The organism is Gammaproteobacteria bacterium, assembly GCA_021648145.1.
Taxonomy (GTDB): domain Bacteria; phylum Pseudomonadota; class Gammaproteobacteria; order JAADGQ01; family JAADGQ01; genus S141-38.
Genome location: JAKITI010000001.1, coordinates 1 through 57,671, shown reverse-complemented (window position 1 = coordinate 57,671; position 57,671 = coordinate 1). Strand labels below are relative to the sequence as shown.

57 protein-coding genes, 2 tRNA genes and 1 pseudogene (1 of these 60 running past the window's edge) are annotated in these 57,671 nt (G+C 41.6%); 18 read left to right on the top strand and 42 right to left on the bottom strand.

All coding sequences use genetic code 11. The annotated features are described in order from the left end of the window. The 9 genes in view from L3J70_00300 to L3J70_00260 are tightly spaced (at most 38 nt apart) and all read right to left on the bottom strand, a layout consistent with a single transcriptional unit that may run on beyond the window. A protein-coding gene (locus L3J70_00300; GenBank protein ID MCF6234814.1) for a chemotaxis response regulator protein-glutamate methylesterase crosses the window boundary here: on the bottom strand, positions 1 to 35 show its beginning. 1,039 nt of this gene lie to the left of the window's left edge; only the first 35 of its 1,074 coding nucleotides appear in the window; it begins with the start codon at positions 33 to 35; its stop codon lies off the left edge, out of view. 21 nt (positions 36 to 56) lie between these two features. Beyond that, positions 57 to 686 carry a chemoreceptor glutamine deamidase CheD gene (gene cheD / locus L3J70_00295; GenBank protein MCF6234813.1) on the bottom strand — a complete coding sequence of 210 codons (630 nt, stop codon included), beginning with the start codon at positions 684 to 686 and terminating at the stop codon, positions 57 to 59. Beyond that, the gene (locus L3J70_00290; protein ID MCF6234812.1) at positions 686 to 1,522 is read right to left on the bottom strand and encodes a protein-glutamate O-methyltransferase CheR; all 837 of its coding nucleotides are present in this window, start codon (positions 1,520 to 1,522) and stop codon (positions 686 to 688) included. The genes cheD and L3J70_00290 overlap by 1 nt, the downstream gene beginning before the upstream one ends. 30 nt (positions 1,523 to 1,552) lie before the next feature. After that, positions 1,553 to 3,772: a methyl-accepting chemotaxis protein gene (locus L3J70_00285; protein ID MCF6234811.1), complete on the bottom strand. Its 2,220-nt coding sequence runs from the start codon at positions 3,770 to 3,772 to the stop codon at positions 1,553 to 1,555. A 10-nt stretch (positions 3,773 to 3,782) separates the two neighbouring features. Then, positions 3,783 to 4,538 carry a ParA family protein gene (locus L3J70_00280; protein ID MCF6234810.1) on the bottom strand — a complete coding sequence of 252 codons (756 nt, stop codon included), beginning with the start codon at positions 4,536 to 4,538 and terminating at the stop codon, positions 3,783 to 3,785. Positions 4,539 to 4,541: 3 nt separating this feature from the next. Continuing rightward, entirely contained in the window at positions 4,542 to 5,063 is a 522-nt protein-coding gene (locus L3J70_00275) for a chemotaxis protein CheW (protein ID MCF6234809.1), read from the bottom strand. Between the two features lie 30 nt (positions 5,064 to 5,093). Next, the gene (locus L3J70_00270) at positions 5,094 to 7,133 is read right to left on the bottom strand and encodes a chemotaxis protein CheA (protein ID MCF6234808.1); all 2,040 of its coding nucleotides are present in this window, start codon (positions 7,131 to 7,133) and stop codon (positions 5,094 to 5,096) included. Next, positions 7,133 to 7,495, bottom strand: a complete 363-nt coding sequence (locus L3J70_00265) for a response regulator (protein ID MCF6234807.1) — start codon at positions 7,493 to 7,495, stop codon at positions 7,133 to 7,135. The genes L3J70_00270 and L3J70_00265 overlap by 1 nt, the downstream gene beginning before the upstream one ends. A 38-nt stretch (positions 7,496 to 7,533) precedes the next feature. Further along, positions 7,534 to 7,875: an STAS domain-containing protein gene (locus L3J70_00260; GenBank protein MCF6234806.1), complete on the bottom strand. Its 342-nt coding sequence runs from the start codon at positions 7,873 to 7,875 to the stop codon at positions 7,534 to 7,536. 74 nt (positions 7,876 to 7,949) lie between these two features. On the opposite strand from L3J70_00260, the gene L3J70_00255 reads away from it, so the two are divergent. After that, positions 7,950 to 8,429 (top strand): DUF615 domain-containing protein, encoded by a 480-nt coding sequence (locus L3J70_00255; protein ID MCF6234805.1) that lies wholly within the window; start codon positions 7,950 to 7,952, stop codon positions 8,427 to 8,429. Here the strand turns inward: L3J70_00255 and L3J70_00250 are convergent. Further along, a complete protein-coding gene (locus tag L3J70_00250) occupies positions 8,426 to 8,986 on the bottom strand; it encodes a Smr/MutS family protein (GenBank protein ID MCF6234804.1) in 561 nt (186 codons plus the stop codon). The two genes, L3J70_00255 and L3J70_00250, sit on opposite strands and share 4 nt — an antisense overlap. Before the next feature lie 19 nt (positions 8,987 to 9,005). Then, a tRNA-Asn gene (locus tag L3J70_00245) sits at positions 9,006 to 9,081 on the bottom strand. 148 nt (positions 9,082 to 9,229) lie between these two features. Here L3J70_00245 and L3J70_00240 point away from each other — a divergent pair. The 11 genes from L3J70_00240 (at position 9,230) to argB (ending at position 20,685) form a co-directional block, all read left to right on the top strand. After that, positions 9,230 to 9,694, top strand: a complete 465-nt coding sequence (locus tag L3J70_00240; GenBank protein MCF6234803.1) for an Rsd/AlgQ family anti-sigma factor — start codon at positions 9,230 to 9,232, stop codon at positions 9,692 to 9,694. A gap of 40 nt (positions 9,695 to 9,734) precedes the next feature. After that, complete coding sequence (locus L3J70_00235) at positions 9,735 to 10,637, top strand: pentapeptide repeat-containing protein (GenBank protein ID MCF6234802.1); 903 nt, start codon at positions 9,735 to 9,737, stop codon at positions 10,635 to 10,637. Between the two features lie 84 nt (positions 10,638 to 10,721). Then, positions 10,722 to 11,858 carry a flagellar basal body P-ring protein FlgI gene (locus tag L3J70_00230; protein MCF6234801.1) on the top strand — a complete coding sequence of 379 codons (1,137 nt, stop codon included), beginning with the start codon at positions 10,722 to 10,724 and terminating at the stop codon, positions 11,856 to 11,858. A gap of 43 nt (positions 11,859 to 11,901) precedes the next feature. Next, a complete protein-coding gene (gene map / locus L3J70_00225; protein MCF6234800.1) occupies positions 11,902 to 12,669 on the top strand; it encodes a type I methionyl aminopeptidase in 768 nt (255 codons plus the stop codon). Positions 12,670 to 12,682: 13 nt separating this feature from the next. Continuing rightward, on the top strand, positions 12,683 to 15,316 hold the full coding sequence (gene glnD, locus L3J70_00220) for a [protein-PII] uridylyltransferase (GenBank protein MCF6234799.1): 2,634 nt from the start codon (positions 12,683 to 12,685) through the stop codon (positions 15,314 to 15,316). Beyond that, positions 15,310 to 15,903, top strand: a complete 594-nt coding sequence (rrtA, locus tag L3J70_00215) for a rhombosortase (protein MCF6234798.1) — start codon at positions 15,310 to 15,312, stop codon at positions 15,901 to 15,903. Before glnD ends, rrtA begins: the two co-directional genes overlap by 7 nt. 47 nt (positions 15,904 to 15,950) lie before the next feature. Further along, complete coding sequence (locus L3J70_00210; GenBank protein ID MCF6234797.1) at positions 15,951 to 16,736, top strand: enoyl-ACP reductase; 786 nt, start codon at positions 15,951 to 15,953, stop codon at positions 16,734 to 16,736. After that, entirely contained in the window at positions 16,737 to 17,951 is a 1,215-nt protein-coding gene (gene coaBC / locus L3J70_00205) for a bifunctional phosphopantothenoylcysteine decarboxylase/phosphopantothenate--cysteine ligase CoaBC (GenBank protein MCF6234796.1), read from the top strand. Then, positions 17,923 to 18,378: a dUTP diphosphatase gene (gene dut / locus L3J70_00200; GenBank protein ID MCF6234795.1), complete on the top strand. Its 456-nt coding sequence runs from the start codon at positions 17,923 to 17,925 to the stop codon at positions 18,376 to 18,378. Before coaBC ends, dut begins: the two co-directional genes overlap by 29 nt. A 7-nt stretch (positions 18,379 to 18,385) precedes the next feature. Continuing rightward, positions 18,386 to 19,756 carry a phosphomannomutase/phosphoglucomutase gene (locus tag L3J70_00195; GenBank protein MCF6234794.1) on the top strand — a complete coding sequence of 457 codons (1,371 nt, stop codon included), beginning with the start codon at positions 18,386 to 18,388 and terminating at the stop codon, positions 19,754 to 19,756. Positions 19,757 to 19,779: 23 nt separating this feature from the next. Next, positions 19,780 to 20,685, top strand: a complete 906-nt coding sequence (argB, locus tag L3J70_00190) for an acetylglutamate kinase (GenBank protein MCF6234793.1) — start codon at positions 19,780 to 19,782, stop codon at positions 20,683 to 20,685. A 31-nt stretch (positions 20,686 to 20,716) separates the two neighbouring features. Here the strand turns inward: argB and L3J70_00185 are convergent, their stop codons facing one another. Then, the gene (locus L3J70_00185) at positions 20,717 to 22,852 is read right to left on the bottom strand and encodes an FAD-dependent oxidoreductase (GenBank protein MCF6234792.1); all 2,136 of its coding nucleotides are present in this window, start codon (positions 22,850 to 22,852) and stop codon (positions 20,717 to 20,719) included. 73 nt (positions 22,853 to 22,925) lie between these two features. On the opposite strand from L3J70_00185, the gene thiO reads away from it, so the two are divergent. The 5 genes from thiO (at position 22,926) to L3J70_00160 (ending at position 27,457) form a co-directional block, all read left to right on the top strand. Continuing rightward, complete coding sequence (gene thiO / locus L3J70_00180) at positions 22,926 to 24,023, top strand: glycine oxidase ThiO (GenBank protein ID MCF6234791.1); 1,098 nt, start codon at positions 22,926 to 22,928, stop codon at positions 24,021 to 24,023. A 173-nt stretch (positions 24,024 to 24,196) separates the two neighbouring features. Next, positions 24,197 to 24,859 (top strand): response regulator transcription factor, encoded by a 663-nt coding sequence (locus L3J70_00175; GenBank protein MCF6234790.1) that lies wholly within the window; start codon positions 24,197 to 24,199, stop codon positions 24,857 to 24,859. Further along, positions 24,859 to 26,247: an ATP-binding protein gene (locus tag L3J70_00170; protein ID MCF6234789.1), complete on the top strand. Its 1,389-nt coding sequence runs from the start codon at positions 24,859 to 24,861 to the stop codon at positions 26,245 to 26,247. Before L3J70_00175 ends, L3J70_00170 begins: the two co-directional genes overlap by 1 nt. Positions 26,248 to 26,259: 12 nt before the next feature. Beyond that, on the top strand, positions 26,260 to 26,784 hold the full coding sequence (locus tag L3J70_00165) for a DNA-deoxyinosine glycosylase (GenBank protein ID MCF6234788.1): 525 nt from the start codon (positions 26,260 to 26,262) through the stop codon (positions 26,782 to 26,784). Continuing rightward, positions 26,768 to 27,457 carry an arginine N-succinyltransferase gene (locus L3J70_00160; GenBank protein ID MCF6234787.1) on the top strand — a complete coding sequence of 230 codons (690 nt, stop codon included), beginning with the start codon at positions 26,768 to 26,770 and terminating at the stop codon, positions 27,455 to 27,457. Before L3J70_00165 ends, L3J70_00160 begins: the two co-directional genes overlap by 17 nt. 9 nt (positions 27,458 to 27,466) lie before the next feature. On the opposite strand, the gene L3J70_00155 is transcribed toward L3J70_00160, so the two are convergent. From L3J70_00155 to tpiA, 19 genes are all read right to left on the bottom strand, one after another. Then, complete coding sequence (locus L3J70_00155; GenBank protein ID MCF6234786.1) at positions 27,467 to 27,691, bottom strand: DUF2835 domain-containing protein; 225 nt, start codon at positions 27,689 to 27,691, stop codon at positions 27,467 to 27,469. Between the two features lie 67 nt (positions 27,692 to 27,758). Continuing rightward, positions 27,759 to 28,439 (bottom strand): FKBP-type peptidyl-prolyl cis-trans isomerase, encoded by a 681-nt coding sequence (locus L3J70_00150; GenBank protein ID MCF6234785.1) that lies wholly within the window; start codon positions 28,437 to 28,439, stop codon positions 27,759 to 27,761. 67 nt (positions 28,440 to 28,506) lie between these two features. Next, the gene (nuoN, locus tag L3J70_00145; protein ID MCF6234784.1) at positions 28,507 to 29,946 is read right to left on the bottom strand and encodes an NADH-quinone oxidoreductase subunit NuoN; all 1,440 of its coding nucleotides are present in this window, start codon (positions 29,944 to 29,946) and stop codon (positions 28,507 to 28,509) included. A gap of 43 nt (positions 29,947 to 29,989) precedes the next feature. Next, complete coding sequence (locus L3J70_00140) at positions 29,990 to 31,501, bottom strand: NADH-quinone oxidoreductase subunit M (GenBank protein MCF6234783.1); 1,512 nt, start codon at positions 31,499 to 31,501, stop codon at positions 29,990 to 29,992. Positions 31,502 to 31,528: 27 nt separating this feature from the next. Further along, on the bottom strand, positions 31,529 to 33,481 hold the full coding sequence (gene nuoL / locus L3J70_00135) for an NADH-quinone oxidoreductase subunit L (protein MCF6234782.1): 1,953 nt from the start codon (positions 33,479 to 33,481) through the stop codon (positions 31,529 to 31,531). Between the two features lie 4 nt (positions 33,482 to 33,485). After that, positions 33,486 to 33,791, bottom strand: a complete 306-nt coding sequence (gene nuoK, locus L3J70_00130) for an NADH-quinone oxidoreductase subunit NuoK (GenBank protein ID MCF6234781.1) — start codon at positions 33,789 to 33,791, stop codon at positions 33,486 to 33,488. A gap of 64 nt (positions 33,792 to 33,855) precedes the next feature. Beyond that, positions 33,856 to 34,464: an NADH-quinone oxidoreductase subunit J gene (locus L3J70_00125; protein MCF6234780.1), complete on the bottom strand. Its 609-nt coding sequence runs from the start codon at positions 34,462 to 34,464 to the stop codon at positions 33,856 to 33,858. A gap of 17 nt (positions 34,465 to 34,481) precedes the next feature. Continuing rightward, entirely contained in the window at positions 34,482 to 34,967 is a 486-nt protein-coding gene (gene nuoI / locus L3J70_00120) for an NADH-quinone oxidoreductase subunit NuoI (GenBank protein ID MCF6234779.1), read from the bottom strand. Between the two features lie 21 nt (positions 34,968 to 34,988). After that, a complete protein-coding gene (gene nuoH, locus L3J70_00115) occupies positions 34,989 to 36,035 on the bottom strand; it encodes an NADH-quinone oxidoreductase subunit NuoH (GenBank protein MCF6234778.1) in 1,047 nt (348 codons plus the stop codon). A 99-nt stretch (positions 36,036 to 36,134) separates the two neighbouring features. Beyond that, positions 36,135 to 38,510 (bottom strand): NADH-quinone oxidoreductase subunit NuoG, encoded by a 2,376-nt coding sequence (gene nuoG / locus L3J70_00110; GenBank protein MCF6234777.1) that lies wholly within the window; start codon positions 38,508 to 38,510, stop codon positions 36,135 to 36,137. A 42-nt stretch (positions 38,511 to 38,552) separates the two neighbouring features. Next, the gene (gene nuoF, locus L3J70_00105) at positions 38,553 to 39,827 is read right to left on the bottom strand and encodes an NADH-quinone oxidoreductase subunit NuoF (protein ID MCF6234776.1); all 1,275 of its coding nucleotides are present in this window, start codon (positions 39,825 to 39,827) and stop codon (positions 38,553 to 38,555) included. 2 nt (positions 39,828 to 39,829) lie between these two features. Further along, complete coding sequence (nuoE, locus tag L3J70_00100) at positions 39,830 to 40,309, bottom strand: NADH-quinone oxidoreductase subunit NuoE (GenBank protein MCF6234775.1); 480 nt, start codon at positions 40,307 to 40,309, stop codon at positions 39,830 to 39,832. Beyond that, entirely contained in the window at positions 40,309 to 41,562 is a 1,254-nt protein-coding gene (locus L3J70_00095; GenBank protein MCF6234774.1) for an NADH-quinone oxidoreductase subunit D, read from the bottom strand. Before L3J70_00095 ends, nuoE begins: the two co-directional genes overlap by 1 nt. A 2-nt stretch (positions 41,563 to 41,564) precedes the next feature. After that, on the bottom strand, positions 41,565 to 42,185 hold the full coding sequence (locus L3J70_00090) for an NADH-quinone oxidoreductase subunit C (protein MCF6234773.1): 621 nt from the start codon (positions 42,183 to 42,185) through the stop codon (positions 41,565 to 41,567). Between the two features lie 6 nt (positions 42,186 to 42,191). Continuing rightward, a complete protein-coding gene (locus L3J70_00085) occupies positions 42,192 to 42,668 on the bottom strand; it encodes an NADH-quinone oxidoreductase subunit B (protein ID MCF6234772.1) in 477 nt (158 codons plus the stop codon). Then, the gene (locus L3J70_00080; GenBank protein MCF6234771.1) at positions 42,659 to 43,015 is read right to left on the bottom strand and encodes an NADH-quinone oxidoreductase subunit A; all 357 of its coding nucleotides are present in this window, start codon (positions 43,013 to 43,015) and stop codon (positions 42,659 to 42,661) included. The genes L3J70_00085 and L3J70_00080 overlap by 10 nt, the downstream gene beginning before the upstream one ends. Before the next feature lie 199 nt (positions 43,016 to 43,214). Next, positions 43,215 to 43,299, bottom strand: a tRNA-Leu gene (locus L3J70_00075). A 28-nt stretch (positions 43,300 to 43,327) separates the two neighbouring features. Next, positions 43,328 to 43,696: a preprotein translocase subunit SecG gene (gene secG / locus L3J70_00070; GenBank protein MCF6234770.1), complete on the bottom strand. Its 369-nt coding sequence runs from the start codon at positions 43,694 to 43,696 to the stop codon at positions 43,328 to 43,330. Positions 43,697 to 43,732: 36 nt separating this feature from the next. Further along, complete coding sequence (gene tpiA / locus L3J70_00065) at positions 43,733 to 44,488, bottom strand: triose-phosphate isomerase (protein MCF6234769.1); 756 nt, start codon at positions 44,486 to 44,488, stop codon at positions 43,733 to 43,735. 195 nt (positions 44,489 to 44,683) lie between these two features. Between tpiA and L3J70_00060 the strand changes: the two genes are divergently transcribed. After that, the gene (locus L3J70_00060) at positions 44,684 to 45,799 is read left to right on the top strand and encodes a mechanosensitive ion channel family protein (GenBank protein MCF6234768.1); all 1,116 of its coding nucleotides are present in this window, start codon (positions 44,684 to 44,686) and stop codon (positions 45,797 to 45,799) included. Here L3J70_00060 and mnmC read toward each other — a convergent pair. The 11 genes and pseudogenes from mnmC to L3J70_00005 form a co-directional block, all read right to left on the bottom strand. Continuing rightward, complete coding sequence (mnmC, locus tag L3J70_00055) at positions 45,741 to 47,705, bottom strand: bifunctional tRNA (5-methylaminomethyl-2-thiouridine)(34)-methyltransferase MnmD/FAD-dependent 5-carboxymethylaminomethyl-2-thiouridine(34) oxidoreductase MnmC (protein ID MCF6234767.1); 1,965 nt, start codon at positions 47,703 to 47,705, stop codon at positions 45,741 to 45,743. The two genes, L3J70_00060 and mnmC, sit on opposite strands and share 59 nt — an antisense overlap. Further along, positions 47,692 to 48,570: an LEA type 2 family protein gene (locus L3J70_00050; protein ID MCF6234766.1), complete on the bottom strand. Its 879-nt coding sequence runs from the start codon at positions 48,568 to 48,570 to the stop codon at positions 47,692 to 47,694. The genes mnmC and L3J70_00050 overlap by 14 nt, the downstream gene beginning before the upstream one ends. 120 nt (positions 48,571 to 48,690) lie before the next feature. Beyond that, positions 48,691 to 49,152 (bottom strand): annotated as a pseudogene (locus tag L3J70_00045) (ATP-binding protein). Between the two features lie 575 nt (positions 49,153 to 49,727). Next, entirely contained in the window at positions 49,728 to 50,243 is a 516-nt protein-coding gene (locus L3J70_00040; GenBank protein MCF6234765.1) for a type II toxin-antitoxin system YhaV family toxin, read from the bottom strand. After that, the gene (locus L3J70_00035) at positions 50,240 to 50,569 is read right to left on the bottom strand and encodes a type II toxin-antitoxin system PrlF family antitoxin (GenBank protein MCF6234764.1); all 330 of its coding nucleotides are present in this window, start codon (positions 50,567 to 50,569) and stop codon (positions 50,240 to 50,242) included. Before L3J70_00035 ends, L3J70_00040 begins: the two co-directional genes overlap by 4 nt. A 174-nt stretch (positions 50,570 to 50,743) precedes the next feature. After that, positions 50,744 to 51,007: a Txe/YoeB family addiction module toxin gene (locus L3J70_00030; GenBank protein ID MCF6234763.1), complete on the bottom strand. Its 264-nt coding sequence runs from the start codon at positions 51,005 to 51,007 to the stop codon at positions 50,744 to 50,746. Beyond that, positions 51,004 to 51,246, bottom strand: coding sequence for a type II toxin-antitoxin system Phd/YefM family antitoxin (locus tag L3J70_00025; GenBank protein MCF6234762.1), 243 nt, complete (start codon positions 51,244 to 51,246; stop codon positions 51,004 to 51,006). Before L3J70_00025 ends, L3J70_00030 begins: the two co-directional genes overlap by 4 nt. Before the next feature lie 540 nt (positions 51,247 to 51,786). Continuing rightward, positions 51,787 to 54,972 carry an HsdR family type I site-specific deoxyribonuclease gene (locus L3J70_00020; GenBank protein ID MCF6234761.1) on the bottom strand — a complete coding sequence of 1,062 codons (3,186 nt, stop codon included), beginning with the start codon at positions 54,970 to 54,972 and terminating at the stop codon, positions 51,787 to 51,789. Positions 54,973 to 54,982: 10 nt separating this feature from the next. Continuing rightward, complete coding sequence (locus L3J70_00015; protein MCF6234760.1) at positions 54,983 to 55,600, bottom strand: Fic family protein; 618 nt, start codon at positions 55,598 to 55,600, stop codon at positions 54,983 to 54,985. Positions 55,601 to 55,618: 18 nt separating this feature from the next. Continuing rightward, the gene (locus L3J70_00010) at positions 55,619 to 56,833 is read right to left on the bottom strand and encodes a restriction endonuclease subunit S (GenBank protein MCF6234759.1); all 1,215 of its coding nucleotides are present in this window, start codon (positions 56,831 to 56,833) and stop codon (positions 55,619 to 55,621) included. Between the two features lie 2 nt (positions 56,834 to 56,835). Further along, positions 56,836 to 57,671 (bottom strand): type I restriction-modification system subunit M (locus tag L3J70_00005; protein MCF6234758.1); only part of this gene is annotated, 836 nt, incomplete at its 5' end.

Here is a 57,671-nt window from a genome sequence, read left to right as displayed (position 1 = left end):
GAATCATCAACAATTAACACTTTAATTTTTTTCATCAAGCACTCCTTACTATTCCATTAAAATAACTCGACCTCACCCGCGACAGGCTGACAAGTAATATTCTTCTGATAACTCACTTCTCGCTCAATCACAGTATTATTATGTATTGAACGCAATTTTTTCATGCGTACTTTTCCGCTTAAAGGAAAATAGTAGACCTTTCTTGGGTAGATATTACCAACATCAGAAGCGACTAATTTAAGTCCTTCAGTTGCAATGTACTCTGTTATAAATCGAATATTTTTATCACCCACATCCGTCATCTGAGCCAGTACTTTACCTCCTCCAAAAATTTTGACTTCCAGGTTTTTTCGACTGCCACCGTGTTTTAAAATATCATTAATTAATTGCTCCATCGCGTGATTGCCATAACGTGTCGCCGCAGTCGCCCCTTGAGCAATCATCTCCTGATCACCTTCAGGCAACATAAAATGATTCATACCTCCCACACCAAATACAGGGTCACGAATACATGCTGAAATACAAGAGCCAAGCACAGTGACAATTACTTCATTTTCAACCGTCACATAATATTCACCTGGCAGTATTTTTGCTGCGAATGTACTGTGGCCTTTATCCCAATATTGATTAATATGCTCAAATTCTGGTAACGGCTCAGGGGGAAGCTTGCCATCAGGATGTCGCATTAACGAACCTTCCGATAAATTGTACTTCCAATCAGCTCAAAGCGATCTGTAATTTTATAGAGTGTTTCTGAGTGACCGATAAAAAGATGACCACCAGGTGCTAAAATATCTGCATAGCGATCAAAAAGAAGGCGTTGAGTCGGCTTATCGAAATAGATCACCACATTTCTACAAAAAATGATGTCAAATAACCCACGCATAGGCCACTTATTCATCAAGTTCAACTGGCGAAAGGTAATCATATCCTGAAGTTCAGAAGAGACTTTTACTTTATCTACACTGCTCTCCTTGCCTTTCAAAAACCAACGCTTTAAGCGTTCTTTGGAAATACCGTTAACACGGTCTTCGTTATAAATACCTTGGCATGCGGTGTCCAGAACATTAGTATCAAGATCCGTCGCTAATAGTTTTGCATCATATTCGGGGTGTGATACCAGTGCCTCTTTCAACGCCATTGAAATTGAATAAGGCTCTTCACCTGTCGAGCAACCCGATGACCAGATGCGCAACTGCTTTTGCCCTGCCTGATTTGAAAGCAGCTCAGGAAGCAGGGTCGATTTAAGGTATTCAAAGTGGTGATTTTCTCTGAAAAATGAAGTGAGATTGGTCGTTACAGCATTAACAAAGTGAGAAATTTCCTCACTATTTTCAGATTTAATCAGCGCACAATAATCCTTAAAGTCTTTCAATCCCAACTTGCGCAACCGCTTGGCCAGACGGCTATACACCATATCCTGTTTTGCATCCGAAAGTACGATGCCAGTATTGTGACTCACCAGTTCACGGATATCATTAAAGTCCCGTGTGGTAAAGTTAAATTCTCTGTCTTTACTCATTCATCTGATTCCGTAATTTGGTTCTATTTTTTAAAATTCTTCCCATTCGTCATCGTTACTATCAGCGGCAATTGCAACTTTTTTATTGGATGGTACAGCTTTTTGATGCAGGCTCGGTGTAAGAACAGGTGTTTGAGGTTCATGGTTACTTTCTGAGGATAAAGTAAAAAAGTCCATAATTTTAACTAACTCACGTGACTGCTCATCCATTGATTCACTGGCCGCCGCAGCCTCCTCCACAAGTGCTGCATTCTGTTGCGTGACCTCATCCATTTGAGTAATTGCTTTATTGACTTCTTCAATACCTGCAGATTGCTCTTGGCTCGCAGCGGCAATCTCAGCAACAATATCGCTGACCTGTTTTACTGACTTCACAATCTGTGCCAGTGTTTTCCCTGATTCATCAACTAACTGTGTACCACCTTCAACTTTTTCGACACTGTCTTTAATCAGTGATTTTATCTCTTTAGCTGCACCGGCACTGCGCTGCGCCAAGTTACGAACCTCTGTTGCAACAACAGCGAATCCACGACCTTGCTCACCTGCGCGCGCCGCTTCAACTGCGGCATTCAGTGCCAGCAGGTTGGTCTGAAAAGCAATTTCATCAATCACACCAATAATATCAGCAATTTTTTTGCTGCTACTATTAATCTCAAACATCGCTTCTACGGCTTTCGTAACAACACTACCACCTTTTTCTGCTTGATCACGCGCACCACTGGCTAACTGATTCGCCTGACGGGCATTGCTGGCATTTTGTTTAACCGTGCTGGTCAACTCTTCCATGCTTGATGCGGTCTGTTGCAGTGAAGAGGCTTGCTCTTCTGTGCGTTGGCTTAAATCAATATTGCCGTGTGAAATTTCTGAGGCAGCGGTATTAATCGTATCCGCAGCTTCTCGAATTTGCATGACCATGCCTTGCAAGGTTTCAACTGAACCATTAATTGCAACCCCTAATTTATCAAAGTCACCTTCAAAGCTGCCATCCACTGTCTGTGTCAGATCACCCGATGATAAAGCCTGCATCACTCGATTCGCTTCATTGACAGGTGCAACAACCGTATCCATCAATTGATTAATACCACTGCAAAGTTTTTCTATAAACCCATCATAATGGGCTGTATCAATACGATTATTCAAACGTCCAGCAACCGCATCGGCCACCAAATTTTCAATATTACTTAAAGCGTCCATCTGCTTGGTAATATCAGTGGCATACTTAACAACCTTATAAGGCGATCCTTTCTCATCAAGAATTGGGTTATATGTCGCTTGAATCCAGATTTTTTTACCATTGTTCCCTATGCGCTTGTAATCGCCCACATCATACTCACCACGATTCAACTTTTCCCAAAACTGCTTATATTCCTGACTATTCTTCTGGTCCTCATCAACAAACAGACGATGATGCTTGCCTTTAATTTCATCCAGAGTGTAACCAACTGTATTCAAAAAGTTATCATTCGCCGTCAAAATTGTACCGTCCATATTAAACTCAATCACGGCCTGAGACTTACTTATGGCTTCAATTTTACCGGTATAATCCAGAATTGTCTTTTCATGCTGGCGCTTTTCAGTTACATTTTCCCATTGCAACGAGTTGCCTTCAAAATTACCAGAATCATCGTACAAAGCATCCACAGAGAGATGAAATATAATATTGCCGACCTTAATATCTGCCTCATGCGGCATCATTCGAGGGTCCGCTAAAATACGGGCAACACGCTCTGGATCTTTATGAAATCCATCAATGCATGAACCTACAATATAATCTGCTTTAAAGTCAGGGTAATGCTGTTGCAATACATCTTCATATTCACTCAAAATTTTTATTGATGCTTTATTAGCATAGGTAATGACTCGATGACTATCCACCCGCATAAAAGCTGTTTTAGAGTTATTGAGCATCGCCATTAAAATAGTTTGCTCATCACTTTTAATTCTCTTTTCTTGTGTTTTTCCTTCCTTGGATTGACTGACGCTCACCATTTTACGCTTCTCCTTGCCTTGATTGTCCGTTGGGTTTAATGTTTTTTCATTACTCAGCAGTGGATCAACTCCTTGTTGAGACTTCTCTTCTTTAATCTTTTTTACTTTTCCAGGCTGTTTATTTTGGGGTTTTTTATTTTTAGATTTTTTATCGGGTTGTGACTCATTAAGACTCTTTTGGTCATCCGTATGATCTTCAGATTCTTCTTTCATCCATGCCAGTGGATCAAAGCCTAGTTTTGACTGTTTTTTATCGGCCATTTTTTTATACTCAAGCGCTCATTTTTTGATATAACTCATTAGCCACAGCATAATAGTCTTCCGCTCCGTGACTTTTTTTCCTGTACTCAAATATTGTTTTTCCAAAACTAGGGCTTTCTGCAAGTGCAACGGTTTCACGAACTTCCGTTGTTAAAACATGACCAGGAAAATAGGTATACAATTTTTCACGCACCTCTTTTGCCAAGCGTCGCCGTGCATGAAAGCGTGTCACCAAAAGCCAATGATGGAACTTATGTTTTAATGTCTTTTCAATATGTTGAAGAATACTCATAAAGCGCCCTAGAGCGTGCAGACCAAGATAGTCACTCGAAACTGGAATCAACAGAGACTGTGTCGCAAACAATACATTCATTCCCAATAGCCCTGCCGATGGTGGGCAGTCAATCAAGACTATTTCATCATCAAAAAATGAATTTTTTAATGCATCACGAAGTAATCCGCCTCGAGCAGCACCCCCTTCAGTCATCGTCTCTAATTCACCTAAGCGTTTTCCGGCAGGAACTAGGTAGAGATTTTCACGCATTTTAATCTGTACAGCAGAGAGTGACATGCCACCCATCATGAGCTCATCCATTCCACTATATTGACTATAATCCAAACCAAAACTTGCGCTTAAATGAGCCTGGGGATCAAGATCTAAAAGCGTCACTTTATGACCCATTAAACTCAAGGCATGACCCAAATTGAGTGATGTCGTTGTTTTGCCCACGCCCCCTTTTTGATTCATCACAGCAATAAGCTTCATGAATCAATTGACCTCAGTATCAATGGCATTCAATACACCCACATTGAGAAGCTCATCAATATTCAGCAAGATGACCATCTTATCCTCAACCGTCGCCAAGCCACGTAAGAACTCAGTACTGATCGTGCCACCAAAATCAGGTGCAGGTTTCAGGTCACTTCCCCTGATGCTATAGACATCCGAAACCGCATCCACGACAACTCCAACAATACGATCACATCCTTCACTTTCAACTTTAAGTACAATGACAACGGTCGTTGGACCATATTTTTTATTTCCTAATGCAAATTTTTCGCGTAAATCAATGATGGGAACAATGGTTCCACGCAGATTAATCACGCCTTTTATATATTCAGGTGTATTGGGGATGGTTGTTACTAAATCCCAGCCTTTTATCTCCTGAACACGTAGAATATCAATACCGTATTCCTCTCCGCCCAAAATGAATGTCAAATATTGACTGGTATCTTCATTATTAATAATATGATCAACTCCAACTTCCAATGTTTCTGCTGCTGTACTCATTCACCCACTCCTTGTCGCATCTCAAATATTTTATGCAACCGCTTTTGTTTGGCGCTTTCTTGCAAATTCGATCAAGCCGCCTACATCCAATATCAGTGACACAGTACCATCACCAAGAATGGTCGCCCCTGAAACGCCGTCAACACGTCGAAAATTTGTTTCCAGACCCTTAATAACAACTTGCTGTTGCCCTAGAAGGTCATCAATAAACAACCCAACCTTGCAACCATCACTTTCAACAACAGCCAATAAGCCATCAGTCAACTCAGTATGTTCTGGCTGAAGGTTGAAAATATCATGCAAACGAACAATCGGAATGTATTCATCACGCAACCGGTAAAGCTCTGTACCATTCGCAATAGTATTTATGAGTTCATAACTCACTTGGAAAGTCTCTTCAATTGATATCAGAGGAATAATATAGGTTTCATTACCCACACGAATAAGTTGCCCATCCAGTATCGCTAACGTTAATGGCAAACGTATCGTAAAAGTTGATCCTTTTCCTTCTTCAGAATCAACATCAATAGACCCACCTAAACCCTTGATATTTCTCTTTACAACATCCATTCCAACACCTCGACCGGAGACATCACTTAATGTTTCCGCCGTTGAGAATCCTGGATTAAAAATTAGCTCATGTATTTTTTCTTTTGTCAGTACTTCATTTTCATCAATTAACCCTTGGCTCTTCGCTTTGGATGAAATTCGCGCAGCATTTAGCCCTGCGCCATCATCACTAATTTCAATAACGATACTACCACCCTGATGATAGGCATTAAGGTGTAACACTCCAATCTCTGGCTTACCATTTTTCAAGCGAATTTCAGGTATTTCGATACCATGATCAAGCGAGTTACGCACAAGGTGAACTAAAGGGTCACCAATTTTTTCCATCACTGTTTTATCTAGCTCGGTTTGCTCGCCAGACATTTTTAACTCTACTTTTTTACCCAGTTTCTGAGTCAAATCATGAACCATTCGTGGAAAGCGGTTAAAAGCAAAGCTGATGGGAAGCATTCGAATACGCATCACACTCTCTTGAAGCTCACGTGTGTTACGTTCTAATTGCGCCAAACCATCGCGTAATTTATCCTGATTTCCTGAATCATCCTCATTTGTCTGACTAAGCATTGATTGAGTAATGACCAGTTCGCCCACAAGGTTCACCAACTCATCAACCTTATCAATACCCACTCGTATTGAGCTGGCTTCACTTAACGATGATTTTCGGCGCTCTGTTTTACCCTTTTGCTCAACTGGTTTATTTTCTGTCTGAGGTACTTTTTCTGTTTCACCGTTGCCTTTAACTGGCTTTTGGCTGTGCTGCTCTACCTCTGAAACAGGCTCAATACTTAAATCACAATCATCATCAACCCATTCAAATATTTCAGTAATTTGCTCATGCTTAACACTCCCTTTTAGAGTCAGTTCCCAAGAGAGATAACATTCATCAAAAGCGATATCACAAAATGCGGGTAATTTTGAATGGTCAGCCTTGACGATTAAATCACCTAAAAGTGCTAACTCATTAAACATGCGGAGCGGCTCATTACCTGTTCTGAGCATGTGAGGGTGCGGATGAAATTGAATCAGCCACTCAGTCTCTTTTATCTCCTCAACCTCTTTTTTTCTTGTTTCAGAGGCTGCAGCATGAGAACTTTCAGCGGGAGGTGTTGAGCCAACTTTTAGCATGTCATCAAGCTGTTGTTGTAGCGTGATCACATTTTCTTTATCAGGCTCGTTGTGTTCTCGCTGTGCTCCTAACAAATCACGTAAACAATCGACAGAACTCAACAGTAAATTAACCGCCTCCTGAGTCACTTCACGGCGGCCATCACGCATCTCATCAAGCAGTGTTTCCATTCGATGAGTAAATTCTGCGACATCAGTAAAACCAAACGTTGCACTGCCACCTTTTATAGAGTGTGCAGCTCTGAAAATGGTGTTGATGCTTTCAGAGTCAGCACTCCCCATATCAAGATCAAGCAGCTCTTTTTCCATCTCATCCAACCCTTCAAAGCTCTCCTCAAAGAAAGTTTGATGAAACTGTTCGAGATCAATAGACATTAGCCAGCTACCCGCTTAACCGTTGATAAAAGTTGATCTGGATTGAATGGTTTTACAATCCATCCCGTTGCTCCGGCAGATTTTCCTTCTTGTTTTTTAGATGTTCCTGATTCCGTCGTTAACATCAATATCGGTATAAATTTGTAATCAGGCAATTTTCTTAACTCTGCAATCAGTGCAATGCCATCCATGTTTGGCATATTGACATCAGTGATCACAATATTCGCTTTCATAGTTTTAGCTTTTGCAAGCGCATCCACACCATCCACTGCCTCTACGACATTGTAGCCTGCACTTTTCAGTGTAAAGCTCACCATCTGCCGCATTGATGCGGAATCATCTACTGCGAGTATTGTTGCCATCTTTTGATCACTCCTTTACAAAAATTCTGGTTAAATAGTTATACTGCTTCAAGCATTAACAAATGATCCATGTCCAGGCGACGTGCTGAATTGAGCAATACGGCACTGGGCTCTTGCCATCGCACTGTAATTTCATGAGAACCCGCTTCGTGTATAAATGCTCCAAGCAACTGAAGTGCTGCAGTATCAACTGACTCAACCTCATGTGCTTCAATCACAACGGCTGCCTCCCCCTCTATCAATATTTGTAATTGCTGATAGAGTGATTCAACACCTGCGATTGTTAAAGAAGCACCACACGACAGTATCTCTTCTGATGATTTGTTTTGATCTTTTTTCTTGCCTTTCCTTGACACAACATTTCCTCTTTGATTAATCATGACCAAAGCTATTCCATGCAACCGTTATCGGCTATCATCACCTGAACTTAAAAACATATTTTAATAACGCACCCATGATTGAACCTAAAAGCAAAACTCAGCTCAAGCGTGAAGCCGACCAGCTTCACGCACTCGGAAGAATACTCACAGAATTCAACAAGGAGGAGTTGGTTCGGTTCAATTTGCCAGACACACTGAATGATGCAATTATTGAAATGCAGAGTATTCGTCAAAGGGGGGCTCAAAAACGTCACTTGCAATACATTGGAAAATTAATGAGGCATATCGACCCAGAGCCCATAAAAAAGCTCATTGATACCATGCAAAAACGTGAAGCTGGAGATAAAGCCCAGCTTCATAAACTGGAACGATGGAGGGATCGTTTAATCAATGAAGGAAACGAAGCACTCAGTGAGTTGCTTGAAACTTACCCAGACAGTGATAGGCAATATATTCGCCAACTCACACGCAATGCAATAAAAGAGCAGCAGCAGGAAAAACCACCCGCAGCCGCTCGTAAACTATTTAAATATTTACGAGATGAAGTGCTTTAGGAAAGGTCATTAGGAGCTGACTTAAGTAATACATAAACGGCACCCACTCCGCCATCTTCTGGTCGCGCTGAACTGAATGCCAGCACATCATCCATCTGAGGCAGCCAATGATTGATTTTGTTTTTAAGAACAGGATACCGATTGTTACTGCTTTTCCCTTTGCCATGCACAACTCTGATACAACGAATATGCCGCTGTTTACACTCATACAATAGTTCAAGTAATGATTGTTTTGCTTCTTGCGCTGTCATTCCATGCAAGTCCAGCTCAGCACCCACATCCAACTGGCCGCGCTTTAATTTTCGCATCAAACGACGTTGTACACCTGGGCGGAAAAAGAACAACTCATCGCCAACCTCAATACTTTCAGATTCGAAAATATCAGAAATTGTATCGGAAATTTCTTTTGAATTGAGTTTTTGAGGATGAAAACCTGAGTTTCTAGAAGAGGAGATAAAGACCGAAGCTTTCTTTTCGTAATCAAGACGCTTCACACCAGCCATCTCTTTATGAAATAGATCCGAATTCGGGTCGCTGGAATTTTTTGATTTTGCCATAAGGCCGAACTGAGAAAAGTGGCTCCCCAGCGCGGACTCGAACCACGGACAAGGTGATTAACAGTCACCTGCTCTACCAACTGAGCTACTGGGGAATAATGCTTTTTGCGAAAGAGTGCGTATAATACTGAGGCACTGCAAACGAGTCAACAGATAAAGTAAAAAATATTCGCAACGATTAAATCTTGTTGACAAGGCTGACGACATATCGTTTTATATCAGCTTCAGGGAAGTTTTACACACATGGATCAACTAACAAGTATAGTGAAAACAATGTCATCTCAAAATAAAACAGTAGACCGCCGCGACCACTCTCGACACCTTATCAATGATATGGTCAGAGAACGAACAAAAATGTTGTCACTTTATAGTGACCTCGCGTCAATGCACCCATTTTCAAATATTGAAAAATCATCCAAATTACTTGAACTTTTTTGTCAGTCACTCATTGACTATACAGCCGACACACACTTTCGTTTATACAAATATATAGATGAAAAAAGTGAACGCCGCCAATCCATTCTGGATATTGCCAATCACTTTTACCCACGTATTGTTGCTATTACCCAGAATATATTAGCGTTTAATGATAAATATGAAGGTCAGGCTAATGACCTGACAACACTTGAGAAAGATTTATCAGATTTAGGCGTGCGGATGACTGATCGTATCGAAATGGAAGATCAAATTATTCAGGCAATGTTTTAACCCCAGAGTTATTCGATTTTCTAGGTTAAAACTAATAAGCATGACTGTAAAACATGCACAACTTTGGTACCTAAAACGCGACAATCAGATCAGTGGCCCATTTCCTGCGGGTCTGATTTCTCGGCATATTCTTCTTGGCCGTATTCATAAAAATGATAAACTCAGCTCAGATCGTAAAGAGTGGCTCCCAGCTCTTGATATTAAAATATTGCAACCGGAATCATTTCCGGATGATCAGCCAGAACGGATAGCGGCCACCCAGCGCTGGACTGATGAACGCATACAAAAAGATCGCCGAAAAAATGAAAACCCTGAAAAAAAATCAGCCTATGCAAATAGAGCAAAACAAGATAGGCGTATTGAAGAGACAAGCTCTGCTCTGGATTATCGAACACACTACCAAAGTAGATCCAAACTAATATTCCACTCAATTTCTATCCAGCGGGTTACAGTCATATCACTGCTTTTGGTCGCAGGACTCATTATGATGCAACTGTTTTACACCCCCTCCTCTCAGGATGTTGCAATGATAAATTGCAATGCGCCACCAGAGCCTGGTATTAACTGGAATTATTGCCAAAAATCGGGTGCAAACCTACAACACTCAGACCTTAGTAACAGTAATTTATCTAATATCAACCTCTCAAATGCCAATTTACAGGAGAGTCAGTTATCAAACAGTAACTTGAGTTATGCAACACTAAAATCAGCGAATCTTAGTGGTTCAATACTTCGTAATTCAAAGCTTATCGGAAGCCAGTTACACGGAGCAAACCTGAGAAACAGTGACCTTCAAGAGGCGGATCTTTCATACAGCAACCTGAAAAGTGCAATACTGACGGGTGCCAATCTAAATAAAGCCAATTTAAGCCATACCATCTGGATAGATGGTCACACTTGTCTTGCAGGCTCTATTGGCCAGTGTCTTATCAAAACGCCCTGAATATATAAAAACCCTCCAAATCTAGCATGAGCCGCCGATACCTATCATTACAACTCATTAAACTAATGATTTCAAATGTGATTTATGGATAGAAAAAATAAAAAAACAGGGAAAAATAAACGCTTCATTGGTCTACTTATTTTATTAATATTATCGTCATACAGCACGGCTTATGCTGAGCGCATCAAGGACCTGGCCAGTATTCATGGCGTTCGAAGCAATCAACTGGTGGGTTATGGTTTGGTGGTTGGGCTTGATGGGACGGGTGACCAAACCAGTCAGGTTCCTTTTACAGTACAGAGCCTGAAAAGTATGTTGACACAGTTTGGTATTACTCTGCCCCCGAACACAAATCCACAACCTAAAAATGTAGCCGCTGTCACAATTCATGCCGACCTCCCCCCTTTTGCCAAAACGGGTCAAAAAATAGATATTACCGTTTCTTCACTGGGTAATGCTAAAAGTTTACGCGGTGGCAGTTTACTCATGAGCCCACTTAAAGGTGCAAATGGCCAGGTTTATGCGCTCGCACAAGGTAACTTAATCGTAGGTGGCTTTGGTATTGCCGGTAATGATGGGTCAAAGGTCACCGTTAACGTCCCGAGTGTTGGGCGAATCCCCAATGGCGCAACCGTAGAAAAGTCTGCGCCTACAACTTTGGGCGATGAGGACTCAATAATGATTAATTTACACACGCCTGACTTCACCACAGCCAAGCGACTTGCTGACACAATTAATACCGCAATTGGAAACGGCATTGCACAACCTATAGATGGCACATCAATTAGAGTCAGCGCTCCCAGTGATCGCGGTCAACGTGTCAGCTATATATCCATGCTGGAAAACCTGACATTTGAACCTGGTGAAAAAGCAGCCAAAGTGATCATTAACTCAAGAACAGGTACTGTCGTGATCGGTCGGCATGTGCGTGTTTTATCCGCTGCGGTCAGCCATGGAAGTTTAACCGTTACGATTACTGAATCACCTCAAACCAGCCAGCCTGGCGCACCTTTTGGTGGAGGCACGACAGTCACAACCCCTGAATCTGATATCAATATAAACCAGGGTGACAACAAAATGTTCCTCTTTAACCCAGGCGTTTCCTTAAGTGAAATTGTGCGTGCTGTCAATCAGGTCGGCGCGGCTCCGGGAGATTTAGTCGCTATTTTAGAAGCATTAAAAGAAGCAGGCGCACTCAGAGCTGAATTGATTGTGATATAAATTCAAGTATACTCAGCAACGCCATAATCTGAGTATTTTAAAAATGAGTGTTGTAATTAAAACAGCGGAAGAGATTAAAAAAATGCGGGTTGCAGGTCGGCTTGCCGCAGAGGTTCTGGAAATGATCGCTCCCTACATAAAACCAGGAATTACGACCGATGAATTAAATACCATTTGTCATGATTACATGGTTAATGAGCAAAAATCGACCCCTGCCCCACTCAACTATTTAGGCTTTCCAAAGTCGATTTGTACATCAGTTAATCACCAAGTTTGTCACGGTATTCCAGGGAACAAAACTCTCAAAAATGGTGATATGATTAATATTGACATTACTGTGATTAAAAATGGTTATCATGGAGATACAAGCATGATGTTCTTTGTTGGAAAACCCTTAATCTTGGCTCAACGTTTATCTGATATAAGCCGTGAATGTCTGTATAAAGCAATTTCAATTGTAAAACCTGGCGTACAACTCGGTGACATCGGCCATATTATTCAACAACATGCAGAAAAGCATAACTTTTCAGTGGTTCAAGAGTATTGCGGCCATGGTATTGGTAAAAAATTCCATGAAGAACCACAGGTATTACATTACGGAAGACCCAAAACAAGCCTGACACTGGAAGCTGGGACAACATTTACCATTGAACCCATGATCAATGCAGGTAAACGGCATGTAAAAGTTTTGCCTGATCAATGGACTGTCGTGACTAAAGATCGCAGCCTTTCCGCGCAATGGGAGCACACTTTGCTCATAACAGACACAGGCTGTGAAGTACTGACTTTACGTGCTGGCGAAGAGTTGTAGTACCGAAAATCTTATGCTCAACCACTCACTAGATAATATACTGACACAAGCCGATATTTCGATAAAACAATACCGAGATATTTTAAAATCAGCTCAGGAAAGTATTCGGCAAGATTTTTATAATGGCAAAATTGTTGCAGATTTAGTGCACCAACGTGCCGCTGTCATTGACAAAATACTCAGAAAAATATGGCTCAATTTTTTTCCTGAAAAAACTGATATTGCTCTTATTGCTGTGGGTGGATATGGCCGCGCAGAACTTCACCCCGCTTCTGATATTGACCTGCTCATTTTACTTGAAACAGAAAATCACTCTGACCATCAAACACAGATTGAACAGTTCCTGACTTTTTTATGGGATATTGGACTGGAAGTTGGACAAAGTGTTCGCTCACTTTCTGAATGTGTATCAGAGGCAAAAAAAGATATTACGGTCGCAACAAACCTGATGGAATCACGGCTTCTTGAAGGCCAAAAATCACTACTTCATCAACTGGAAAATCAAACAAGCCCTGAAAAAATCTGGCCCAGTGATCAATTTTTTGAAGCAAAATGGCAAGAACAAATCAATCGTTATCAACGTTATAATGTTGCTTTTTACAATCTGGAGCCTAACGTAAAAGGCGGCCCTGGCGGGTTACGTGATATTCAGATGATCGGCTGGGTGGCTAAACGCCATTTCCATGCCAACACACTCCATAGCCTAGTCAATCACCATTTTCTTTCTGAGTCAGAATATAACACATTAATGTCATGTCAGAACTTCCTGTGGAAAGTTCGTTTTGGCTTGCACATAATCTCAAAACGTAGAGAAGAGCAACTGCGTTTTGACCTCCAGCAAGAGTTGGCGAAGCAATTTGGCTATCAAGATGATGGCAATCATCTTGCTGTTGAACTGTTCATGAAAGACTACTACTCCTCAATTACTGAAGTGAGCCGTTTGAATGAGATGCTACTGCAACTATTTCAGGAAGCGATTATTCATAAAAAAGAAGCTGTAGAAATAACCCCTATAAACAGACGCTTTCAAATCAGAAATCACTACATTGAAGTCACGAATGATCAAGTCTTCCAGAACTACCATTTCGCTTTACTTGAAATTTTTTTACTGCTCCAGCAAAATCCTGATATCAAAGGTATTCGCGCACAAACTATTCGCCTGTTACGTGATCACTGCTACCTGATTGATGAAAAATTTCGTCACGACTCTCGCTGCCATACTATTTTCATGGAAATATTACGGCAACCCACCGGCATTGTGGCACAACTTCGCAGAATGAATCGCTACGGTATTCTTGCCGCATATATTCCCGCTTTCAAGAAACTCGTGGGCTTAATGCAGTTTGACCTGTTTCATATATATACTGTTGATGAACACATCTTAATGGTTGTGAGAAATTTACGCCGCTTTGCCGTGCCTGAGTTTTTCAAAGAATACCCAAGGTGCAGTGAAATTCACCAAACCTTGCCAAAGCTAGAGCTGCTTTATCTTGCAGGACTGTTTCACGATATCGCTAAAGGGCGTGGCGGAAATCATGCCGAACTGGGTGAAAAAGATGCATTTGAGTTTTGTATGCACCACCAGTTAAGCGAATATGATAGCCGACTGGTAGCTTGGCTGGTACGCAACCATTTACTCATGTCATCCATCGTACACCGCAAAGACATTAATGACCCTTATGTCATCCATCAATTTGCAATCCGTATCAGCGACCAAACTCATCTGGATTACCTCTATTTACTCACCGTTGCAGACATACGCGGCACTAATCCCGCCCTCTACACGGATTGGAAAAATGCTTTGCTCAGTCGGCTTTATGAATCAACACGTGATAAATTACAACAAGGTTTGAAAAAGCAGATCAACCAAGCTGCTCACATAGACAGCATTCAATCTAAAACTCTGGAAATTCTTGAAAAATTCACACCTGACTCATCAACAACAGAAAAGCTTTGGAGCAATTGGGGAAATGACTATTTTATTTCTCATACTGCCGATGAAATTGCATGGCATACAATTGCGGTATCAAAACTGACACAAAAAGAGTTACCTCTTATTTTAGTCAGAAAAGATGTTAAACAAGGGGGTACTGCTATTTTTGTCTACGCAAAAGATCAAGATGGTATTTTCACAGTCACCACCAAGCTGTTAGACCGGCTCTGTCTCTCTATTGCCGATGCACGCATTATGACCACCGACGATGGCTACACCCTCGATAGTTATATCGTTTTAGAGAGCAGTGGTGAAGCCATCCATGATAAAGCTCGTGAACAAAAAATTATTGACCTGCTTCATCAACATATCTCTCCACCCAATCTTGATTTACTGAATGATGATAAAAACTGGACACGTCATCAAAAATTGTTCATAGGAAAAGTTGATATTCTGTTTTCACAAGATGAAAAAAACCAGCGCACGATTCTGGAAGTGCACTGCACAGACCAGCCGGGCTTGCTTTCTAAAGTCGGACAGGCTTTACTCGCTTGCCAGACTCGTTTGAAAAATGCCAAGATTGCGACTTTTGGCTCACATGTAGAAGATCTGTTTTACATTACCGATTCAAATAACCAGCCACTCAATCACCAATATCAATTCGACCAATTACGCGAAACACTCTGCAAATATTTAGGTAAAGACAGTTGTTGAACAAGCTCCAAAAAGTCATTCAGTTCTGCAAACAACACGCCATTCCATTAATTCTGATTCTACCCGCGTTATGTATTGGAATTGCAGGAGACACATTAATTATACCCATGCGTTATGACCGTGAAGCTATTTTATCGGGTGAACTATGGCGACTTATAACCGGAAATTTGGCTCATTTAGGGTGGTCTCATTTACTGATGAACCTAGCAAGTTTAATACTCATCTGGATGTTATTCGGCAAAGCATTAAGCACACTCACATGGGCTGTAATTGCACTGGTAAGCTCACTGTTTGTTACTATCGGTATCCTGCTGTTTTCACCGATGACCGGCTGGTATGTCGGGCTGTCCGGTATGTTACATGGGCTTTTTATTGCAGGTATTTTTGCTAACCTTGCTCAGGGTTATAAATTAGAGTATCTATTACTCATCGCAATTATTGCCAAACTTTTCTGGGAGCAATGGTACGGCCCACTTCCTGGCTCTGAATCATTTGCGGGGGGACGCGTTATTGTTAATTCTCATTTGTATGGTGCGGTCGCAGGATTGATTGCTGGAATTTTTATTTTAAAAACAAGAGCGAAATAACTTATACTTGTAAAACATTCCAATAGTTGACAAAGGTATTTTTAAACATGGGTTTTATGGAAGGTAAGAACATTTTAATCGTAGGTTTGGCGAGCACTCGCTCTATTGCCTGGGGTGTTGCTGATGCGATGCACAAAGCAGGTGCAAATCTCGCACTCACTTATCAAAACGACAAACTTAAAGGGCGTGTTGAAAAAATGGCGAGTCAATGTGGCTCAGAAATCATCCTCCCTTGTGATGTGAGCAGTGATGAAGAGATTGCTGCAGTTTTTGAACAACTTGGTCAATCTTGGGATGGACTAGACGGCATCGTACATTCTGTTGCATTTGCACCACGCGAAGCACTGGAGGGCGACTATCTGGATGCAGTCACCCGTGAAAACTTCAATATCGCTCATGAAATCAGCTCTTACAGTTTTGCAGCACTCGCCAAAGCGGGGCGTAAAATGATGCAAGGCCGCAATGCAGCGCTCGTCACCATGAGCTATCTGGGCGCTGAACGTAGCATTCCAAACTACAATGTTATGGGATTAGCTAAAGCCAGCCTGGAAGCCAACGTGCGTTACATGGCTCAGTCGCTCGGCCCTGAAGGCATTCGAGTCAACGCCGTTTCTGCTGGACCCATTAAAACACTGGCCGCCGCAGGAATTGGTAATTTTAGAAAAATGTTGGAAACTTTTGAAAATACATCACCCATGCGTCGTAACGTGACAATTGAAGATGTAGGTAAAAGTGCCGCCTTTCTCTGCTCTGACCTCGCCTCAGGAATTACCGGCGAAGTGATTTATGTAGACGCAGGTTTTCGTAGCACAGGCATGGCACCTTTAGGGTAAATGCTGAAAGACAAACATATCTTGCTGGGGGTCACTGGCGGTATTGCGGCTTACAAAAGTGCAGATTTAGTCCGCCGCCTTAAAGATGCGGGCGCAGAAGTACGCGTCGTTATGACACTCGCCGCCACCCAGTTTGTGACTCCCCTTACCTTTCAAGCACTTTCGGGAAATCGTGTACATACCCAGTTGCTCGACTCGATCAGTGAAGCGGCTATGGGACATATTGAGTTGGCTCGCTGGGCTGATGCTGTATTAGTCGCCCCCGCCAGTGCTAATTTTCTGGCCAAACTAACGTATGGTCTGGCGGATGACTTACTATCTACATTGGCCTTGGCGACGAGTGCGCCGATCGCTGTCGCACCGGCAATGAATCAGCAAATGTGGATCAATCCCGCAACCCAACATAATATTCAAACATTAGGTCAACGCAATATTTTGATCTACGGCCCCGGCCAAGGCTCACAAGCCTGCGGAGAAGAGGGCTTAGGCAGAATGCTGGAACCCACTGCGCTTGTAGAAAAACTCAGCCATTTATTTGAGTCAGGCTCAATGCAAGGAGTGAAAATTCTTGTGACTGCTGGGCCAACCTTTGAGGATATTGATCCAGTCCGTTTTATCGGTAATCGTAGTTCAGGAAAAATGGGCTACGCTGTCGCAACTGCTGCAAAAAATGCTGGAGCTGAAGTCACCCTGATTAGTGGCCCCACTTCCCTGCTACCTCCTGAAAAAGTCGAGTGCATCAATGTTCGCAGCGCAGCGCAGATGTATGATGCCGTCATGTCTCAAGTTGATGGTTGCGATATTTTCATTGCGGCAGCTGCCGTAGCAGATTTCACCCCTAAACATTACGAAACACAAAAAATTAAGAAGTTGAGTTCACCACTCAAAACGATTGAACTTGAGCAGACAACTGATATTCTGGCTGCCGTATCTGAATCAGACTCGCGCCCTTTCTGTGTTGGCTTTGCGGCTGAATCTAGTCATTTGGAGAAATACGCACAAGACAAGTTAAAAAATAAAAAACTGGATATTATCGCAGCTAACTGGATTAACCGAGAAAATAGTGGCTTTGAAAGTGACCATAATGCCTTGAGACTTTATTGGCAAGCAGGTCAACTTGATCTTCCCCAGGCACCAAAACTACAATTAGCTCAATCCCTGATTTCATTTATTGCAGAGAAATACCATGCACAGCATAGAGTTAAAAATTCTTGACCCACGTTTAGGAAAAGAGATTCCACTTCCAGAATACGCCACTGATGGCTCGGCCGGCATGGATCTGCGTGCCTGTATTGATCAGCCAAAAATAATCAAACCAGATGAAACCCAACTGATTCCCACAGGGATTTCGATTCATATCGCTGATACAGGTTTAGCGGCTGTCTTACTGCCTCGCTCCGGTTTAGGGCATAAACACGGTATTGTATTGGGCAACCTCACTGGGCTGATTGACTCCGATTATCAAGGGCAACTTTTTGTATCCATCTGGAATCGTAGCCAAAAATCCTTCACAATAAATGTAGGGGAGCGCATTGCTCAAATGGTGATCATCCCTGTGATTCAAGCAAATTTTAAAATTGTCGAAGAATTTGATAACAGTCATCGAGGAGAAGGTGGATTTGGGCACACCGGCCAACACTAAAAACCAAATAATTGCGCCTGAAATTTTTAAAGCCTACGATATCCGTGGCATTGTAGACCAAACGCTGAACGTTGAAAGTGTCTATGCAATCGGTCGCGCCATTGGCAGTGAAGCGCACGCACGCGGCCAAAAGCGCATTGTCGTGGGTCGTGATGGTCGCCTTTCCGGGTCTGATTTTACGGATGCATTAATACGCGGACTCATGGCTACGGGTCGTGATATCATCAACATTGGCATGGTTCCCACACCTGTCGTCTATTTTGCATCTTACTACCTTGAAACAGGCTCAGCCGTTATGGTCACGGGCAGTCATAACCCACCTGAATACAACGGATTTAAAATTGTTCTGGCCGATGAAACACTGTCAGGTGAAGCCATTCAATTTCTGAGGATACGCATTGAAACTGAAAATTTTCACATTGGAAGTGGCAGTCGCAGTGAAACAGATATTTCACATCACTATATAAAGCGTATCTCTTCTGACATCAATCTCAAGCGCCCTTTAAAAATCGTTGTTGATGCTGGAAATGGCGTGGCCGGTAAAATTGCACAGCAGCTTTACCGAGATTTAGGTTGTGAAGTTGAAGCACTTCATTGCACTATCGATGGCAATTTTCCTAATCACCATCCCAACCCCAGTCAACCCGAAACACTCTCGGATCTTATTGATGCGGTCAAAACAGGCCACGCTGATTTAGGGTTGGCATTTGATGGTGATGGCGACCGCCTTGGTGTGGTTACAGCAACAGGAGAAATCATCTGGCCTGACCGCCTATTAATGTTGTTTGCTAAAGAAATTTTATCACGCCACCCTGGCAGCACAGTGATGTATGACATTAAATGTTCACACCACTTAAAAAAGCTTATTGAAGATGCGGGTGGAAAACCACTGATGTGCCGTACAGGCCATTCAATGATAAAAGCACAACTTAAAAAAGTTCGTGCGCCCATTGCTGGTGAAATGAGTGGACATATTTTTTTCAAAGATCGCTGGTATGGCTTTGATGATGGCCTTTACGCCGGTGCACGTTTATTAGAAATATTATCTTCAGTGGATCAATCTGCAAACGAAATATTTGCAACACTTCCAAATGCAATCTGTACCCCAGAGTTTCAAATTCCAATGCCTGAAGGCATGCCACACCGATACATGACACGTTTATTAAAAGTTGCCGATTTTGGTGATGCCGAGCTCATCACACTTGATGGTTTAAGAGTCAACTTTTCTGATGGCTGGGGATTAGTCAGAGCATCCAATACCACGTCGTCACTCACATTACGCTTTGAAGCGGAAACAGAGCACGCTTTAACTCGAATACAGAACCAATTCAGAACGCTCATGTTGTCACTTGATAGTCGTTTATCACTGCCTTTTTAATTCATTAAATTCACGAGAAAAATATGCCCTTGGACTCATCATCAGCCATGAATGTTGCTCAGGTTCTTACCGAAGCTTTACCTTATATCAAACGCTTTGTTGGCAAAACAATTGTCATCAAATATGGTGGCAATGCCATGGTGGATGAAGCGCTTAAAAGCAGCTTTGCCCGTGATGTCGTCTTAATGAAACTCGTGGGCATCAACCCTGTTGTTGTGCACGGCGGTGGCCCTCAAATTGGTCACTTATTAGAACGATTAGGTAAACAGAGCCAATTTGTACAAGGCATGCGTGTCACTGATAGTGAAACAATGGATGTCGTTGAAATGGTTCTGGGTGGCCTGGTTAATAAAGAGATTGTGAGCCTGCTCAATCAGCACGGTGCACAAGCCATCGGTTTGACTGGAAAGGATGGCAGTATGATCAAAGCCCGCAAACTCATTTTCAAAAAGGATGCAGCTGAAATGTCAGCTTCAGAAATTATTGATATCGGTCATGTCGGTGAGGTCGTTTCGATTGATGCATCGGTCGTCAACATGATTGCCCGTGGTGGCTTTATTCCTGTTATTGCACCCATTGGTGTCGATGACAACGGCACGTCTTACAATATTAATGCAGACCTTGTTGCTGGAAAACTTGCTGAAGTGCTCAACGCCGAAAAGCTCATTCTACTCACAAATACACCTGGTTTGCTTGATAAAAATGACAAAACACTTTCAGGTCTCAATGCCAAACAGGTGAATGGGTATATTGCAGATGGCACCGTTTTTGGCGGCATGCTGCCAAAAACTCGCTGCGCTCTCGAAGCGGTTGAGAATGGCGTTAAAACTGCTCATATCATTGATGGCCGTGTACAACATGCCGTATTACTGGAAATTTTTACGGATGAAGGTGTAGGTACACTGATTCGTGCAGAAAAAAACGTGTAAAACAAAGGCCGAGGCTTGATTATGGAACGAATCACCCCAATCGCCAGACATGAAAGCGTTTAACCCATTGCAACAATTTCTGCGGTGCATGAGCACGCTTCCATTCGCCCGCCGCGTATTTATTGGCCTCAGTCAGTGTCGGGTAGATATGAATCGTACCTAAAATTTTATTTAAGCCAAGACCATAACGCATCGCAGTCACATACTCAGCGATCACATCACCGGCATGCTCTCCAACAATCGTAACCCCAAGAATTTTATCTTTTCCCGGCACGGTTAATACTTTAACCACACCATGCGCCTCTTCATCAGCAATGGCTCGATCCAGATCCTCAATATCATACGTTGTGACTTCATAAGCGATATTTTGATCAATCGCTTCGAGTTCATTCAGCCCGACTCTCGCCACTTCTGGCTCTGTAAATGTCGCCCACGGGATGACTGAATAATCAACTTTGAATGATTTGAAACCACTAAATAGAGCATTGACCGCTGCATACCAGGCCTGATGCGCTGCGGTATGTGTAAACTGATATGGCCCCGCCACATCCCCACATGCGTAGATATTTGGAAAATTGGTTTGCAAAAAATCATTCACCTCAACACTGCGCCGTCCGCTCAATGTCACACCCAGCTCTTCCAGGCCAAAACCTGTCACATTCGCCGCCCGCCCTAGAGCCACTAACACCTCATCAAATTCAATCTCAACATCTTGACCTTGGTGTTCACAAATTACTATTTTACGGTCACCTTCCACTCGAAATGCTTTCGCAGAGTGATTAACGCGCACATCCACTCCTTCATTGATAAACCGCGCCATCACTCGGTCTGAAATTTCAGGGTCTTCACGCTCCATGATGCGCTCACCACGTTGAACTTGTATCACCGATGAACCAAGCCGAGCAAAAGCCTGCGCCAATTCACAACCAATCGGCCCTCCACCAAGCACCAAAAGTCGCTTAGGTTGTTTTCGAAGATTCCATATCGTATCCGAGGTTAAATAACCGACATCATCAATCCCTGGAATTTTTGGTACAAAAGGTCGTGCGCCCGTCGCAATTACGATATTTTTTGTCGTCAATGTCTGACCATTCACTTCAACGGTATACGGCGAAGTAATTTTCGCGACCCCTTGAATGACATCAACGCCTAAACCTTGATAACGCTGGACAGAGTCGTGCGGCTCAATCTGTTTAATCACCCGTTGCACGCGTTCCATCACATCAGAAAATTCAAACTCGACATGGGCAGATTTAAAACCTAATGCTGTTGCACGCTTTTGATGTGCAACAAATTTGGCTGATTTGATTAAGGCTTTAGAAGGAATACAACCTGTATTGAGGCAGTCGCCTCCCATTTTATGTTTTTCAATCAGCGTCACTTCAGCTTTAATTGCAGCCGCAATATAAGAGGTCACCAAACCCGCCGAACCACCGCCAATAACAACAATATTACGATCAAACTTTTTAGGCTTGGGATAGCCCTTTAAGGCTTTTCTAGCTTTAACAGCCGTCACTATTTTTTTGGCAATCCAAGGAAAAACACCTAATAAAATAAAGGAAAAAATCAATCCCGGAGAGAGAATGCCCTGCAAAGAATCTATTTTAGCCAATTGCGTTCCTGCATTCACAAAAACCAACGTACCTGCCAACATCCCGAGCTGGCTGACAAGGTAAAAAGTCGATGTGCGAATAGGTGTTAGCCCCATCAACAGATTGATAATAAAGAATGGAAAGAGTGGTACCAACCTCAATGTAAAGAGATAAAATGCACCCTCTTTTTCGACGCCTTGATTAATCGCACTCAAATGATCACCAAATCGGCTTTGCACTGTATCTCGTAACAAAAACCGAGAAACAAGGAAAGCCAGTGTTGCGCCGATCGTGGAAGCAAAAGAGACAATCACAAAGCCCCATAGCAAGCCAAAGATAGCTCCCCCTGCCAGTGTCATAATGACCGCCCCTGGTAAAGAGAGCGCCGTCACGGCAATATAAAGCCCAAAAAAGGCAAATGCAGTGAGCAATGGATGTGTCTGGTAATATCCCTCAATCGCTGCGTGCTGTAATTTGATAAAATCTAAACTCAAATACTTTGTAATATCAAAAGCAAAAAAGCTATAAACCAATACAGCAAGCGTTAAAACGAGTAGAATTTTGCGATAATTCATTGGAGTATGACCCTTTTTATCAAAAATGGATATTTCAAAGTATATCCATGAAATAACAAGCAATAGATCCCTAATGACAGACTTTATTATTATTGGCGGCGGTGTTATCGGCCTGTTGACAGCTTACGAACTTAATCGTGCCGGGGCAAAAGTTACCGTGCTTGAACGCAGTTCAATCGGCACTGAATCTTCATGGGCGGGCGGTGGCATTCTATCGCCACTCTATCCGTGGCGCTACAGCGAACCCGTCAGCGCACTCGCTCATTGGAGCCAACAGCACTATGCTTCATTTTGCCAGACACTTTTCAATGAAACCAGCATTGACCCTGAATGGACTCAAAACGGCCTGCTCATGCTTGATTCCGATGAGCAGAAGATGGCTATAAAGTGGGCCATACGCCATAAAGCGCATATTGAAAAGTTACATGCCAGTGATATTTCTTGTTGTGAACCGCTCGTTAAATTCAAGAGTAACGCATTATGGATGCCAAATGTCGCTCAGGTACGTAATCCACAACTATTAAAATCACTCAAAGCCCTGTTGACTCAGAATAGTGTTCATTTAAAAGAGCATTGTGATGTTAAAAAATTAATGGTCACTGATGGCTCCATAATTGGCGTACAAACAAAAGCTGAAAAAATCAATGCAGATAACGTTATTATCGCCAGTGGTGCATGGAGTGCAGAACTCTTAAAACCACTCGGAACAGAGCTCAACGTTAACCCTGTTAGGGGGCAGATGATTTTATTCAAAACGCCACCGAAATTAATTTCACGAATTGTGATGCATCAAGGACACTATGTGATTCCACGTCGTGATGGCCACACATTAGTTGGCAGTACCGTTGAACACGTTGGGTTTGAAAAAGAGACAACACAGCAGGCTTTATCAGTCCTGCACAAAGCAGCACTGCGTATCATTCCAGAACTTTCAAATTATCCTATAAAAAGGCACTGGGCTGGTTTACGGCCAAGCGCTCCTGAAGGTGTGCCCTTTATTGGAAAACACCCGACAATACAAGGGCTTTATGTCAATGCTGGGCATTTTCGTAATGGTGTTGTGCTAGGCCCTGCTTCTGCGCATTTGTTGGCTGACATTGCTTTAAGGCGCACACCTATTGTTAACTCAGAGCCTTATAAAGTGGTTCCCAGAAATCAGACAGTAGTTTAAGATATAAATAACTCTCAATTCATCCGAATTTTTAGAGTTAAGCCTCTTTTAAGCTTACAAAGTTATACTATCAAGAGCAGCTATCACTCATCAGAAAAACGTTGTTTCTGACTAAAAAAGCATGTTAAAAGTTATAGATTATGACGTTGTTTTAAGTATAGGAAAGCAAGCCCATGCGCATATTGCTGGTTGAAGATGATCCACAGTTAGGTGATGGTATTCGTACTGGCTTACATCAAGCTGGTTATATCGTAGATTGGTTACAGGATGGTCTGTCAGCGCTACACAGCCTTGAAGTAGAAAACTTTGATATGGTCGTACTTGACCTTGGCTTGCCACGTTTGGACGGCATCAGTGTGCTGAAAAAAATTCGCACCTCTGGAAACGATGTACCTGTGTTGATTTTGACGGCCAGGGATACGGTGGCTGATCGGGTCAATGGGCTTGATAGTGGCGCTGATGACTACTTGCTAAAACCTTTTGATCTGGATGAACTATGCGCCCGAGTCAGAGCATTAAGTCGTCGCCACAGCGGAAGAGCATCATCATTAATAAAATACCTGGATATTATCTTAAACCCAGTAGATCGCAGCCTTAGAAAAAATGGTGAAAATATTACCCTATCAACTCGAGAGTTCAATATTTTACAAATTTTCCTAGAAAATATTGGTCGGGTATTATCTAGAGAGCGCATTGAAGAAAGCCTGTTCGGTTGGGATGATTCGCTTGAAAGCAATGCCACTGAAGTCCACATTCATCACCTGCGTAAAAAACTGGGCAAAGAGCTTATTGTGACTATTCGCGGTGTTGGTTACATGATTCCAAAAGCAGATTGATGAAACCTCGTTCAATTCGTCAAAACCTATTACTGTTAGTATTAATCACTGTATTTTTCGCTTGGATAGTGGCAGGGTTCTTTATTTACTACAGCACTAAGCATGAAGCAGAAGAGATCTACGATACTCAACTGGTGCAGAGCGCCAAACTGTTAGCCTCCCTGGTCAGACATGAAGTAGGTGGAGCGCATCAATTACAAATTGATAGAGATGATTTTTTACCGGTCATTCATAAATATGAAACCAAAATATCATTTAGTATTTATCACCACGATGGTACTTTGATGACACACTCATCTTCGTCCCCGTTACTGCCCATCATCGAATATACCAGTGGCTTTAAAGAGATGCAGGTCGATGGCATAACGTGGTACACCTACAACCTCTACGATCCACAAACTAAATTCCTCATCCAGACCGCACAGCGCCACGATGTTCGTGAAGAAATGGTCGCTTACATCAACCATAGTGTATTATTCGTTATGTTGATTTCTCTGCCGTTCATTGCGATTTTTATTTGGATCAGTATTAGCCGCGGCTTACGCCCACTGTTTCAGTTAGCAGACACCATATCAAAACGCTCAATTCATCAACTGGAACCTATTACACTTGAAGGTGCACCCACCGAAACCCAACCTATTGTTCGCTCATTAAATGCACTTTTTGATCGGCTGCACCAAGCTTTTGAAAAAGAGCGTCGTTTTACTGCTGATGCAGCACATGAGTTACGCACCCCCTTAGCAGGTATAAAAACTCAGGCACAGGTCGCTTTACGAGCAACTGAAACCAGTCAACGACAACAGGCGATAAAGCAAGTGATCACGGGAGTTAACCGTACGACCAAACTGGTTAATCAATTACTGATTTTAGCTCGAGTTGATGCTGAACAACATCTAGTCAGAGCTGATTTAGATCTAAAGCTGTTATGTGCAACCATTATTGGTGAACAGATTGCTTCGGCACTAAAGAAAAATATAGAAATCAATTTGCAAGCTGAGTCGCCAGCGATTATCTGTGGCAATGAAGAACTGATACATATTATGGTCACTAATTTGATCAATAATGCCATTCGTTATACACCTGATAAGGGACGTATTATTGTTAATGTGACGAACGAGGCACAAAGTGTCATACTTGATGTGAAAGACTCAGGGTCAGGCATTCCCAAGCCATTAAAAAAACAAGTTTTTGATCGTTTTAAACGCGGCGAACACCAAGATATCTCTGGCAGTGGATTGGGGTTATCAATCGTATTAGAAATTGCAGAGTTACATCATGCAAAAATCCATCTGGATCAAGGCCTGGAAAATACCGGCCTTAGCATTAAAGTCACTTTTTCAAAAAGCAGCATTAAATATAATTCCCACGTAAACGCACTATCCAGTTAAAATAAACACCTGATGAAAACCAGTTTTCCAGCGATCGCAACAAAGGAGGCAAAGATATTAATTCTGGGCAGTATGCCCGGTGAAGAATCACTCAAACAACAATGTTATTATGCGCACCCAAGGAATGCCTTCTGGTATATCATGAGTACCATTTTTAACTTTGATAGCGGCCTCCATTACGAAAAAAGAGTCGATATATTAAAGGCCAACAATATCGCACTGTGGGATGTATTAAAACGCTGCAACCGATCCGGCAGTCTGGACAGTGCAATTCAATCCAGCTCTATTGAAATAAATAATTTTAAAGATTTTTACCATAATCACTCTTTCATTCAAAATATATTTTTTAATGGTGTGAAAGCAGAGCAAGAATATAAAAAACGTGTTATACCCACCCTTCAAAACTTACATTCAACCATCAAATATCATAAATTGACATCCACAAGCCCTGCAATGGCCATGCGCACAAAAGAAAAAAAGCTCGTAGAGTGGAAAACAATCATAGAAGAGGCAATCAATAATGACTCAAAACAATAAAACAGAAAGCACCCCAAGCTCAGGATTGGGGTGGCTGAAAATCACAGGATTATTGTTGCTTACGATTATTGTTTCCGTCCTGATTACTGTATGGAGCATGAAAAACTATCTGTTTGTGTCCGAATTCACTCCGGTAACCCTCAATGCCCAAGAGGAAAAAGTTCTTCAGAGAAAAATTAAAAAGCTGGATGTAATAGAAGTCAGACAAAAAAATTCTGTCGAAAATAATGACGTTAAAAATGAAATACTGAAACCAGAAGCCTACAGTGAAGAAGGTGCAAAACGTGACATTAATTTTACCGAAAAAGAGTTAAATGCCTTACTGGCAAAAAATACAGATTTAGCACGTAAACTGGCTGTCGATCTGGCTGATGACCTTGTCAGTATAAAGTTATTAATGCCAATGGATGAGGATTTCCCCATTTTTGGCGGTAAGACACTGAGACTGAAAGCTGGTGCTGAATTTGCCTACAGAGATGCACGCCCAGTCGTAATATTAAAAGGAGTAACCGTTATGGGAGTTCCTGTACCCAACGCCTGGCTGGGTGATATAAAGAATGTTGATTTGGTTAAAGAGTTTGGTGGCCATGAAGGGTTTTGGAAAAGCTTCTCTGAAGGCGTAAGTGACATCCAGATAGAAGAAGGTCGGCTGAGAATAAAATTGAAAGAGTGATTACATTGACTACTGGAGCTTACGTATTTCAAGCAGCTTATGTTGATCATCAAACTCTATTTCAAAGATGCCTTGAATACCATCATGAGTGACAAACTTTTGCAATAGATTGGCTGGAAATTGAATCCGACGACCATCAGAAGCCATCACACTGACATTATTGACTGTACGCTGATAATAAGCGAGGTATTGTTCAGGTGAAATAGCCAGAGAAAATCTGGTTTTTTGCGACATGGTGATACTTTAGGAGCTGGAGTACGCCACCCCCGCAATGGATGGCGCATCTAAATTTCGTGATAACTTATTTTTTAGCAATTGATAACAATTCAATTTCAAAAATAAGTGTTTCATTGGGGCCAATATTAGGTGGCGCGCCCCTCGTACCATAAGCAAGACTGGCAGGAACAATAATTTCCCATTTAGCGCCCTCTTTCATCATAGGCAATGCTTCTTGCCAGCCCTGAACAACACCACCCACGGGAAATGTTGAAGGCTTATTACGACTGTAAGAACTGTCAAACTCTTCACCGTTAATCAAAGTACCACGGTAATGAACCGTAACACTGTCATTTGATGTTGGTTTTTTACCACTGCCTTCTTTAATAATTTGGTACTGCAAGCCACTCGATGTAGTTTTTACACCCTCTTTTTTCTTGTTAGCTTCCAGATACGTTTCCCCCGCTTTAAGGTTTTTTTCTGCAGCGGCTTTCATATTAGCAATATTTTTCTGTTGAACAGCTTGTACGGTTGCTCTAATTTCTTCTTCACTCAGCTTGGGATCTTTACCATTAAGAGCATCTTCCATCGCCATGTTAAAAGATTTAATATCAAAGCCTGGATTTTCAGCTGTCACCAACTTTCCGGCTTTATAACCTTGCAAGTAACTAAATTTTTTTTCATCATTATCAAGTGATGCCGCCTGAACTGCTATTACAGAAGAAAAACATAGAGGGAGTACAACAGTATATTTTAAAAATTTCATTCTTATTCCTGTGACTTGGTTTAATCAGTTAGTTTGTAACTTTTCGGCACAAATAGTTCAATAGCCTTTAATAAGCAAATGCCGCCGCGCACATTCCAAGCAATGAGGCAGGAAAAAGCCCCAGAGCAATCATTCCCAACCCATTAATACTCATCACCACCTGAACATCAAAAGAAGCTTTAATTGGCGCTGTTTCTTTTGGCTCTTCAAACACCATGTACCATACGACTCTTAAATAATAGTAGGCACCCACAACAGAAAACAACACCGCCAATACAGCCAACCAAACATATCCGGCATCAATAACCGCTTGCAATACTGCCAGCTTGGCAAAAAAACCGATTAATGGAGGTATGCCCGCCATAGAGAGCATAATTAATATCATCATTGATGCAAACCAGGGACTGCGTTTCGCAAGGCCTTTCAAATCATCCAGTTCATCCGCCTCAAAACCAGCCCGACTCATGAGGATAATCATCCCAAAACTACCCAGACCCATCAATGTATAAACAATAATATAAAACATTGCCGATGAGTAACCATTGGCTCCAGTTGCGATAATACCCAGCAATAAAAAGCCAACATGTGAGATCGTTGAATAAGCCAGCATACGTTTAATGTTGGTCTGTGCAATCGCAATAACATTACCAAAGATGATGGACATCACAGCCAATGCTATAAGCATTTCCTGCCAATGAGCTTGAAGACCCCCCAACCCATCGACCAACAAGCGCATGACCATACCAAAAGCAGCGATTTTAGGAGCCGTTGCAATAAAAAGCGTCACGGCTGTGGGCGCACCATGATAAACATCAGGGATCCACATATGGAATGGAACAGCACCCAGTTTAAAAGCAAGGCCAACAAGAATAAAGACAACGCCGAATAACAAGACAATATTATCCGAAGGCATCTCTGAAACCTTAATACCTATCTCAGTAATATTTAACGTACCTGTCATGCCATAAATAATTGACATACCATAGAGCAACAAACCCGAAGCGATCGCACCCAATACAAAGTATTTCATAGCCGCTTCAACTGCTTTTTGATTATCACGTTGAAAAGCAACCATTGCATATAGAGCCAGAGACATCAGCTCCAAACCAAGATAGATTGTAATCATGTTATTGGCAGACACAAGCACCATCATACCCAAGACAGCAAATAGCCCTAGAGCGAAATACTCCCCTTTAAACATATTGCGTTCAATCAGGTAATCACGAGAATAGAGAAAGACAATACCACTGACCAGATAAATAAAAATCTTGAGTACATCACTCATCGTGTCTTTAATAAACGTGCCATGAAAGGTAATGACTGGCTCCGGCGTATGCAAAAATAGCGTAAGAACTGCTGCACCTACCAAAGTGACTAACGTCAACAGATAAATAACGGCACGATTTTCGTCTTTAAGATAAAGATCAATAATCAGCACAACACATGCCATCGTTAGAACGAAAATTTCAGGCAAAATTGGCATAAAATCGGGTGTGATGAAATTCATATGTCTTAAATACCTTGGTTCCTTGAACTAAATATCAAATAACTTAGAGCTTAGAGGTCACAGCCTGTTGAACCAAATGATCAACTGAGCTATGCATAACTTCAACCAATGGGTCTGGATACACGCCTAAAGCCAATACAAAAAATGCTAATACGCTAAGTATCAAAATTTCCCGCTTATTCACATCCTTAAGAGCAGCAACATTATCATTAGCAACTTCACCAAAAATAACCCGTTTGATTAGCCATAAAGTATAAGCCGCACCAAAAATCAGTGTTGTTGACGCTAAGAATGCGATCCAGAAGTTTGACTTGAATGCACTTAAAATAACCATAAACTCACCTACAAACCCAGATGTACCTGGAAGCCCTGTGTTAGCCATAGCAAAAAGTACAAAGAAAGCAGCAAATACCGGCATTGTATTCACTACGCCGCCATAGTCACTGATTCGACGTGAATGCATTCTGTCATACATTATACCAATACAATAAAACATAGCACCGGAAATAAAGCCATGAGATATCAGCTGAACCAAACCACCTTCAATACCCAAGGCCGCACCTTGGGTTGAACCCGTATTTTCCAAAATACCGTATATAAGAAAAAATCCTAGTGTTGCAAAACCCATATGGGCAATTGATGAATAAGCAATAAGCTTTTTCATATCCTCTTGTACAATGGCAACAAAAGAGATGTAAACAATAGCAATTAAAGAAAGAGTGATAACGAGCCAATCAAGCTCTTGGCTGGCATCAGGCGTAATCGGAAGCATAAAGCGCACAAAACCATATGCACCTAGTTTGAGCATAATTGCTGCTAAAATAATTGAACCACCAGTTGGAGCCTGAACATGCGCGTCAGGCAACCAGGTATGTACCGGCCACATAGGTACTTTGACTGCAAAAGCCAGCAACATTGCAAGAAAAATCAAGATTTGAGCCGTCATTCCAATTTGTACATCCTGAAATGCCAGAATAGAAAAACTCCCCACCTGAAAGTAGAGATAAATTAGTGTAATCAGTAAAAGTACTGAGCCCAAAAATGTATATAGGAAAAACTTGATCGTTGCATAAATTCTATCCGCGCCACCCCAAATACCAATAATCAAGAACATGGGCACCAGCATTGCTTCCCAGAACACATAAAACAGCACACCATCAAGTGCTGCAAACACTCCATTCATCATACCTTCCATAATCAGGAATGAAGCCATGTAGAGTGCAACTCGAGTTTTAATAACTTCCCAACCCGCAATAACGACAATAATAGTAAAAAAGGTTGTCAACAAGATCAGTGGCATTGAAATACCATCAACACCCAGCGCATAACTTATATTAAATGTAGGTATCCAGGATGCAGTTTCTGTGAACTGCATTTCATGTGTCGCTGTATCAAATAGTGTATAGAGAGGTATAGAAACCAAAAACACTAATACAGAAATAGCCAACGACATCCATCGGACAAAGTTATCGCTTGCCTTATGTGCAGCAAGTACAATCATCCCGCCAATAATGGGCAGCCAGATGACAAGACTCAGTAAAGGTAAATCAGTCATTCAATTGAATCCTTGTTATATTTCCAACTACCAAGGTAAATACCAGCTTAATAGCAGCATCAGCCCAACAATCATTGCAAACGCGTAATGGTATAGGTAACCCGTTTGCAAGTTTCTAACCTTACTTGACACCCAGCCAATTGCACGCGCAGAGCCATTGACCATAATTCCATCAATACCTTTCTCATCACCTGTTCGCCATAAAAGCTTTCCAAGCCTTCTGCTACCCGCTGCAAAAAATGCATTATTGAAAGCATCAAAACCATAGTTTTTATCAAGAATGTTATAAATAAATTGAAAACGCTGTTTTATTTTAGCTGGAAGATCTGGGCGTTTCAGATACAGGAACCAGGCACATAAAACTCCGCCAAGCGCCATCCAGAATGGAAGCGTCATCAATCCATGCAACATAAAACCGAGTACACCGGTGTAGCTTTCACCAATTTTTGCCAACACATCATGTTCGGGCAGAACAAAAATTTCTTTTGCAAAAAAGTCACCGAATAGAAATGGTCCGATTGCGAATAGTCCAATGAATATAGATGGTATCGCCAGCAGTATAAGTGGGATAGTTACAATTTTAGGGCTTTCATGCAGATGCTCCTTGGTCTGTTTATCCATGCGTTCTTTTCCGTGGAATACCAAGAAAAACATTCGAAAGGAGTAGAGTGCCGTTACAAACACACCTAAGACCACACAGGCATAAGCAAAACTAGAGCCTGGAATTTGAGATGCCTTGACACCTTCTATAATTGCATCTTTTGAGAAAAATCCTGAAAACCCAGGAAAACCAATCAATGCCAATGATCCAATCAACATACAGACGTAAGTAATGGGCATATATTTTTTCAAACCACCCATTTTACGAATATCTTGCTCGTGATGCATTGCAATGATTACTGAGCCAGCCGCCAAGAATAGCAGCGCCTTAAAAAAGGCGTGAGTCATCAGGTGAAAAATACCGGCAGCATAAGCAGAAGCGCCCAATGCAACGGTCATATAACCTAATTGAGACAGTGTAGAATAAGCAATAACACGTTTGATATCATTTTGAATGATACCTAAAAACCCCATAAATAATGCAGTAATCGCACCAATCACAAGAACCACACTTAATGCGGTCACTGACAACTCATACATAGGTGACATTCTAGCCACCATGTAGATACCCGCAGTAACCATTGTTGCGGCATGAATCAATGCAGAAATAGGAGTCGGGCCTTCCATTGAGTCAGGCAACCAAACATGCAGAGGAACCTGTGCTGACTTACCCATCGCACCAATAAAGAGCAATATACAAATCACCGTCATCACATTCCATTCAACACCGGGTATTATTTCCATTGTTAGGTTGGCCACGCTCGGTGAACCCGCAAACACTTCTGCATAGTTAAGACTACCAAAATACATAAGTACAGCAGCAATACCTAACAAAAAGCCGAAATCACCCACTCGGTTCACTAAAAAGGCCTTCATATTCGCGAAAATAGCGGTCTCTTTTTTATACCAAAAGCCAATAAGAAGGTAAGAAACCAAACCGACGGCTTCCCAACCAAAAAATAACTGCATGAAGTTATTCGCCATCACAAGCATCAGCATTGAGAAAGTAAATAGAGAGATATAGCAGAAAAATCGCTGATAACCTGGGTCATCATGCATATAACCAATGGTATAGATATGAACCATCAATGAAACAAAAGTCACAACAATCATCATTATGGCAGTCAGGTTATCGACAAGAAAGCCAACTTCAAAACTAAATCCATCACTGATCAACCAAGTATAAATTGTTTCATCAAATACTGGAGCACCTCCAATGACTACATGATTGAATGTAACAAGTGAAAGAATAAAAGAAATTGCGACACCCAGCGTTGCTGCCCAATGAGCGCCTGAACGACCAACAGCCTTGCCAAATACACCAGCAATGATTGAACCAACAAGTGGTGCTAAAACGACACCCAGATAAACTAATTTCATATATTTATCCTTTTAAACTATCCAGGTTACTAACATTAATGGATCGACGGCTACGAAATACCAACATTAATATAGCCAAGCCTATAGCTGCTTCTGCTGCCGCCACTGTTAATATAAAGAAAACAAAAATTTGACCTGAAATATCATTTAAGTAATGTGAGAAAGCAACAAAATTCATATTGACTGCGAGCAGCATTAATTCAATTGCCATCAATATTATGATGATATTTTTCCGGTTAAGAAATATTCCAACAATCGCTATCGCAAATAAAATTGCGCCTAAAATCAAAAAGTCTGAAAGTGCTATCATAATGGTTATAGTTCACTATTAATGTTTATTTTTTGCTAAATAGTTACAGTATTAAAATTTCTAATCACTCGTTCATTTTTTCGGATTCCATTTTAACAACTCGTACACGATCTTCACTGCGAACAAGCACTTGCTTCGATGGATCCTGATGTTTTGTTTGAGGTCTGCGACGCATTGTTAAAGAAATTGCTGCAATAATCGCAACCAAAAGTAATACAGCGGCAAGTTCAAATGGATAAACATATTCTGTATATAAAACCATCCCCAGCTCTTTGGTATTGCTGTAATCAGCTCCACGTGCAACAGGATCGGCAAACTTGTCCAGACCAAAATTTTCTGGTCCAACGACAATAGCCATTTCAATCACTATAACAATTGCGACTAACCCACCTGGAATTAAATATTTTGTAAACCCCTCTCTAAGTGATGCTTCCTTAGTATCCAGCATCATCACTACAAAAAGGAAAAGAACCATGACCGCACCCACATAGACCAGAATCAATACCAGTGAGAGAAATTCTGCCTCTAATAAAATCCAGAGTGCGGCACAGGTAAAAAATGCCAAAACTAGAAAGAGTGCTGCAAATACTGTATTTCGAACCGTAACCACAGCGATAGAAGCTAAGACTAATACAGTCGAAAATAGATAAAAAACAAACGGTTCTATATTCATAATCTCACATCAATCAATTAACGATACGGCGCATCTTTTTCACGATCAGCGGCAATTTGACTTTCGAACCTATCACCCACTTCTAATAACTTCGCTTTGGTCATAATACTATCTTCTCTATTTTCAAAGACATATTCAAAGTGACGCGTCTCAACGATCGCATCTACCGGACAGGACTCTTCACAAAACCCACAATAGATGCACTTAAACAGATCAATGTCGTATTGTGTTGTTCTACGCGACCCATCATCTCTTTGCTCAGACTCTATAGTGATAGCCAAAGCTGGACAGACAGCTTCGCAAAGCTTGCATGCGATACAACGTTCTTCACCATTTTCATAACGACGCTGAGCATGTAAACCACGAAAACGATATGATTGTGGTGTTTTTTCTTCTGGGTATTGTACTGTTATTTTCTTGGCAAACAGATATTTGCCTGTTAATTTCAGCCCTAAAACAAGTTCCCAAAGCAAAAAACTCTTAATGTAGTGTTTCAAGTTCATATGCGAAATGACACCCCTAAATCAATCAAACCACGGACCTAAATGAAGCATTACCGCTAACCCTGTTACCAACAGCCATACAATCGTAACCGGAATAAATATTTTCCAACCCAACCGCATTAATTGGTCATAGCGATAACGTGGAAATGTCGCACGAAACCACAAGAAGAAGAAAAGTAAAAATGCTGTTTTAGCTAACAACCATACAATCCCAGGAACCCAGGAAAACAGATACTCAAGGCCTGGTATACCTTGAAATGGAGATAACCACCCTCCTAAAAACATGACAGCAGTTAAAATAGCTATCAGAATCATGTTGGCATATTCAGCCAGAAAAAACAGGGCAAATGCCATTCCAGAATATTCAACATGGAAACCTGCAACAATTTCTGACTCGCCCTCAGCCACATCAAAAGGAGCGCGGTTAGTTTCTGCAACACCAGAAATAAAATAGACTAAAAACAGAGGTGCTAATGGCAACCAGAACCAGTGTATAAAACTTCCTTCCTGTGCTAACACAATCTCTTGAAGATTTAATGAACCCGCCGCCAATACAACACCCACTAAAGCAAAGCCCATAGCGATTCCATAAGAAACCATTTGAGCGCCCATTCGAACAGCACTGATCAGTGCATATTTAGAGTTAGAAGCCCAGCCAGAAATCAGAATTCCATAGACTCCAAGTGACATAATTGCTAATACATATAACAACCCCGCATTTAAATCAGCAAGTACAACGCCTTCATCAAAAGGAATAACCGCCCATGCAATTAAAGCAGGCGCTAATGTTAAAAGTGGCCCGAGCAAGAATAGATAATGATTTGAATTAGTCGGTATAATAATTTCTTTTAAAGCAAGTTTAAGGCCATCGGCAATAGGCTGTAACAAGCCTCGTGGCCCCACGCGATTAGGCCCGATACGAACCTGAATGTAACCGATTACTTTACGCTCGGCTAAAGTCAAGTATGCAACGGACAGCATAATCGGAACAACGATTACAATAATTTTTAATATGATTTGAAGTACTAACGGCACTTCATTCCATGTTGTTTGTAGCAACTCTATCATTGGCATTTACAGCTATTTGCTTTCCCGGATAAACCGGCATGGATAATGTTCAGGAATAGACAAATTTTTATATACAACACTACTCCCCCCATAAAAACTCTAATTATTACTTTCTGCAGAAATTCCTAATTCAACAGCACGTGCAGCGGCAGCTAAACCCAACCGACTATTTGACTGTATCAAAATAGAGCCATTTGCCACACGATCATCAGTGATCAACTCAAGAACAACTTCGTCATCACCTTGTTTAACTGAAACAAACTTGGTGTTCTCTAAATTTTCCTGTAACACCAAGCTCTTATTTATCCGCACAGTTTTAGTAAATTTTTCTGCTGTTGTTTCTGCAAACGAACTTGCTCTTCGAACAATATTATCAATACGACCCGATGAAACCTCAACCAAACAAGCAATACCTGATGCCTTTGTTAATGTTGGGCAACGCCACTGTAGCCTGTTATTTTTATCAATACGGCCTATTTTAGCAAACAGTTCTTTACTAACATCTTCTGAAGAAAGATATTCAAAGCCATCTATTTCAAATAGATTGCCAAGGACTCGAAGCACTTTCCAGGCAGGTCGAGCTTCACCTAAAGGAGCTACAGAACCTTTAAATGATTGACTATTTCCCTCTACATTGACAAAAGTACCTGAGGTTTCATTAAATGTTGATACAGGCAATAAAACATCTGCATATTGTTTCATCTCATCATTTATATAAGGCGTTAAAGATACAACAAAATCAGCACTCTTTAGTCCTTTCAAAGCAGAATTAGGACCAGCACAATCCAGCTCAGGCTCAATATTGAGTAACATATAAGCTTTCAACTGTGACTCAAACATATCCCGAATATTCTTACCACTTTGACCGCTTATTTCACCGTTTTCAGCTCTATGAGGAACAGCTCCAGCTAACCAGCCACCGGCACTATTTGCACCATCAGATAAGTAACCTAGTTTTACTCCACTTAACTCAGCAATCAACCCGGAAAGTGATTGTAACGTTGACCAATTCGGATAATGCGCGGCCGCACTTCCTAATATGAGTGTGCCGTTATCAGATTGCTCAAGATTTTGGGCAATCGCTCTGTGCGTCTCAGTGACATTGAGTTTGTCAATAATTTCATTAAAACCTTCGGGGATTTTTGCCCCCGTCGAATCTAATAACGCTTTTGCTATGGCAGCCAGTTCATATTCAATTTCAACTGTTGTTGCTATCAACTTTTCCGCTACTGGAAAACGAAATTCATAGTCAACCGGATTAACAAGCATCAATTTAGCGCCATTTAGAGCTGCTTTTCGTAGTCGGTGACCTGCAATCGGTTGTTCAACTCGAACATTAGAGCAAACCAGCAATGCTGCATCAATAGTTTCCAGGTCAGCAATTGATTGTCCTAACCATGGAAATATTGGAGCGATATCCTGATCACTAAAATCGAGACTTCTTAATCGATGATCAATATTTGAAGACCCCAAGCTTCTAAGTAACTTTTGAGACAAATACATCTCTTCAGTTGTAGAGTTGGGCGAAACTAATGATCCGAGCTGTGTGGCTCCATGATTTTCAATCACAGATTTCAATCCACGATGTGCGAACTCCAGAGCATGATTCCAATCCGTTTCTTGCCACTTACCGTCAATTTTAATCATTGGTTTTTGTAAGCGCTCATCACTATTCAGCCCTTCATAAGAGAAACGATCTCTATCAGAAATCCAACACTCATTAAGGTCTTCATTGTCACGAGGCAGTATACGCATAACACGGTTACGCCGCGTCTCGATTTTTATATTAGATCCAAGACAATCATGAGCTGCTATACCATCATGAGAGCTCAACTCCCATGATCGCGCACTGTACCTGAAAGGTTTTGATGTCAATGCACCAACAGGACAAATATCAATTACATTGCCAGACATTTCAGAGGTCAGTTCTTTTTCTACAAAGGTTCCAATAGTTAAGTGTTCGCCACGCCAGCTTGTCCCTAACTCACTTGTACCTGCAATCTCCTGGCTAAAACGCACACATCGAGTGCAGTGAATACAGCGAGTCATATCACTCGCAATAAGAGGGCCAATATTATTATCTTTTACAACACGCTTACCTTCACTAAACTGTGAAACATTACCGCCATAACCCACCGCAATATCTTGCAGCTCACATTCACCACCTTGATCACAAACGGGGCAATCTAATGGGTGGTTAATTAACAAAAACTCCATGACACCTTGCTGGGCAGATATCGCTTTATCCGAACGAGTATAAACTGTCATTCCATCAGTCACTGGAGTTGAACATGCAGGAAGTGGCTTACCTGCTTTTTCAACTTCTACTAGACACATTCTGCAACTGGCTGCAATAGAGAGCTTTTTGTGGTAACAAAACCGTGGAATATTAATTCCAGCTTCATCCGCAGCCTCGATGAGCATGACCCCATCTTCCGCATGGATCGTTTTTCCGTCTATTTCGATCGTTACCATACTTGAGTTCCGAATAACCGCAATATTATTAACTATAAAAACCTAGTGATTACCAACCATGCAACGCTTGTGCTTGATGTGGTATTCAAACTCTTCACGATAATGTTTAATAAAACTTGTAACAGGCATCGCTGCTGCATCACCTAAAGCACAAATAGTGCGCCCTTCAATTTTATGAGCAACGTCAACCAGTCGATCCAGATCTTCCGGGCGACCTTCACCGTGCTCAATTCGATGCACCATACGCGCCAACCAGCCGGTACCTTCACGACAAGGCGTACATTGCCCACAAGACTCTTCAAAATAAAAGTGAGCGATGCGAGCTAAAACCTTGACCATACACGTTGTTTCATCCATTACAATGACTGACCCAGCGCCTAACATTGAACCTGCTTTGGCAATACCATCATAATCCATAGTCACACCCATCATGACATCACCAGGAAGAACAGGTGTTGACGAGCCACCAGGGATTACAGCCTTTAAAGTATGGCCATCACGTATTCCACCCGCTATTTCCAGTAACTCTGAAAATGGTGTGCCCATGGAGACTTCATAATTTCCGGGTTTATTAACATGGCCAGAGACTGAAAAAATTTTGGTTCCACCATTATTAGGCTTACCAAGTTCCAAAAACCACTGCCCGCCTTTAGCAAGAATCATAGGAACTGAACATAACGTTTCAGTATTGTTTATTGTTGTCGGCCTTCCATAAAGGCCGTAACTTGCTGGAAACGGGGGCTTAAAACGTGGTTGACCTTTTTTGCCTTCAATCGACTCAATCAGTGCAGTCTCTTCACCACATACATAGGCTCCAGCACCCAAGTGTGTATGAATATCGAAATCCATCCCTTTACCCAGAATGTTTTTACCGATATAGCCTGCTGAACGTGCCTCTTTCAGCGCGTTTTCAAAACGTTCAAAGGGTTCCCAAAACTCACCTCGAATATAGTTATAGCCTGCATTTGCACCCATTGTATAAGCAGCAATGGCCATTCCTTCTATGAGTTGATGAGGGTTATAACGCAATATATCGCGATCTTTAAATGTACCTGGCTCACCTTCATCTGAGTTACAAACAATATATTTGTCACCCGCAATACCACGAGGCATAAAGCTCCACTTCAAACCCGTTGGGAAACCTGCCCCACCTCGACCACGCAGAGCGGATGTTTTTAATTCATTAATGATCTCTTCAGGAGATGTATTCTCTCGAACTATTTGTTCCCATACCTCATAGCCACCGTTTTCCTTATATGTCTCGATCGACCATGGTTTATCAAGATGGAGTGTTCTGAAACAGACTTCGTTAGCCATAATTACTTTAATCCACCTAGTATTTTATCTACTTTTTCAGGCGTAAGATTTTCATAATACTCACGTTCAATCTGGAACATCGGTGCACCAGCACAAGCTCCAAGGCACTCAACCTCTTTTAAAGTAAACTTCCCATCTTCTGTGGTTTCACCTAACTTGATACCCAGCCTGTTTTGCAGGTGAGATACAATTTGATCTGAACCACACAACATACAAGAGACATTAGTACAGACACAGATTTTATGCTTGCCAACAGGCTTTAATTCATACATGGAGTAAAAAGTTGCAACTTCATATACTGCAACAGTCTCCATTTCCAGATATTTGGCGACAGCGTCCATGAGCTCCGTTGTCAAACTACCCTCATGAGCTTCTTGAACAATTCTTAAGGCTGGCATCACTGCAGACTGTTTTTGATCTTGTGGATATTTGGCAATCCATTCATCAATTGCCCGCATAGTCTCTTTTGAAAAAATAGACATCAACGATCCACCTCACCAAATACAATATCCTGAGTACCAATAATCGCGACAACATCTGCCAGCATATGGCCTCGACACATTTCATCCAAGCCAGCTATATGAGCAAAACCTGGCGCCCGAATTTTCATTCTATAGGGTTTGTTTGCACCATCTGAAACAAGATAGATACCAAACTCACCTTTAGGATGCTCAACAGCGGCATAAGCCTCACCTTCTGGCAAACAAAAGCCTTCGGTAAAAAGCTTAAAGTGATGAATCAATGATTCCATATCACCTTTCATATCAGTTCTTTTAGGTGGAGCAACCTTATGATTATCTGTTAAAACAGGCCCTGGGTTAGCACGCAACCAATCAATACACTGCTGCATGATACGATTTGACTGTCGCATCTCTTCAACGCGCACTAAATAACGATCATAACTATCACCCGTTACACCCACCGGAATATCAAAATCAAGTTGATCATAGACCGCATAAGGTTGCTTTTTACGCAAATCCCACTCAACACCAGAACCACGCAACATTGGCCCTGTAAAACCCATTTGCAAAGCGCGTTCAGGCGAAACAATACCGATATCTACGGTTCGCTGTTTCCAGATACGATTATCCGTTAACAGGGTTTCGTATTCATCTACATGAGTTGGAAAGCGCTTAACAAAATCTTCGATAAAATCAAGCAGTGACCCTTGGCGATTTTTATTTTTCTTGGCAACTTCTTTTTCATTATGCCATTTTGAAGCCTCATACAGAGGCATACTGTTAGGCAAATCTCGCGCAACACCGCCAGGACGATAATAAGCTGCATGCAACCTCGAGCCGCTGACAGCTTCGTAACAATCCATCAAATCTTCACGCTCACGAAAGGCATATAAAAATATAGTCATCGCTCCAATATCAAGAGCATGCGCACCAAGCCAAAGTAGATGGTTTAATAAGCGAGTAATTTCATCAAACAACACTCTAATATAGAGCGCTCTAGTGGGCGGTGTAATACCCAAAACTTTTTCCATCGCGATGACATAAGCATGCTCATTGCTCATGGGTGATACATAATCCAAGCGATCCATATAACCTAAACTTTGATTGTATGGTTTGCTTTCAGCAAGTTTTTCTGTACCACGATGAAGTAAGCCGATATGAGGGTCCGCACGCTCTATCGTTTCGCCATCCAACTCTAATACCAAGCGAAGAACCCCATGCGCGGATGGATGTTGCGGCCCAAAATTAAGCGTATAATTCTGTATTTCTGCCATAATCAAGCGCTCCCTTTTGCTGCAAAGCGATGATCATTTCTAATGACACGTGGCGCATTAATCCGAGGCTCAATACTTACCGGCTCATAAACAACACGTTTTTTATCTGAGTCATAACGCATTTCCACATAACCTTCTAATGGAAAATCTTTACGAAATGGGTGACCAATAAAACCATAATCAGTCAATAGTCGCCTTAAATCTGGATGCCCTTCAAACAGAATTCCGAACAGATCGAATGCTTCCCGTTCAAACCAGTTTGCAGAGCTCCAAAGTTCAACAACGGACGCAACTCTTAACGTCTCTTCATCAACAAAAGTTCGCACTCGAAGTCGCTGGTTATTCTTTACAGAGAGCAAGTGATAAACCACAGCAAAGCGTCCACCTTTCGATGTAAAACGATTCGCTTGCCCATTTTTATATTCAGAATAATCAACCCCGCAAAGATCAATTAGCATATCAAATTCAAAGTCAGGTTCATCACGAAGACTTTGGCATACATCAACAAGCTCATTCGGAGCGATCTCAATAGTGACCTCGCCCATCGCATACTGACTCCATAGCAACGTATCTCCGAAACGTAGCTGCAGGCGTTCAACAAGTGTTTGCTTTGAATTTTCCATAGATTCTTAACGAGCTATTGTGTTGGTTCGTTTAATTTTATTTTGTAACTGAATAATGCCATATAAAAGCGCTTCCGCTGTTGGTGGACAGCCTGGAATATAAATATCTACAGGTACAATTCGATCACAGCCTCGGACAACGGCATATGAGTAATGGTAATAACCACCACCATTAGCGCATGATCCCATAGAAATCACCCAACGTGGCTCAGCCATTTGGTCATACACTTTTCTTAACGCAGGCGCCATTTTATTAACCAGCGTACCCGCAACAATCATCACATCAGACTGACGAGGACTCGGCCGAAAAACAACGCCAAAACGATCTAAATCATAACGAGAAGCACCCGCTTGCATCATTTCAACAGCACAACATGCCAAACCAAAAGTCATAGGCCACAACGACCCCGTGCGTGCCCAGTTAATTAAAGCATCAGCACTTGTTGTGACAACACTCTCTTTCAGAATGCCTTCTATTCCCACTCTAGCGCCCCTTTTTTCCACTCATAAATAAAACCAATAACAAGGAGGGTTAAAAACATCACCATTGCCCAAAAGCCAAACCAGCCAATATCTTGCAAAACAGCCGCCCAGGGGAACAGAAAAGTAATTTCAAGATCAAAGAGAATAAAGAGAATTGCGACCAGATAATAACGAATGTCGAATTTCATACGGGAATCTTCGAAAGGCTCGAATCCGCACTCATAAATAGAAAGTTTTTCACTATCAGGTTTATTTGGCCCCAGCATAAACCCCATAATCAAGGGGCCTAATCCAAACACCACACCCAACACAATAAAAAGTAAAACAGGCAGGTAATTTTCCAACATATCCAGCTACTATCCCCCAAAAATCCGACGATGGTTAAAGTAAATTTCCCGCTGTACCTAGCAGAAAATATAAATCTTTACAAAAACCAATCTGGTTATTATCGCTTATAAATATGAATGCAGGCTGCACTCCAACTCTCTCCAAGCATGCACACCAACAGAACAAAAAAACATTATTATAATTTTATAACTTAACTTATGGTGCCGACGGCCGGAGTCGAACCGGCACAGCTCTCGCTACCACCCCCTCAAGATGGCGTGTCTACCAATTTCACCACGTCGGCAATAGTTCAACAACACATATTATTGAGGTTATTTTTCTTCCGCGATAGCAGGCACATCACCTGAGCCAGGCAATGACTCAACATTCATCCCAAGATCTGGTTTATCTATTATTGCAGCTGGCGCTTCGATATTTAAAGAGTCAGTCACACTACTCTGCTTCATTCCTTGATGACTGAAATAAGCAAGCGTCAAACTGGTAATAAAAAATGTCGCACCCATTATTGCTGTAACTCTTGTTAAAAATGAGCCAGCCCCTTGACTACCAAATACCGTTTGCGAAGCACCTGCACCAAAAGAAGCCCCCATATCAGCCCCTTTACCGTGCTGGATTAAAACCATCACAATCAAACTTATTGCTAATAATGTATGAAAAACCAATAGTGCAGTATGCATCAATAAACCTTACTTACAACAAACAAAACAGCATCATCTTTATGATGCACGACAAATACCTAAGAACTCATCAACAACCAGTGAAGCGCCTCCCACTAAACCACCGTCAATATCTGACTTGGAAAACAACTCAGCAGCATTTCCAGCTTTAACACTTCCTCCGTAAAGGATTCGTGTTTTTTCTGCTACACCTGCATCTTTATTGGCAACACGCTGACGTATAAAAGCATGAACATCCTGAGCTTGTTCAGGCGATGCTGTTTTCCCCGTACCAATCGCCCAAACAGGCTCATAGGCAATCACGGAATCCGCTAATGCTGCCACACCACCTTCCATATTCAAAATCGCATCCAATTGGCGAGCAACGACAACCTCAGTTTGACCCGACTCACGCTCTTCAAGCAATTCACCAACACACAAAATCGGTTTTAAGCCAGAATCATATGCAGTCTTAAATTTTTGTGCGACCAGCGCATCAGTTTCACCATAAAGTGCACGGCGCTCAGAGTGACCAACAATGACATATTTACAGCCATACTCTAACAGCATACTCGCCGCTATTTCACCCGTAAATGCACCTTGTTCAGCATGACCACATAAATTTTGACCACCCAACACAAGATTTGAAGACTCTAACTGCGCTTTTACATCTGAAATATAGATGGATGGCGGACACACAACAACCTCAGCATCAACACCTGAATTCAAGCCAGCCTTCAAACCGCTAAGCAGCGACAAAATACTTTCCTTGGAACCGTTCATCTTCCAGTTACCAGCAACCAGCGGTTGGCGCATAATCAGCAATTCCTAATTTAAGTAGTTCTTCAAAATCTGAACGGAAGCTTAACGGTTGAAAAATAATAAATCAATAACTTCTTTAAAATCATCTAAAACCGCATTCCCTTACTATTTATTACGTTATTAATAACTTTCAACTCAAGTTACAATAACGACTCTAAAAGATTTAAGAGCATTCACTGGGAACGCCTCATGAGTATTAATGATTTATTTTCAAACATAGAATTTTTGGGCAGTGACAGTATATGGGTGACACAAATTTTTGCAGTCATATTCATCACCCTACTTATAGATTTTATTCAAAAGAGAGTTTTAAAACGCCTGCATAAACGCCTCCTCAAAACAGCCACTCTTTGGGACGAAGCTTTGATTGAGGCCATTCGCAAGCCGTTATCACTGCTTATTTGGGTGGTAGGCATCACATTAGCCGCTGATATCACAGGCCAAAATTCGGAAGCTGCAATTTTTGACATTGTAAGCACAATCCGTGCTATCGGTGTTATTTTTGCCATCATATGGTTTGCATTACGACTTGTTAACTGTACTCAAAAAAACCTTATCGCATCGCGCAAAAATAGTGCTAAACCTATTGACCATACAACAGCCGATGCAATCAGCAAATTACTTAAAATTTCCATTATTATCACAGGCTTACTTATTACGTTACAAACGTTGGGGTTTAGTATTTCAGGCCTTTTGGCTTTTGGTGGCGTTGGAGGCATCGCCATTGGTTTTGCTGCCAAAGATTTATTGGCCAACTTCTTTGGTGGTGTCATGATTTATCTGGATCGACCCTTTACCGTGGGTGACTGGATTCGCTCTCCTGACAGAGAAATAGAAGGTACCGTTGAAGAAATTGGCTGGCGATTAACACGCATTCGTACTTTTGATAAACGCCCTTTATATATTCCAAACAGTGTCTTTTCGACAGTTTCTGTTGAAAACCCATCCCGCATGACAAATCGCCGTATAAAAGAGACAATAGGCATCCGTTACGCAGATGCAAACAAAATGAATAGCATTATTAGTGCAGTCAAAGAGATGCTAAAAAACCACCCTGAAATTGACCAAAAACAAACTCTTATTGTTAATTTCAACAGTTTTGCCCCGTCGTCCCTAGATTTTTTCATCTACACTTTTACACGCACAACAGATTGGATAAAATTTCATGAAATCAAACAGGATGTACTGTTAAAAATTTGCGATATTATCGAAAGCCATGGCGGTGAAATTGCATTCCCCACCACCACTATCCACCTCCCTGCTTCAGTTGATTTACCAAAAAACGAGCAGGGTGCAGACAGTTAAGCAAGTCGCGTGAAATTGGTTGCGGCTCACCCTCAAGGTAAGCTGCAATAATTTCAGAACTTAATGCACATGAAACCAGACCACGGGAACCGTGAGCGACATTAACGAACAATCCAGACTGATATTTTGCAAGCGCATAGGTATCAGGCCGCCTGCCATGCCTCAGGCCTTCATAATGCGTTCTAAACCAGCTTTCATCCGCCAAAGGTCCGACAAGCGGTAAATGATCCTGACTGGTTGCCCTGAACGCAACACGCCCAACATCTAACAAAACATCATCAGACTGAACAGCAGGCAATTGGCTATATAGTGCACTCAACATTTGATTGCTCTCTGATTTTTTCAGGGCTTTGGATTGATCTGAACGATGATAGCTCGCCCCCACCACATGATATTTTTTGTATGCAGGCGTAATATAGCCGTCATAACAGACTGGCATATTCAGAGCGGCACTCACAGAGTTTTCAGGCAAATAAGTTAACTGACCTCGCACCCTTGATACTGGCAACCCAGCACCTTGCTTTAAATGAGTCACCTCATAACCATTGGCCAACACAACAACTGGAGCCTCAGCTATAACTTCACCTAATTCGTCCCGAACAGACCATATTTCATTATTTTGTTCAATCGTAATGGCCGTTTTATGAAAGCAGCGCTGAATTAACTCTGGTTCTAAATTCACCAAAATACGACATAACCCTGCTGGGTTTAGACTCCCACCGAGTGGATAAAACAGACCTCCTGATTGGACAGATAGCCCACACAAGTCACTCGCTTGCTCTGAACTTACAATTTGAAGCAGTGAATGCGGTAAATTTAACTCAGAAAAACGCCGAGCTTTTTTTGAATCGAATAGCTGCAATACACCAGAATCGTTCCAAACCAACTCTGAATACTGGCACTTCAACTCTGAAAGCCATCGAACTGCATACAAAAAAGCAGTTAAATAGAGGTGACTTGCGGAATCAGCAGTGACACCCAAGCGAGGCATCACGACACCCAACAGATTTCCCGATGCCTCTTGAGCCACATCGGAGTGGCGCTCAATCAATGTGACAGCCCAACCCCTTCGAGCCAGTGCATGAGCTGTTGTTACTCCCGCAAGCCCTGCTCCAATCACCGCGACGGATCGAGAGTGCTCATTGATTTTATCAGGAAGCGCAAACCAAGGCGTTTGATCGCTACGATTAGCTTTACCAACAAAAATCCCACACAGCATCTCTCGTTTACGCCCAAAACCGGTGACTTTGGAAACTTCAAAACCTGATTCGATTAAACCCCGCCTCACCGCACCGACGGCTGTAAATGTACTAAAAGTAGCTTCTGCATAACTTAATCGAGCAATCTGCTCAAATAATTCATACGACCACATACCATCGTTTTTACTCGGCGCAAAACCATCCAGAAACCAGGCATCCACCTTTGCTTCCAGATTTTGATACATATCAACGGCATCACCTAACATCAAAGTCAGCGTGACACGCCCCTGCAAAAATTCCAAACGATGATAACCAGAAACAAGCTCAGGATAAGCATTCAACAACAACTCAGAATATCGCGCTAATTCAGGCCATAAACAGAGTACTTGTTGCAAATCAGATTTAAGTAACGGAAATTTTTCAACTGAAATGAAATTCAGGTGTGCATTGGGTGGTGCAGTTTCATGCCAACGCTTTAAAGCCACAAGAAAATTCAGACCCGTACCAAAGCCTGTTTCAGCAATAGTAAAAGCTGTAGAGTCTAACCAACGATCGGGTAACTGATTATGCTTTAGAAAAACATAATCAGTTTCATCAAGCCCACTTTCACTGGAAAAGTAGATGTCACCAAATGAATCACTATAAGGCGCTCCGTCTCGCCAACTGATCTTCGCAGGTGTAACAGAAAAATTTCTAGCGCTGCACACCTACAACGCCACTTTTATCGAAAGGTACTTTTACATTTTTCAGCATCGGCAGTGCTGTATCCAGATTCATATCACCCGTGAACTGATAATTCAAACCTTCGCCCTTCATCAAGGCACTGTAAAGTGCGCTGCCCATCTCTAGAAAATTTAATTTCAAAGGAATGTTAATTTGAGTTTCACCTTTTTCAGCCAATTTAATGGTCTCCTCCAGCGCACTTTCAGCCCACTGTGAGCCATTAATTGAAAGATTATAAGCCAACTGACTCACATCAATACCAAAAGAGTTTGGGTTTTTAATATTGGCGTTAATAACAACCTCAGCACCACTCAACCCCATTTTTTTAACATTAATTCCACCCAAAGAGACTTCAGGAATTTTAGGCACAGGAAACTCACCTTTTTGAGTCGATGGAAACTTTTTAACACCGATCACAGGCAAATCAACAAGCGCTGTTGTTTGCAACTCATAATTCAACGTATCTTGATTCAGCACACCTTGATAGAGCTTTTTAAGGTCAGCGAAATTGAGTGAAATAGGTACTGTGACGGTACTGACACCTTGCGCATCAATTTTGAATTGATCCCGTTTTTCACCTGCCAATAGCTGCTTGCCATCAAAAAGCAACGCATAATCAAACCCTGCCAGATTAATTGGAATGGGGTTTGGGTTATCAACATTTAACGTCAATGCCAAACCTGCATTTTCCATCGTCAAGTCTGTGATTTTCATGCCTCCTAAAGTCACACTCGGGTTTTTAATCCCAGCCGCATCTTTAACAGCATTCAGTGATGCACAGCTTGTTGCCAACGAAATTATGAAAAAACATAACAGTAATTTGAAGATTTTTAAATATTGATCTTTCATAGAATTTTTCCTGATTATTAACACAACTACCCAACTAAAAAAACAGACAAGCCCTGAAGCTCCTTACTCCATTGGCTTTCTATACAGAGTGGTTTTTAAATAATCCTCTGATGCATAAGAGCTACCTGCGACAGGCAATAGCTCTGTATGCAAAATGCCACCACTTTCAAATAGTCTGGCTTGTTGTTCGCGGCTCGCTAACCGAGAAGTAGTGCCGATTCTGACATAGACATCTTCTCTGCCCTTACCCCTGACAACATAAGGTTTGCTTGTGCCTTGAGAGAAAGAAATGACTGCAACACAGATACCTTCTTCAATCTTCACCTCTTCATAAAAAGGCAATAGCATCGGATGAACCTTGGCTGAAAACACTCCATCCATTATCCACTCTTCCAGGTTGTCCCTTTGTATACCTGTAATCGAACCTTCATCTTCCACGCCCAATAACAACATACCGCCTTTAAGATTAGCCATAGCAACAACTTCTTTAGCAATCTGCTCAGAGGGCACATCATCACGTTTAAACTCAACGCCGGAGTTTTCACCATTAGCAATAATCTCTAACAGCTCCGACTTAAGCATAAAACGCCCTTTCGCTATGAGTATTAATCAAAGGCTTAAATTTCATTATCAACTTCTAATATTTAATCTGGGTGAATTGCTCTACGTGCCGCTTTCAGCACTCAATTTTCTGTTAATGATAATCGACTATTGCAAAAGGAGATAGGGGCGATATCGACCCTCGTCATCGAAAAAATCTCTTGCCCACCATTACCGCGCAACATGATACACCATGCAACCATGTGCATTGGGGTAACCTGACTGTCGAAACGACCCGCCGCCAAATCCCACAATCACTATCGGTGATGAATGGCTATCCGCGACAGAATCGCTGGTCTTGGTAGTACCCAGCATAGTAGTCCCCCAACAGACTAATTTGTTAATTAATCCTGAGCATCCTGATTATACCAACTTGGCAAAATCTGTCATCATTGATCCTTTTATATTCGATGCACGTTTATCCTGATAATTTTACATTTTGCATGAATCGCCAAACTCTAACATCACCTAAAAAACCTCCGTTCTCCGACAGACAAATCAATGATTTCATCACTTTCTATTTTACCATGACAGCGGATGGCGCAAGCTTATCTGCCCTACGCGCTGGTGTCCCTGTAACGTCGAGAAGCCGCTTGAAGTCGATCCAAATCACCTTTTACCTCGTTAAGCAGTTGATCCCAGTTATCAGGTGGATGGCCACTATTGAGCATTTTTTCAAAAACTCGATAAGCATCAGATTTACTGCCATAAGATCTTTTGTTTTTCTCGTCGTTTACCCAAGCAAAAATGATGGTTTTTGACTCGGAATGAAAGCGAAAAAACAAGCGGTATTGCTGAAAGAATTTAGCTCTAAACCAGTGTTTGTGACTTTCTCCAAGCGTTGAACCTTGGCGATACTCAGGAGACGTTGGGTCTTTTGGAATAATTTCAAAGGCTAATTTGGAAATGGCAGCCAAACGCTTGGTTGCATTTTTTTTGAGATAGTTAATGGGATCTTTGCTTTTTAATTTTTCAACTTTATTGATTAGCGTTGCTATTTCATCAAGAAACAATGAGTGAGCGAAGATCGTCCACCCATTAATTACAATTGATGCTTGTTCTGGCAAAACTATTCATCCTCATCATTGAGAGGAGCATCAAGGTCGATTTCGACCTCTGCAACCAAGCTCTGAATGTGAGCAATCAGCTCGGGGCTCATGGCTTGCACATGTTGCGGATTTTGTTTGATATTGTTAGCTAGAAAGCCCAGAAAGCTGCCTAGAACTGGATCTGCTTCATCCATATCTGCTCGAGATAAAAGAACATTGCCATCGGGTTTAATGGTGTAGCGAATTTTCTCACGCTTGTTCAGGCGTAGAGCTTTACGCACCACGGCAGGCACAGTGGTTTGGTACCGATCAGTCAGAGTTGATTCAGTTATTAATAATGAGTTTTCCATATTAAACCTCCAGCACAATAAAGGGAGTTGGCACTTGTTTTAAATAGTAATGCGATTGCATTACTGTGTCAACTCTCTAAATCAACGTCGCCTAACAGTCGCCATAGTGCAGCAAGGTATTACTTGATGGCATCTGTAACGATAAAAGATATTCTAAGCATTGGATGCTCAGCTCTAACCGTAGTGCGTCCACATTCGAATAACTTTAACAACATGCTCTTCTTCATAAACTTGATAGACCAATCGATGTTGAATATTTATTCTGCGTGAATATGCACCAGACAAATCTCCAACTAATTTTTCATAAGGAGGTGGTTTTTTATATGGATTCTCTTCTAATAACTCCAGCAACGATTTAACCTTCTGTTTCAACCCAGATGCTGCAATTTTATTGGCATCTTTTTTTGCCTGTTTTGTATACACTAACTCCCAGTTCACCAATCAAGCTCCTTAGAGCATTCTGATATATTTTGAGCCATGCCTTCTTTAATTGAATCCCTCATTCCAGCTAATGACAACAAATGTAACGTTTCAGCAATTGCATTCCAATCATCCTCGGAAACAAGAACAGCATTACCTCTTTTTCCTGTAATTATAATGGGTTGGTGAGTGTCTGCAGCCTCATCAATAAGGCTATAAAGCCTAGAACGAGCTTCTGTTGCATTCAGTATAGTCATAATAAATTCCTCCTTGATTTAGCGTACGATAAAACGTACGGAATATCAATTCCTATTTTAAACGTCATGCTCATTGGCGGGCTAAATAGAGTAGAGAGCGCAATAGATGTCGACAGATGGATTTGGCTTGCAACATATTTTTTACCTTTTCATGAACGATAAAAATAGAGTAAAACATCATATGAATTATTATCTTCTGAAGACCAAGTAGATATGGCTGCTCATACAGAAAAAACCATGAACTCAGTGAGAAAATCGCTCACATAGAGCGAATATTTTATTTTACTCTGACCCCGATTTTTTATATTGAACCTCCAGCATAGTAAAGGGAGTTGGCACTTATTTAAGTGGTAATGCGATTGCATTACCATGTCAATTCCAAATCATAATTAATACAGGCATCAATCGTAAAGATATTGATTTTACCCCGCCAATGGTATGGCATTACTCCTCAAAAAATCCTCGTACTACTGAAAAATAGTTGTCGTGCAACATTGACACATATACTCGTGTGACGTACTGCTTCAATATAAACGTACGTCAAGAGGTTCGAGCTATGCAAACAAAATTAACACTTCTGATAATAAAATCCTGTAGCAATCTATCTGTTTTTATATTGACCTTGAATACCGAAAGATTTTCACCTTCGAGTTTTTCAAAATAAGCTTTTGCCTTCGCTTTATCAACGCCACTTTTCAAATCATCAAAGCGGCCAAACTCATTAATGTTGGTTGCTGTCACCCCAGTATTCATCAGCTTGTTTAATTTTTTATTGAACTCGGTTTCATCCAAACCAAACTGTTGAGCAATATCTGTAATTTGCGCATTGTTAGCGTAAGACTGATATTCAGTGATGTACTCTCTAAAGGTTTTTCCTGCCTCTAGTGTTACTTCACCGCGTTGCACATCATTGAGGAATATATTGGCGTACTTTTGCTCTTCCTGTGTGAGTGTGGCAAACGATTTATGCAGCTCATCTATATCTTTTTGGATTTGCTCAAGATCAACGCCTGCTTGAGTGAGTGTTTTAAGGTATTTCTCAAAGCGGCTATTCATATAATCCGCATCAATCACCCCCGTGTCGATTTCGGTGATATAACCATCAATCTCAAACGGCACATCATCATCTCCACTGCCGTCACTGTTGCCATCACCACTTGATAACTCTTTGTAACGTAACACCAGCGTTAAATAGGTTTTTTCATCAAGGTCAAGTGTTATCTCTGATTTGGTTTTGCCTTTTCCAAAGGTATAAGTGGACTCCTTCCAAGTAAACCCTTGAATTTTAGCCGCTTCTAAATGTTCATTAAACGCTTTAAACAGTTTGGCAAATTGCCCGCACACCGCTATGTCACCGGGAAGCTTTTCAAAGTTACTAACTCCCGCATTATCAAATAACTCAGCGATGTCAGCATAAATGACATTTAACCATTTTAAATTACTCTCAAGTTTTTCAACAAAAAGCCCAATGTCTTTATCGCCAGAATAGAGCTTAACCGCCGCGTTGATATTGCGTTCCATCGTGTGTGGTTTTCGATAGTAGCGTATGGTGCCAAAGGGTTTTTCGTTCTCGTTGTAGAGGCGATTGGTACGTGAAAAGGCTTGAATAATGTTTTCATATCTTAGCAACTTGTCCAGATACAAGGTATTGAGCCACTTAGAATCAAAACCGGTGAGCATTTGATCGACCACAATCAATAGGTCAATCTGCTGTTCGGGCATGGTACCAACTCTTACATACGGTTTTTTGTGGGCGAGCCTTGCGGCAATGTCTTTTTTAAATTTGCCGTGAGTTGCCAGTGTAAAGTCTTGTTCATAGCGTTTGTTGTAGTCCTCCATGATTTCCACCAAGCCCTCTTGTTTAAACAACACACCGCCGCCATTATCAATGTTCGGGTCAAACAATGCGGTGATTTTTAACTCAGGCTTTGCCTCTTTTAACAAACGATAATAGTTTATAGCTTCTGGGATACTATGCGTGGCAAAAATCGCATGAAATTGACTGTCTTGGCTCAGCGTAACCCAGTTTTCAACAATGTCTTCAACCACCTTGATTTGATGTTCCTCACGGCTGTATTGTGATGCTGGCAACTCATCTTCAATGCCTTTGATGTAGTTGCCTTTATCATCCGTACGCCCCTTCATGCCAACCTTGGTTTTATTCATATAGCGGTTATAAATCGCTTTTTTATCGGGGTTAGCTAAGGCTTCGCTTGGTGTATTTGCCTTGGCTTTTTGCAGTGCCACTGCTTGGCGTAAATCACTGTCTTTATAGGTCAGCACTTTATACGGGTCAAAGCCCAAGACATTTTTATCGCGAATACCATCGGCGATGCTGTAACGATGCAGTTCATTGCCAAACACCGATGAGGTGGTGTTGTGTTTTTTCTGGTTCTCTTCATGAATCGGTGTGCCAGTAAAGCCAAAAAAGATCGCCGAGGGAAAGGTTTTTTTAATGGTAATCAGCATATCGCCAAAGGTAGAGCGATGGGCTTCGTCGATGATAAACACTATCCGTTTGGCGTTTATCTGCTCAATGTCATGGCTTTGTAAACTCACGCCTTCGTCATTGGCATCTTCATTAATATTACTCATTTTTTGAATCGAGGTGACAATCAAGGTATTAGCAGGGTCAGTACTTTTTAGTTTGCTAATCAACACCCCCGTATTTTCCGTGGCCTGCACCTCTTCGCTGTCACTGGCAAAGCCTTGATACTCGCGTAAAGATTGCACCCCCAGCTCAATTCTATCCATTAAAAAAATCACCTTATCGGCATCTTTAGAATGGCTAATCAATTGCGCTGATTTAAAACTGGTCATGGTTTTACCAGACCCCGTGGTATGCCACACATACCCGCCCAAACGGTCTTTATCTGCCCAGTTGGTTTTTGCAACCTTATCTGAGATGGCATTGGCAGCATAATACTGGTAACTGCGCATCACTTTAAGCACACCGTCCGAGCCATCGGCCACCGTATAAAAACCAATAAGCTGATGCGCCATGGGGATAGACAACAAGCTCGCGGCAATGCCTTTCCAGTGGTTAATCGGCTCGTTATTAAAGTCTGCCCATTTAAAATAAAAATCTTTATTAAACTTGCCGTCCACTCCGGGGTTGGCAAAGTAGCGGGTCTCGTTGGGTTCCATCGCCACAAATATCTGCACCAATGAAAACAGCCCACTAAAAACACCCTCTGCAGAATATTTTTCTATTTGATGATATGCCTGACTCACTGGCACACCGCTACGCTTTAGCTCAATGTGAATAACGGGCATGCCGTTAATCAGCAACAGCACATCGCCACGGCGGTTGTTTAAGATGTTTGATTTTTTTGCAAACTGCGGTTGCTGCACAATTTGGTAACGGCTTTGCCCTGCGGCAATCTCTTGACGGTCGTAGATTTTAAGGCTGACTTCTTTGCCTAAGTGCAAAGCATCGTCTGGGTTATCGCGGGTAATGGCAACGGTTTTACCGTTAATAAAGCCATTGAGTTTCAGCGGGGTTTTTAAATCGCGTATCTGCTCAATAATCTGTTGCATTTCGCTGTGGGTCAGCAGCACATCGTTTAAGCGGTCAATATCTCGGTTGTTTTCAAACAGAATGGTCGCCCAGTTGCCCAGCAAGTCAGCTTCTGTAGAGTTTTTTAGCACCTCACTCTCCCAACCTTTGTTTTTTAGCTCATTGATAAGGGCGGTTTCAAAGGCGGCTTCGGTTTTGAATGTCATTGCTTTGCCTTCACGATTTGCCTTCCATGTCTTCGGTTTTATAAAGGGTATAGCCTTCATAGTAATAGCTGGCATCAATGCCTTTCATGTAAATGGCACTGTCATAAATTTTGTTTGTTAAGGCTTGTTTGAGTAACACTTTAATTTCCACATCTTTAACAGGACTGCGCTCCATTGCCAGTAAGTAGTCATTTTTATCAACACGGCTCCAGTCAACCACTTGTTGCAGTTCGTGTTTTAAGATGAGATCCAGCCAAATTCGTGTACTGCGCCCATTACCTTCTCGAAAGGGATGGGCAATGTTCATCTCACCATATTTTTCAATAATTTCATCAAAGCTTGATTGTGGCATGGTTTCTATGTTGTCTAGAGCCGCCTTTAGGTACATAACGGGGGCAAATCTGAAATTGCCTTTTGCTATATTTACAGTGCGACATTTGCCTGCAAAGTCATCAATATCACTAAAAAGAAACTGGTGAATATCGGCCAATGCCTGAAAGCTGCCTGCTTTGAGCTTGCCTAAAAAACCGCTACTAAACAGTTGATGCGCTTTGGCTTTGCTGAGCCTTTCTTCAACTCTTGCCAGCTCTACCGCATCGGTGATGTTTAGCTTATTTTCTAAGGTCATGAGTGCATTTCCTCTGTGTTAGACAAACATCTTAGCCAAGCAGGCTTGTTTGATCTGTTTGAGTTTTTTTAGTTGGCTTTGGTGCTGGCTTAGTAGGGTGTCTAGGTTTTTGAAGAGGTTGCCGATTTTGGTTTGTTCGGACTTGCTAGGCATGAGAATCTTAAGATCTGTGAGCATATCAAGAACAATATATGGGATATTGCCAGCTCTAACTTCTTGATTAATCTTAATAGGGAGGACATTTCCAACCATAAAATATATAAAAATCCGATTTGCTACAAACTTCGTTAATACATAAGTACGTTGGTAAGCATTAAACTTCCCATTTGCTAAATGCATATAACCAACAGTTGCCCCATTACCTGCAATTGTAATCGCAGGACCTTCAAATGCTGGGTAATCTATCCTGTATTTTTGAACCCCTGATGTATAAAAATCATACTTACCATCCTTGTTCATGGCATTAGCATCCAATTTCCCTGTAGTAATTTCACAAACCTCCCCCAACCCCCGCTCTTCCCACGCCCCACTAAAGCCCTTAAAACGAATTTCAGGTTCGTCTTTGCCCTGTTTGGGAAACATTTTTTCGAGCAGGGATTTTTTAAGGTTTAACAGCTTGTCATGCTTTTGCTGATGCTGGGAAATAAGGGTATCGAGCTGTTGGAAATAGTTGCCGATTTTGGTTTGTTCGGTTGCTTTGGGAGGGATTGATATTCCAAGTTCTTGCTGTTCAGTAATTCCAATGTAAGCTCTTGTTCCACCACCAGACACCTCTTTGAGAGTATATTGAAAACTGCCCGTAACAAAAGAAGTAGCTAGAAACTTATGATCAAGTACTTTATTTTTTAAGACTCGATAATAAGTTACTTGTGGGGTAAGCATTAAATAAGAAAATTTATTTTTTAACACAATAGCAACCTCACCCACAGTCCCTTTATGTGTCAATAAAACATCCCCTTCCTTTGCAAAACCTTTTTGTAAAGAGTCGGCTTGCTCTTTACTTATATGCGAGCAATTATAAAGTTCTATCTTTCCTTCTTTTATGTTATTAGCCATAATAAATGGAATGCCAAAATCTACAAAATCTGTTGATTTTGGGTGGATATTACCGTGATTACCATCTTTAGGCGGTAGTAATATTTCATCTTTTATCAATTTTTCAATTGTTTGAAACTCCCACGCCCCATTAAACCCCTTAAATCGAATTTCAGGTATGTTATTTTCAACACTCATCTTTAGTTACCCTGCAAAAAGGTTTTAAATTCAGCCAGTGCCTGCTTATCAAAGGCGTTACCCTCTAGCTCGTCAATCAAGCCTGCCAGCTGTTTTTCACTTTCTTGAATGTCGCTGGCAATATCGCCATAGGTGGTGGCGTATTTATCGGCGAGGTGCTGCACTTGGCGGGTGAGTTGGTTAATCAGGTCATCGGGCAGTTTGTTCAGTTCGCTTAGCAGTGGGCTGATCCATTTAAGTTTTAGCAGTTCATGCACTTGCTCATCGCTTAAGTTTTCGATGGTGGCTTTGGTTTGCAGGTGCAGTGCTTCGCTATCGGCTTTGAGGGATTTTTTAAGTTTTTTCTCTTCGCTAATCAAGGCATCGACGTTTAGAATTTTGGCTTCATAGCTTTCTGTTTCAAATGCGCCGTTGGCTTTTATTTCGGCCTTGAATTGCTTGGCGGCTTTAATCACGGCGGCATTAATAAAAGCATCGTTGCTTTCTTTGATGGTGTCGGCTTCTTTTTCTTCTTCAGAAAGCGATTCTAATAGGGTTTCAAATTCGGCACTGATTTCGGCCAGGCGATTTTCTTGTTGCTTGAGTGCATGCAGTTCGTCACTCAGGTAAGTGCGTTGCACTAAATTAAACGGCAGTATATGTCCTTGCCAGCCGTCTTGTACTTCGGTATCTTTGCCTTTAACTTTTTTAGTGACCATGTGCGGGTCAACTTGTTTACTAACCGCAAAGCCTTCGCTTTGCAGTATTTCTAAATCGGTGGCGATGGTTTGCCAGCTATTGTCTAGCAGTTGATAGGCTTGGTATTTGTCGATTAAGGCAATGGGTTTTAAGCGTGTAA

Bases quoted from the DNA above. Each gene is read 5' to 3' on its own strand.
- cheD (MCF6234813.1), bottom strand. From the start codon at position 686: ATGCGACATCCTGATGGCAAGCTTCCCCCTGAGCCGTTACCAGAATTT.
- L3J70_00290 (MCF6234812.1), bottom strand. From the start codon at position 1,522: ATGAGTAAAGACAGAGAATTTAACTTTACCACACGGGACTTTAATGAT.
- L3J70_00285 (MCF6234811.1), bottom strand. From the start codon at position 3,772: ATGGCCGATAAAAAACAGTCAAAACTAGGCTTTGATCCACTGGCATGG.
- L3J70_00280 (MCF6234810.1), bottom strand. From the start codon at position 4,538: ATGAAGCTTATTGCTGTGATGAATCAAAAAGGGGGCGTGGGCAAAACA.
- L3J70_00275 (MCF6234809.1), bottom strand. From the start codon at position 5,063: ATGAGTACAGCAGCAGAAACATTGGAAGTTGGAGTTGATCATATTATT.
- L3J70_00270 (MCF6234808.1), bottom strand. From the start codon at position 7,133: ATGTCTATTGATCTCGAACAGTTTCATCAAACTTTCTTTGAGGAGAGC.
- L3J70_00265 (MCF6234807.1), bottom strand. From the start codon at position 7,495: ATGGCAACAATACTCGCAGTAGATGATTCCGCATCAATGCGGCAGATG.
- L3J70_00260 (MCF6234806.1), bottom strand. From the start codon at position 7,875: ATGATTAATCAAAGAGGAAATGTTGTGTCAAGGAAAGGCAAGAAAAAA.
- L3J70_00255 (MCF6234805.1), top strand. From the start codon at position 7,950: ATGATTGAACCTAAAAGCAAAACTCAGCTCAAGCGTGAAGCCGACCAG.
- L3J70_00250 (MCF6234804.1), bottom strand. From the start codon at position 8,986: ATGGCAAAATCAAAAAATTCCAGCGACCCGAATTCGGATCTATTTCAT.
- L3J70_00240 (MCF6234803.1), top strand. From the start codon at position 9,230: ATGGATCAACTAACAAGTATAGTGAAAACAATGTCATCTCAAAATAAA.
- L3J70_00235 (MCF6234802.1), top strand. From the start codon at position 9,735: ATGACTGTAAAACATGCACAACTTTGGTACCTAAAACGCGACAATCAG.
- L3J70_00230 (MCF6234801.1), top strand. From the start codon at position 10,722: ATGGATAGAAAAAATAAAAAAACAGGGAAAAATAAACGCTTCATTGGT.
- map (MCF6234800.1), top strand. From the start codon at position 11,902: ATGAGTGTTGTAATTAAAACAGCGGAAGAGATTAAAAAAATGCGGGTT.
- glnD (MCF6234799.1), top strand. From the start codon at position 12,683: ATGCTCAACCACTCACTAGATAATATACTGACACAAGCCGATATTTCG.
- L3J70_00210 (MCF6234797.1), top strand. From the start codon at position 15,951: ATGGGTTTTATGGAAGGTAAGAACATTTTAATCGTAGGTTTGGCGAGC.
- coaBC (MCF6234796.1), top strand. From the start codon at position 16,737: ATGCTGAAAGACAAACATATCTTGCTGGGGGTCACTGGCGGTATTGCG.
- dut (MCF6234795.1), top strand. From the start codon at position 17,923: ATGCACAGCATAGAGTTAAAAATTCTTGACCCACGTTTAGGAAAAGAG.
- argB (MCF6234793.1), top strand. From the start codon at position 19,780: ATGCCCTTGGACTCATCATCAGCCATGAATGTTGCTCAGGTTCTTACC.
- L3J70_00185 (MCF6234792.1), bottom strand. From the start codon at position 22,852: ATGAATTATCGCAAAATTCTACTCGTTTTAACGCTTGCTGTATTGGTT.
- thiO (MCF6234791.1), top strand. From the start codon at position 22,926: ATGACAGACTTTATTATTATTGGCGGCGGTGTTATCGGCCTGTTGACA.
- L3J70_00175 (MCF6234790.1), top strand. From the start codon at position 24,197: ATGCGCATATTGCTGGTTGAAGATGATCCACAGTTAGGTGATGGTATT.
- L3J70_00170 (MCF6234789.1), top strand. From the start codon at position 24,859: ATGAAACCTCGTTCAATTCGTCAAAACCTATTACTGTTAGTATTAATC.
- L3J70_00165 (MCF6234788.1), top strand. From the start codon at position 26,260: ATGAAAACCAGTTTTCCAGCGATCGCAACAAAGGAGGCAAAGATATTA.
- L3J70_00160 (MCF6234787.1), top strand. From the start codon at position 26,768: ATGACTCAAAACAATAAAACAGAAAGCACCCCAAGCTCAGGATTGGGG.
- L3J70_00155 (MCF6234786.1), bottom strand. From the start codon at position 27,691: ATGTCGCAAAAAACCAGATTTTCTCTGGCTATTTCACCTGAACAATAC.
- L3J70_00150 (MCF6234785.1), bottom strand. From the start codon at position 28,439: ATGAAATTTTTAAAATATACTGTTGTACTCCCTCTATGTTTTTCTTCT.
- nuoN (MCF6234784.1), bottom strand. From the start codon at position 29,946: ATGAATTTCATCACACCCGATTTTATGCCAATTTTGCCTGAAATTTTC.
- L3J70_00140 (MCF6234783.1), bottom strand. From the start codon at position 31,501: ATGACTGATTTACCTTTACTGAGTCTTGTCATCTGGCTGCCCATTATT.
- nuoL (MCF6234782.1), bottom strand. From the start codon at position 33,481: ATGAAATTAGTTTATCTGGGTGTCGTTTTAGCACCACTTGTTGGTTCA.
- nuoK (MCF6234781.1), bottom strand. From the start codon at position 33,791: ATGATAGCACTTTCAGACTTTTTGATTTTAGGCGCAATTTTATTTGCG.
- L3J70_00125 (MCF6234780.1), bottom strand. From the start codon at position 34,464: ATGAATATAGAACCGTTTGTTTTTTATCTATTTTCGACTGTATTAGTC.
- nuoI (MCF6234779.1), bottom strand. From the start codon at position 34,967: ATGAACTTGAAACACTACATTAAGAGTTTTTTGCTTTGGGAACTTGTT.
- nuoH (MCF6234778.1), bottom strand. From the start codon at position 36,035: ATGATAGAGTTGCTACAAACAACATGGAATGAAGTGCCGTTAGTACTT.
- nuoG (MCF6234777.1), bottom strand. From the start codon at position 38,510: ATGGTAACGATCGAAATAGACGGAAAAACGATCCATGCGGAAGATGGG.
- nuoF (MCF6234776.1), bottom strand. From the start codon at position 39,827: ATGGCTAACGAAGTCTGTTTCAGAACACTCCATCTTGATAAACCATGG.
- nuoE (MCF6234775.1), bottom strand. From the start codon at position 40,309: ATGTCTATTTTTTCAAAAGAGACTATGCGGGCAATTGATGAATGGATT.
- L3J70_00095 (MCF6234774.1), bottom strand. From the start codon at position 41,562: ATGGCAGAAATACAGAATTATACGCTTAATTTTGGGCCGCAACATCCA.
- L3J70_00090 (MCF6234773.1), bottom strand. From the start codon at position 42,185: ATGGAAAATTCAAAGCAAACACTTGTTGAACGCCTGCAGCTACGTTTC.
- L3J70_00080 (MCF6234771.1), bottom strand. From the start codon at position 43,015: ATGTTGGAAAATTACCTGCCTGTTTTACTTTTTATTGTGTTGGGTGTG.
- tpiA (MCF6234769.1), bottom strand. From the start codon at position 44,488: ATGCGCCAACCGCTGGTTGCTGGTAACTGGAAGATGAACGGTTCCAAG.
- L3J70_00060 (MCF6234768.1), top strand. From the start codon at position 44,684: ATGAGTATTAATGATTTATTTTCAAACATAGAATTTTTGGGCAGTGAC.
- L3J70_00050 (MCF6234766.1), bottom strand. From the start codon at position 48,570: ATGAAAGATCAATATTTAAAAATCTTCAAATTACTGTTATGTTTTTTC.
- L3J70_00035 (MCF6234764.1), bottom strand. From the start codon at position 50,569: ATGGAAAACTCATTATTAATAACTGAATCAACTCTGACTGATCGGTAC.
- L3J70_00025 (MCF6234762.1), bottom strand. From the start codon at position 51,246: ATGACTATACTGAATGCAACAGAAGCTCGTTCTAGGCTTTATAGCCTT.
- L3J70_00020 (MCF6234761.1), bottom strand. From the start codon at position 54,972: ATGACATTCAAAACCGAAGCCGCCTTTGAAACCGCCCTTATCAATGAG.
- L3J70_00015 (MCF6234760.1), bottom strand. From the start codon at position 55,600: ATGACCTTAGAAAATAAGCTAAACATCACCGATGCGGTAGAGCTGGCA.
- L3J70_00010 (MCF6234759.1), bottom strand. From the start codon at position 56,833: ATGAGTGTTGAAAATAACATACCTGAAATTCGATTTAAGGGGTTTAAT.